Below are 40,552 nucleotides of genomic sequence, written 5' to 3'. Positions count from 1 at the left end.
CATCCGGATTTATCCGGGGCCCGCGCCCCGTCGCGTCAGGGATCCGGAAGTTTCCGGTAAAATGCCGCGTTTATCCGCCCGTCACCATTCATTTTTCGGAAAATAGGTCTTTTAATGCAGCCTGTGGTTGAAACCCTCTCCGGCCTGGAGCGCCGTGTTGATCTGGCCGTTTCGGTGGCCGACGTCGAAAAGGAAGTCCAGGCGCAGCTCAAGCGCGTGGCCCGCACCGCCAAGGTGCCCGGCTTCCGTCCCGGCAAAGCTCCGCTCGCCATGCTCGAACGCAGCCATGGCCCCGGCATCCGCTATGACGTGATCAACAGCCAGGTCGGCCGCGCTTTCGAACAAGCCGTCGACGGCGCCAAGCTGCGCGTCGCTGGTGCCCCGAACCTGGAACCCAAGACCGAAGGCATCTCGGACGACACGCTGGCGTTCACCGCCACGTTCGAGGTCTATCCCGAAGTCGCCGTGCCTGACCTGTCGGGCCTGGCCGTCACGCGCTACGAAACCGCCGTGACCGACGCCGAAGTGCAGCAGACCCTGGATGTGCTGCGCAAGCAGCGCGCCACGTTCGAAGCCCGTGAAGGCCGCGCCTCGCAAGACGGCGACCGCGTCACTCTGGACTTCGCCGGCACCATCGACGGCGTGCCCTTCGAAGGCGGCAAGGCCGAAGGCTTCCCCTTCGTGCTGGGCCAGGGCCGCATGCTGCCCGAGTTCGAGGAAGCCGCCCGTGGCCTGAAGGCCGGCGAGACCAAGGTCTTCCCGCTCAAGTTCCCCGATGACTACCAGGGCAAGGAAGTCGCCGGCAAGACCGCCGAATTCACCATCACCGTCAAGGAAGTGGCTGAAGGCGTGCTGCCCGAGCTGAACGGCGAATTCGCCAAGTCCCTCGGCCAGGCCGAAGGCGACGTGGAAAAGCTCAAGGCCGACATCCGCAGCAACATCGAGCGCGAAGTCAAGACGCGTTCGCAAGGCCGCACCAAGGCCAGCGTCATGGACGCCCTGGTCGAAGCCGGCAAGTTCGACGTGCCGAAGGCCCTGGTTGACAACGACGTGCAAGGCCGCGTGGCCGCCGCCCGCGAAGAGCTGAAGCAGCGCGGCATCCCCAACGCCGAGTCGGTGCCGATCCCCGCCGAAGCCTTCGCCACCGAATCCGAGCGCCGCGTGCGCCTGGGCCTGCTGGTGTCCGAGCTGGTCAAGCAAGCCCAGCTGCAAGCCAAGCCGGAACAGGTCCGTGCCCGCATCGAAGAGTTCGCCCAGAACTACGAACAACCCGCCCAGGTTGTCAGCTATTACCTGGCTGACCGCCAGCGTCGTGCTGAAATCGAGGCTATCGTGCTGGAAGACAATGTCGTCGCGCACGTTCTGGAAAAAGCCAAGGTCACCGACGAAAAGGTGGCTTTCGATCAGTTGATGGGGATGGCGTAACTACTATGCAGAGATTCACCGATTTCTATGCGGCAATGAATGGCGGGTCTTCGGTGACCCCCACCGGCCTGGGCTACATTCCCATGGTGATCGAGCAGTCGGGGCGCGGCGAACGCGCCTACGACATCTACTCGCGTCTGCTCCGCGAGCGGCTCATCTTCCTGGTGGGCCCGGTCAACGACGCGACCGCCAACCTGGTGGTCGCCCAGTTGCTGTTTCTGGAATCGGAGAATCCTGACAAGGACATTTCCCTGTACATCAACTCGCCCGGCGGGTCGGTGTACGCGGGAATGGCCATCTATGACACGATGCAGTTCGTCAAGCCGGACGTGTCCACCCTGTGCACCGGCCTGGCGGCCAGCATGGGTGCGTTCCTGCTGGCGGCGGGCAAGAAGGGCAAGCGTTTCACGCTGCCCAACTCCCGCATCATGATTCACCAGCCCTCGGGCGGCGCCCAGGGCCAGGCCTCTGACATCCAGATCCAGGCCCGCGAAATCCTGGATCTGCGCGAGCGCCTGAACCGCATCCTGGCCCAGAACACCGGCCAGCCCGTCGAGCGCATCGCCCTGGACACGGAACGTGACAACTTCATGTCCGCCGAAGATGCGGTATCGTATGGACTGGTCGACAAGGTGATGACCTCCCGTTCGGAAGGCTGACTTTCCGGCTCGTCCGAACCAGCTGCCATCACGTTCGAGTATGCGTAGGCTGCGCCGGGTCCTTCGGGCCTGGCGCGTCGTTACCTGAGATACGAAATACATATGCCTGAAAAAAAGGGATCGGCAGACGCTAAGGTGCTGCATTGCTCGTTTTGCAATAAAAGCCAGCACGAAGTCCGCAAGCTGATCGCAGGTCCGTCGGTATTCATCTGCGATGAGTGCATCGACCTGTGCAACGACATCATCCGCGAGGAAGCGCAGGCAACCGCGCGCGCGGCGATTCGTTCCGAACTGCCCACTCCGGCTGAAATCAAGACCTTCCTGGACCAGTACGTAATCGGGCAGTCGCTGCCCAAGCGCATGCTGGCGGTGGCGGTCTACAACCACTACAAGCGGATCCGCCACGGCGAGATCAAGGGCGACGAGGTCGAGCTCTCCAAGAGCAACATCATGCTGATCGGCCCGACCGGCTCGGGCAAGACCCTGCTGGCCCAGACGCTGGCGCGCATGCTGAACGTGCCCTTCGTCATGGCCGACGCCACCACGCTGACCGAAGCCGGCTACGTGGGCGAAGACGTCGAAAACATCATCCAGAAGCTGCTGCAGAACTGCAACTACGAGGTCGAGAAGGCGCAGCGCGCCATCATCTACATCGATGAAATCGACAAGATCTCGCGTAAGTCCGACAACCCGTCCATCACCCGCGACGTGTCGGGCGAGGGCGTGCAGCAGGCGCTGCTGAAGCTGATCGAAGGCACGGTGGCCTCGGTGCCGCCGCAAGGCGGGCGCAAGCACCCGAACCAGGACTTCGTCCAGGTCGACACGACCAACATCCTGTTCATCGTCGGCGGCGCCTTCGACGGCCTGGAAAAGGTCATCCGCGACCGTACCGAAAAGTCCGGCATCGGCTTCTCGGCCTCGGTCCGGGCCAAGTCCGAGCGCGGCGTGGGCGAACTCTTCTCCGAAGTCGAGCCCGAAGACCTGATCAAGTTCGGCCTGATCCCCGAACTGGTCGGCCGCCTGCCGGTGGTCGCCACGCTCGATGAGCTGGACGAGGCTGCTCTCATCCAGATCCTGACCGAACCGAAGAACGCGCTGCTCAAGCAGTTCCAGAAGCTGTTCGCGATGGAAGGCGCCGAACTGGACGTGCGTACCACCGCCCTGGCGGCCATCGCCCGCAAGGCACTCAAGCGCAAGACCGGCGCGCGTGGCCTGCGCTCCATCATCGAGCAGGCGCTGCTCGACACCATGTATGACCTGCCTTCCCAAGGCAACGTCAAGCGCGTGGTGCTGGACGAGAATGTCATCGAAGGCGACGGCAAGCCCTTGCTGATCTACGCTGACGAGGCCGGCGCTTCGGAAAAGCCGGAGCGCGGGGAAGTCCGCGACGCCGCAGCCTGACATTTCAAGAAAACCCGTTCATGTAACGGGTTTTTTTGGCCTTGTTGGCCACCAGGACGCCGGGATCTTGAATTTTCGGCTATTGTTCCCATAACAGACGTAACTGACGAGGGCGCCCATGTTTCCGGGCCTTCTCTGTCCCCGATACGCCGAGTCATACCGAGGAACCATCTATGTCTGCCAGCCAGACCCTGCCTTCCGACCCGATCGACCTGCCGCTGTTGCCGCTGCGCGACGTGGTGGTGTTCCCGCACATGGTCATCCCGCTGTTCGTCGGCCGTCCGCGCTCGATCCGCGCGCTGGAAGTTGCGATGGAAGCGGGCAAGAGCATCATGCTGGTGGCGCAAAAGTCCGCCGGCAAGGATGATCCCACTCCCGAAGACGTCTACGAAATTGGCTGCGTCGCCGGCATCCTGCAGATGCTGAAGCTGCCCGACGGCACCGTGAAGGTGCTGGTCGAGGGCACGCAGCGCGCCCGCATCAACACCATTGAAGACGCGGATTCGCACTTTACCTGCCAGGTCACCCCGATCGAGCCGGACGCCATCCAGGGCTCCGAGACCGAGGCGCTGCGCCGCGCGATCGTTGCCCAGTTCGAGCAGTACGTCAAACTCAACAAGAAGATCCCGCCCGAGATCCTGACCTCGCTCGCCGGCATCGACGACGCCGGCCGCCTGGCCGACACGATCGCCGCGCACCTGCCGCTCAAGCTCGAGCAGAAGCAGAAGATGCTCGAGATCGTCGGCACCTCCGAGCGCCTTGAAGGCCTGCTGACGCAGCTGGAAACCGAAATCGACATCCTCCAGGTCGAAAAGCGTATCCGCGGCCGCGTCAAGAAGCAGATGGAGAAGAGCCAGCGCGACTACTACCTGAACGAACAGGTCAAGGCCATCCAGAAGGAACTGGGCGAAGGCGAGGAAGGCGCTGACATCGAGGAACTCGAAAAGAAGATCATCGCCGCGCACATGCCCAAGGAGGCCCGTAAGAAGGCCGACGCCGAGCTCAAGAAGCTCAAGCTCATGTCGCCCATGTCCGCCGAAGCCACGGTGGTGCGCAACTACATCGATACGCTCATCAATCTTCCCTGGAAGAAGAAGAGCAAGATCAACAACTCGATCAGCAACGCCGAGACGGTGCTGGACAACGACCACTACGGCCTCGAGAAGGTCAAGGAGCGCATCCTTGAATACCTCGCGGTGCAACAGCGCGTGGACAAGGTCAAGGCGCCGATCCTGTGCCTGGTCGGGCCTCCGGGCGTGGGCAAGACCTCGCTCGGCCAGTCCATCGCCAAGGCCACGAACCGCAAGTTCGTGCGCATGGCCCTGGGCGGCGTGCGCGACGAAGCCGAGATCCGCGGTCATCGCCGCACCTACATCGGCTCGATGCCCGGCAAGATCGTCCAGAACATGACCAAGGTCGGCGTGCGCAACCCGCTGTTCCTGCTGGACGAGATCGACAAGCTGGGCATGGATTTCCGCGGCGATCCCTCGTCGGCGCTGCTGGAAGTGCTGGATCCCGAACAGAACCACACGTTCCAGGACCACTACATCGAGGTCGATTTCGACCTGTCCGACGTGATGTTCGTCGCGACCAGCAACACGCTGAACATTCCGCCGGCGCTGCTGGACCGCATGGAAGTGATCCGCCTGTCGGGTTACACCGAAGAGGAAAAGATCCATATCGCCCGCGACCATCTGCTGCCCAAGCTGATGAAGAACAACGGTGTCAAGGACAACGAGCTGACGGTCGACGAGTCCGCGCTGCGCGACATCGTGCGCTACTACACCCGGGAAGCCGGCGTGCGTGCGCTCGAACGCGAAGTGGGCAAGATCTGCCGCAAGGTCATCAAGCAGCTGCTCACCCAGAGCGACAAGGCCAAGGCCGAGGGCAAGACCCCGGAAGCCAAGGTGGTCAATGTCACCGGTGAAAATCTGTCCGACTACCTGGGCGTGCGTCGCTACACGTTTGGCATGGCCGAGAAGGAAAACCAGATCGGCCAGGTCACCGGACTGGCCTGGACGGAAGTTGGCGGCGACCTGTTGACGATCGAAGTGGCGGACATGCCCGGCAAGGGCGTGATCCAGCGCACGGGCTCGCTCGGCGACGTCATGAAGGAATCAGTCGAGGCCGCCCGCACCGTGGTGCGCTCGCGCGCCCGGCGCCTGGGCTTCGCGGACAGCGTGTTCGAGAAGCACGACATGCACGTGCACGTGCCGGAAGGCGCGACACCGAAGGATGGTCCGTCCGCGGGTATCGCGATCACCACGGCCATGGTGTCGGCCCTGTCGCGTATCCCGGTGCGCGCCGACGTCGCCATGACCGGCGAGATCACGCTGCGCGGCGAAGTCTTGCCCATCGGCGGCCTGAAGGAAAAGCTGCTGGCGGCGCATCGCGGCGGCATCAAGACGGTCTTGATTCCGGAAGAAAACGTCAAGGACTTGGCGGAGATTCCGGACAACGTCAAGAACCATCTGGAAATCGTGCCGGTGCGCTGGATCGACAAGGTCCTGGAGCTGGCCCTGGAGCGTCTGCCGGAGCCGCTGGCCGAGGAAGACGCCGTGAAGGAACCGCTGGTGGCCAAGCCGGCGGAACCGGGCAGCACGGATCCGGTGCTCAAGCACTGAAACCTGGGTAGATGAGAAAGGCGCCGCTTACGCGGCGCTTTTCTTTTTTGGCGGCGCCGATGGCTCCGATGGATGCGCCTGGCGTCGGCATTGGGCTTTTGGTCGAGCTGTCGCCGATACCAGGTGCGTGTCGGCGCCGGGCCGGCATGGTGTCGTGCCCCGATGCATCGCCAAACAAAAACCCCGCCATGGCGGGGTTTCCTGTCGCGGTGTAGCGATCGATGTTGCGGCGGCCGGGCTTGGCCAAGCCCGCGTCAGCCGCGATGGCGGGTGTTCAGTGCAGGGCTTGAGTGCGGATCAACCCGACAGCGATGCCTTCCAGCGCGAATTCCTGTTCGGCGTCCACGATGATGGGGGCGAAATCGGGGTTCTCGGGCAGCAGTTCCAGGCGGCCATTCTGGCGCTGCAAGCGCTTGACCGTCACGTCGTCGCCCAGGCGGGCGACGACGATCTGGCCGTTGCGCGCTTCGGTGGCGCGCTTGACCGCCAGCAGGTCGCCTTCAAGAATGCCGGCGTCGCGCATGCTCATGCCGCGCACTTTCAGCAGGTAATCGGGTGTCTGGGCGAACAGGCCGGGGTCGACGCCGACTTCGCGCTCCACATGCTCGGCCGCCAGGATCGGGCTGCCCGCGGCAACGCGGCCGACCAGCGGCAGCAGCAGCTGGGCCAGGGCAGGGTGGGGCAGCATGGCTTGCGCTGGTGCCGTGGCGGCGTCCTTCAGGCGAATGCCGCGCGAGGCGCCGGCGGTAAGCTCGATGGCGCCCTTGCGGGCCAGCGCCTTGAGGTGATCCTCAGCCGCGTTGGGAGATCGGAAACCCAATGCCTGGGCAATTTCGGCGCGAGTGGGCGGAAAGCCCGTGCGCGCGACGGTTTGCCGGATGAGGTCGAGGATTTGCTGCTGGCGTTCCGTGAGTTTGCTGGCCATGGCGATGATCCGTTGCTTGCGGACTGTACATATATACAGCGCCATTCTGGGGGACATAACGGAAAAATGCAAGCGCACGCCGCCAAAACAAAACAGGACCCGCATGGGTCCCGTCTTGCATCGCCAGTTGCCAGCGGCGGCATGGCGCCGCGCCGGGCGTCAGGCTCAGAGCACCGCGGCGATGGCCTTGGCCACCTTGTCGATGTTGCCGCTGTTCAGCGCGGCGACGCAGATGCGGCCGCTGGAGACGGCGTACACGCCGTGTTCTTCGCGCAGGCGGTCGACCTGGGCGGCGCTCAGGCCCGAATACGAGAACATGCCGCGCTGGGCCAGCACGAAGCTGAAGTCCTGCTTGCCGCCGTGTTCCTTGATCTTCTCGACCAGCTGCTTGCGCATCAGGCGGATGCGGTCGCGCATGCCAGCGAGTTCTTCTTCCCACAGGGCGAACAGTTCGGGCGAGTTCAGCACCGTCGACACCACCGTGCCGCCGTGGGTGGGCGGGTTGGAGTAGTTGGTGCGGATGACGCGCTTGAGCTGGCTCAGCACGCGAACGGCTTCGTCCTTGCTGCCGGCCACCACGGTCAGGGCGCCGACGCGCTCGCCGTACAGCGAGAAGGACTTGGAGAACGAGGAGCTGATGAACATCGTCAGGTCCTGCTCGGCGAACATGCGCACGACCGCGGCATCTTCCTGCAGGCTGTCGCCGAAGCCCTGGTAGGCGATGTCCAGGAACGGGACCAGCTGGTTCTGCTTGACGACGTCGGCGATCTGCTTCCACTGCTCGAACGTGGGGTCCACGCCGGTCGGGTTGTGGCAGCAGGCGTGCAGCACGACGACGGTCTTGGCCGGCGCGGCCTTCAGGTCGGCCAGCATGCCTTCGAAGTTCAGGCCGCGGGTGGCGGCGTCATAGTACGTGTAGGTGCCGACTTCGAAGCCGGCGCGCTCAAACAGGGCGCGGTGGTTTTCCCAGCTGGGGTTGCTGATCAGGACCTTGGAACCCGGCAGCAACTGGTGCAGGAAGTCGGCGCCGATCTTGAGCGCGCCGGTGCCGCCCAGGGCCTGCGTGGTCAGCACGCGGCCGGCGGCGGCCAGCGGGGAGTCGTTGCCCAGCAGCAGCGCCTGTGCGCCCTTGTTGTAGCCGGCGATGCCTTCGATCGGCAGGTAGCCACGGGCCGCGGCGGCCTCGATGCGGGCAGCTTCGGCCTTGCGCACCGCGCCCAGCAGAGGGATGCGACCCTGGTCGTCGTAGTACACGCCCACGCCCAGATTGACTTTACCGGGACGGGTGTCCGCGTTGAATTGTTCGTTCAGGCCAAGGATGGGGTCGCGCGGCGCGAGTTCGACGGAATCGAAGAGGGTGCTCATGGGAGTCTATTGGGCTGGGTGGACGCAGGAATTGGTGCTGTGGATAATGAGGGGTTTACCTCGGGAACAGTCTAGCATGTCCAAGAGCGAGCGACGGGGCCGGAAAACGGCCGAAAAGCAGGCTGAAAGTCTGGACGAAAGCCTGGGCGCGGGCCTGGGGGAAGGTCTGGGGGAGGGTCTGGATGCAGGCCTGAATGCGACTGGCCTGGCGGACGAGTCCGCCGGGCAGGCCGGCACGCGCGCCGGCGAGGGCGGCGGCGGGGGGGGGGACAGTACCGTTCCGGGCGCTGCCCCGGGCTTTGTCGAGTATCCGGGCAGTCCATTCCAGCTGTACCAGCCGTATCCGCCGGCGGGCGACCAGCCGACGGCCATCGACAGCCTGGCCCAGGGCATGGAAGACGGCCTGATGTATCAGACGCTGCTGGGCGTGACCGGATCGGGCAAGACCTACACCATGGCCAACGTGATCGCCCGCCTGGGTCGTCCGGCCCTGGTGCTGGCGCCCAACAAGACGCTGGCCGCGCAGTTGTACGCCGAAATGCGCGAGTTCTTCCCGAAGAACGCGGTCGAGTACTTCGTTTCGTACTATGACTATTACCAGCCCGAGGCCTACGTGCCGACGCGCGACCTGTTCATCGAGAAGGACTCGTCCATCAACGAGCATATCGAGCAGATGCGATTGTCGGCCACCAAGAGCCTGCTGGAACGCCGCGACACGGTGATCGTGGGCACGGTGTCCTGCATCTACGGTATCGGCAATCCCGGCGACTACCACGCCATGGTGCTGATCTTGCGCTCGGGCGACCGGATTTCCAGGCGCGAGATCCTGGCGCGGCTGGTTGCCATGCAGTACACCCGCAATGACGCGGAGTTCACGCGCGGCGTGTTCCGCGTGCGTGGCGAGACGATCGACATCTTTCCGGCCGAAAGCGCCGAACTGGCGCTGCGGCTGACGCTGTTCGACGACGAGATCGAGAGCCTGGAGCTGTTCGATCCGCTGACCGGCCGCATCCGTCAGAAGCTGCCCCGCTTCACGGTGTACCCGGGTTCGCACTACGTAACGCCGCGCGATACCGTCCTGCGCGCCATCGAGACCATCAAGGAAGAGCTGCGCGAGCGCGTCAAGCGTTATGTCGACGACGGCCATCTGGTCGAGGCGCAGCGGCTGGAGCAGCGCACCCGCTTCGATCTGGAAATGCTGCAGGAGCTGGGCTTCTGCAAGGGCATCGAAAACTATTCGCGGCATCTATCGGGCGCGGCGCCGGGCGAGCCGCCGCCCACGCTGATCGACTACCTGCCCAGCGACGCGCTGATGTTCATCGATGAAAGCCACGTCACCATCGGGCAACTGAGCGCCATGTACCGCGGCGACCGGTCGCGCAAGGAAACACTGGTCCAATATGGATTCCGCCTGCCTTCGGCGCTGGACAACCGGCCGCTGAAGCTGGAGGAATTCGAGGCGCGCATGCGCCAGTGCGTGTTCGTATCGGCCACTCCGGCCGCCTATGAGCGCGAGCATACGGACAACGTGGTGGAGCAGGTGGTACGCCCCACGGGCCTGGTGGATCCGGAGGTGCAGGTGCTGCCGGCGCGCACCCAGGTCGACGACCTGCTGGGCCAGATCAAGGCCAGGGTGGCGGTGTCGGAGCGTGTGCTGGTGACCACGCTCACCAAGCGCATGGCCGAGGATCTGACCGACTTTCTGAGTGAGCACGGCGTCCGGGTGCGCTATCTGCATTCCGATATCGATACGGTCGAGCGCGTGGAGATCATCCGCGACCTGCGGTTGGGCACATTTGACGTGCTGGTCGGGATCAACCTGCTGCGCGAGGGGCTGGACATTCCCGAGGTTTCGCTCGTGGCGATCCTGGATGCCGACAAGGAAGGTTTCCTGCGTTCGGAACGCAGCCTGATTCAGACCATTGGCCGCGCCGCGCGCAACCTCAATGGGCACGCGATCCTTTACGCCGACCGCATCACGGATTCCATGCAGCGGGCCATGCAGGAAACGGAGCGGCGGCGCGTCAAGCAGCTGCAGTTCAACGCGGACCACGGCATCACGGCGCGCGGTGTCAGCAAGGCGGTGCGCGAACTGATCGACGGCATCGTGGCGCCGGTCCAGCACGATGCGCTGGAAGCGGCGGTCCCAGCGGAATTCCTGAACGACGAAAAGGCGCTGGCGCGTGAGCTCAAGCGCCTCGAAAAGCTGATGATGGACCATGCCCGGAATCTGGAGTTCGAACAGGCGGCCGCCGCCCGCGACGCCCTGACGGCATTGAAGCAGCGCGTCCTGCTGGACGGGGCGGTGTGAGCTGCGGGCGGCTCATAAGGCCGCCCGTGAACCTGTCTGATCGCTGACGGCAAGCTGAAAAAATTTGTTCTGGCGCAGCGCAATCAGGCGTTCAAATTTTGCGCAGATTTTTCCCGGACAAGCTCGGGGAAGGTCTGGATTTTTTATTCCAATTCATTGATTTAAAAGTAAATTATTGACACGACATTTTGTCCTGCAAACCCCTTTTGAGCGCAAAAAAAGCTTGCCTTATCGCGGGTTTTCCCGCACACTTGCCAGCATGATGACCAAGGTACTTTTCGTTTGCATGGGCAATATCTGTCGCTCGCCGAGCGCAGAGGGCGTGTTTCGCCATTTGGTGAACGACGCGGGTTTGGGCGACGTGGTTCGCATCGATTCCGCCGGCACGCACGCGTTTCACATCGGCGAGGCGCCTGATGCCCGGGCGCAGGCCGCGGCGCGCAAGCGCGGCTACGAGATCACGCACTGCGAGGCGCGTCAGGTCACCGCGGAAGATTTCCGCGAATTCGATCTCATCCTGGCCATGGACTGGGACAACCTGTCCGCCATGCAGCAGCAGTGCCCGAAGGCCTATCAGCACAAGCTGATGCTGCTGATGCGCTTCGCCAATGAGTTCGAAGAAGCCACCGTGCCCGATCCTTACTATGGCGGCGCCGACGGTTTCGGCAAGGTGCTGGACTACCTGGAAGACGCCTGTCAAGGCGTGCTCGAACTGGTCCGCAAGCGCGCTACCCAATACCAGGCGGCCTGAGCCCCTGGCTCGGGTCGGCGATAGCTGGCCCGAACTGAATTGGCAGTGAATCAACCGCGCGTCAGCGCGGTTTTTTCTGGTTACGAGCCATACCAATTTAGTCGGGAATTTGCTATACTTGAGCCAATTACTCGGGTATTGGCCGTTGGATTCTCTGGCGGCCATGGCCGATTCACAGGGAACCCACCATGCGGTTAACTACCAAAGGGCGTTTCGCCGTGACTGCCATGATCGATCTGGCTATGCGGCAGCATAGCGGTCCGGTCACTCTCGCGGCCATCAGCCAGCGCCAGAATATTTCGCTTTCCTACCTGGAACAGCTGTTCGGAAAGCTGCGCCGCCACGAACTCGTGGACAGCGTGCGCGGCCCGGGCGGCGGTTATTCGCTCGCCCGCCTGGCGCGCAACGTGACCGTTGCCGACATCATCTTCGCCGTGGACGAACCGCTGGATGCCACCAGCTGTGGTGGCAAGCGCGACTGTACCAGCGGCAACGATGGCAAGCCGGGCAAGTGCATGACGCACGAACTCTGGGCCACGTTGAACCGCAAGATGGTCGATTACCTGGATTCGGTGTCCCTGCAGGATCTCGTGGATCAGCAGCGCGTGCGCCAATTGCAGGAAGCCAACAATCAGGCCCAGGCCTGCGCCGTGCGCGTGAACCGGGTGGGTGGCGCGAACGCCGCCAACGCCCCGACCACGACCGTCGCCGCCAACGCCACCGCATAAGCAGCATCAGGAGTTTGTAGAAATGACCACTCGCCCGATCTATCTGGACTACTCGGCCACCACGCCGGTCGATCCCCGCGTCGTCGACAAGATGGTGCCCTGGCTGTACGAGAACTTCGGCAATCCGGCCTCGCGCAGCCATGCCTTCGGCTGGGAGTCCGAGGACGCCGTCGAGCGCGCCCGCGAGGAAGTCGCCAAGCTGGTGAACGCCGATCCGCGCGAAATCGTCTGGACCTCTGGCGCGACCGAGTCCGACAACCTTGCCATCAAGGGCGCCGCCAACTTCTACGCCGAACGCGGCAAGCACATCATCACCGTCAAGACCGAGCACAAGGCCGTGCTGGACACCTGTCGCGAGCTGGAGCGCCAGGGCTTCGAGGTGACCTACCTGGACGTCAAGGAAAACGGCCTGATCGACCTGGGCGTGTTCAAGGCCGCGCTGCGCCCTGACACCGTGTTGGTCTCGATCATGATGGTGAACAACGAAATCGGCGTGATCCAGGACGTGGAAACGCTGGGTGAAATCTGCCGCGAAAAGGGCATCATCTTCCATGTGGACGCCGCGCAGGCGACCGGCAAGGTTGAAATCGACCTGCAGAAGCTCAAGGTCGACCTGATGTCGTTCTCGGCTCACAAGACCTACGGCCCCAAGGGCATCGGCGCGCTGTACGTGCGTCGCAAGCCGCGCGTGCGCATCGAGGCGCAGATGCACGGCGGCGGCCACGAGCGCGGTTTCCGCTCGGGCACGCTGGCTACGCACCAGATCGTCGGCATGGGCGAAGCCTTCCGCCTGGCGCGCGAGGAAATGGGCACCGAGAACGAGCGCATTCGCATGCTGCGCGATCGCCTGTGGGCGGGCCTGTCGCAGATCGAAGAGGTCTACCTGAACGGCGACATGGACCAGCGCGTACCGCACAACCTGAACGTCAGCTTCAACTATGTCGAAGGCGAGTCCCTGATCATGGCGATCAAGGAACTGGCCGTGTCCAGCGGCTCGGCCTGCACCTCGGCCAGCCTGGAACCTTCCTACGTGCTGCGCGCCCTGGGCCGCAACGACGAGCTGGCGCACAGCTCGATCCGTTTCACGCTGGGCCGCTTCACCACCGAGCAGGAAATCGACTACGCGGTCGAACTGCTCAAGAGCCGCGTGGGCAAGCTGCGCGACATGTCGCCGCTTTGGGAAATGGCCAAGGAAGGCATCGACCTGAACACCGTGCAGTGGGCTGCGCACTAAGCGCCCGCGCCTTGAAATACGTGGAGAATCAATATGTCTTACAGCACTAAGGTCCTGGACCACTACGAAAACCCGCGCAACGTCGGTTCGTTCGACAAGTCGGACGACTCCGTCGGCACCGGCATGGTCGGCGCTCCCGCCTGTGGCGACGTCATGAAGCTGCAGATCAAGGTCAACGAATCGGGCGTGATCGAAGACGCGCGCTTCAAGACCTACGGCTGCGGCTCGGCCATCGCCTCCAGCTCGCTCGTGACCGAATGGGTCAAGGGCAAGACGCTGGACGAAGCGCTGACGATCCGCAACACGCAGATCGCCGAGGAACTGGCGCTGCCGCCCGTGAAGGTCCACTGTTCCATCCTGGCCGAAGACGCGATCAAGGCCGCGGTGCAGAACTACAAGGAAAAGCACTCGGTTCCGGCCGAGGTGGCGAACTGAAATGTCCGTAACCCTGACCCAGAAGGCAGCCAACCACATCGGCCGCTACTTGCAAAAGCGCGGCAAGGGCATCGGCTTGCGGCTCGGAGTTAGGACCACGGGCTGCTCCGGCATGGCGTACAAGTTGGAATACGTGGACGAGGCGGCGCCCGAGGACATGGTCTTCGAGAGCTTCGGCGTGAATGTCTACGTCGATCCCAAGAGCCTCGCCTATCTGGACGGCACCGAGCTCGACTACGCGCGCGAAGGCCTGAACGAAGGCTTCAAGTTCAGCAACCCCAACGAGAAGGCGACCTGCGGCTGCGGCGAGTCGTTCACGGTGTAAGTCTTGGCTGGAGACGATCACTTCAGCCTGTTCGGCTTGCCGGCGCGCTTCGACCTCGATACGAAAATGCTGGAATCGGCGTGGCGCACTGTGGCCGCGCAGGTGCACCCAGACCGCTATGCCACCGCCAGCCCGGCCGAGCGCCGGGTGGCGATGCAATGGGCGGCGCGGGCCAACGAGGCCTATCGCCAACTGCGGGATCCGATGCTGCGGGCGCGCTATCTGTGCGAACAGGCGGGCGTGGACCTGCAGACCGAGAGCAATACGTCCATGGATCCGGCGTTCCTGATGCAGCAGATGAGCTGGCGCGAAGCGCTGGACGATGCGCGCGGCGATGCCGCTGCGCTGGCATCGCTGCAAGCAGAGCTGCAGGAGGCGCGTGGACAGATGCGCGCGCGCCTGGCGCAACTGCTAGACGTGGACAAGGACTACGCGGCGGCGGGGCAGAAAGTGCGGGAATGGATGTTCGTGGAGAAGCTGGCGCAGGAGCTGGCCCACGCGCAACCGGCGGAATAGTCCAGGGCGCCGGACGGCCGCCACCGAACTTGCGGCCGGGCTGCGCCCACTGAGCAGAAAAACACAATCATGGCTTTATTGCAGATTTCCGAGCCTGGCGAATCGCCCGCGCCGCACCAGCGCAAGCTGGCGGTGGGCATCGACCTCGGCACCACCAATTCGCTGGTCGCCGCGGTGCGCAGCAGCGTGGCCGAAGTCCTGCGCGACGAGCAAGGCCATGCGCTGCTGCCTTCGGCGGTGCGCTATTTCCCCGGCGGCCGGGTCACGACCGGCCGCGAGCCGCTGGCCGAGCAGGCGCTGGACCCGTTGAACACCGTGGTGTCGGTCAAGCGCTACATGGGGCGTACGCTGGAAGAGGCGCGGGCCTCGCGCGCGCCGTATGAATTCGTGGACGCGCCCGGCATGGTGCGCATCCGCACGGTGCAGGGCGACCTGAGTCCGGTGGAAGTGTCCGCCCAGATCCTGGCCGTGCTGCGCCAGCGCGCCGAGGACGTCCTCGGCGACGACCTGGTTGGCGCCGTGATCACGGTGCCCGCCTATTTCGACGACGCGCAGCGCCAGGCGACGCGCGACGCCGCCAGGCTGGCCGGCCTGAACGTGCTGCGCCTGCTGAACGAACCCACCGCCGCCGCCATCGCCTACGGCCTGGATAACGCCGCCGAAGGCGTGTACGCGGTCTACGACCTGGGCGGAGGCACGTTCGACGTGTCCATCCTGCGCCTGACGCACGGCGTGTTCGAAGTGATCTCCACCGGCGGCGACACGGCCCTGGGCGGCGACGACTTCGATGCGCTGATCGCCGACCATGCCGCGAGCGGCCTGGGTTCCGCCGAACTGCCGCCGGCCGACCGCCGCGCGCTGTTGGTGGCGGCGCGCGCGGCGCGCGAAGCGCTGTCCGATACCGACGAAACGCGCCTGCGCCTGACCTTGTCGGATGGCCGCGAGCTGGACCTCGCGCTTAGCCGGCAGCAATTCGAATCGCTGGCCCCGCCGCTGGTGCAGCGCACGCTGGATTGCGCGCGCCGCGCCTTGCGCGACGCCGAGTTGCGCCCCGCCGACGTGCGCGGCGTGGTGATGGTGGGCGGCGCCACGCGCATGCCCGTGATCCGCGCGGCCGTGGGCGAGATGTTCGGCACGACGCCACTGACCGACCTGGACCCCGACCAGGTGGTGGCGCTGGGCGCCGCGCTGCAGGCAAACCTGCTGGCCGGCAACCGGGCGCCGGGCGAAGACTGGTTGCTGCTCGATGTCATTCCGCTATCGCTGGGCCTGGAAACCATGGGCGGCCTGGTGGAGCGCGTGATTCCGCGCAACAGCACGATACCCGTGGCGCGCGCCCAGGAATTCACCACGTTCAAGGACGGCCAGACCGCCATGAGCATTCACGTGGTGCAGGGCGAGCGCGACCTGGTGAGCGATTCCCGCTCGCTGGCCCGCTTCGAGCTGCGCGGCATTCCGTCCATGGTGGCGGGCGCGGCGCGCATCCGCGTGACTTTCCAGGTGGATGCCGATGGCCTGTTGAGCGTGACCGCGCGCGAGCAGAGCAGCGGGGTCGAGGCGGCTGTCTCGGTCAAGCCTTCGTATGGCCTGAGCGACGACGAGATCGCCCGGATGCTGGCAGACAGCGTGGCGCAGGCCGATTCCGACGCGCGCGCGCGCATGCTGCGCGAGCAGCAGGTCGACGCGCGCCAGCTGGTGGAGTCGGTGCAGGCCGCGTTGGCGGCCGACGGCGACCTGCTGGACGCCGACGAGCGCAAGCGCGTGGACGATTGCCTGAGCGCCGCCGCCGGCGCGCAGGAGCTGTTGGACGTAGACGCGGTCAAGGCCGCCGTCGAGGCGTTGTCGGCCGCGACCGACGAATTCGCCGCGCGGCGCATGGACCGCAGCATCCGTGCGGCGCTGGCCGGCCGCAAACTTGACGAGATCGCCTGATAACAAGCTATGCCGAAACTGACCATACTGCCTCACCCCGAATACTGCCCCGAAGGCGCGGTGATCGAAGACGCGCCCAAGGGCGTGTCGATCTGCCGCATCCTGCTGGACAATCACATCGACATCGAGCACGCCTGCGAACTGTCCTGCGCCTGCACGACCTGTCATGTGGTGGTCAAGGAGGGCTATTCCTCGCTGGAAGACGCGACGGACGACGAGGAAGACCTGCTGGACAAGGCCTGGGGCCTGACGCCGACCTCGCGCCTGTCGTGCCAGGCCTGCGTCGCCGACGCCGACCTGACGGTCGAGATCCCCAAGTACACGATCAACCACGCCAAAGAGGGCCATTGATGAAGTGGACCGACACCTACGAGATCGCCGCCGCGCTCTACGACGCGCATCCCGACGTGGACCCGAAGACGCTGCGTTTCACCCAGCTGCGCGAGTGGGTGCTGGCCTTGCCGGGGTTCAATGACGATCCCGCCCATAGCGGCGAGAAGATCCTGGAAGCCATCCAGATGGCCTGGATCGACGAAGCGGACTGAACCGCTGGCTGAAGACGACGCTCCCTGACGGGAGCGTTTTTCTTTGTGGTTGACATTCCGGATCCCGCAATCCGGGACCAGACGCGCTTCGGGTCGCCGATGGCGCCGGATTCGGGCTGGCACGCGGCGATATTGCCGCATTGGACGTCACTTGGGCGGGGCCTCACGGTATCATCAAGGCTCTGTCAGCCCGTTTGGCGCCCGCGCGTCCCGCTGACGCTTTCCGACCCGAGTCTATCGATGCCCGCTGCCCAACTGCGCTTTGGATTGGCCGCCAACCGGCTGCACCACGAAACCCCCGATGCCGCGCTGTTCACCTGGCTGCGCGCCTGTTCCGCCACCATCCGCGAACTGGGCGTGCAGCTGCATACCGTGGGTCGCACGCACGACGCCATCGTGCGCGAGGGCATGCTGCAGGGCTATAGCGGACTGATCCGCTATCCCTATGGCCGCGAAGGCGGGCTCATGAAGCTGGTGGCGCGCGTCACCGAAGGCCGCGACGGCCAGGCGCCGTTCGACGGCGCCATCTACCTGATCGATCCGGTCGATCCTTCCTCGATCTTCCCCGAGGCGCTGGCGCTCAAGCGGCAGTGCATCACGCATGGCCGTCCGTTCATCTCGACGCTGGCCGGCGCCATCGAATGGATGGAGGTCGAGCGCGTGCATGCGGGCCTGACGCCGGACGCGTCGCTGTCGCGCATGTTCGATTACGAGGGCCAGACGCTGGCCCTGATCGCCCACGATGCGCTCAAGGACGAGATGGTTGCCTTCGCCAGCGAGCATTTCGACGTGCTGTCTCGTTTCGCGCGGCGCGTGGCCACCGGCACGACGGGTGGCCGGCTCAATGACCTGGCCTGGTCGCGCGGCTGGCCCAAGGACAAGCCCTGGGTGCATCGCTACCTGAGCGGGCCGCTGGGCGGCGACGCGCAGATCGCCGAGCTGGTGCTCGAACATCAATGCCAGCGCGTGATCTTCTTCGAGGATCCCCACGTGGCGCGCCAGCACGAGGCGGATATCCAATTGCTGGAGCGCGCGGTGCGCGTGGTCACCGAGTCCGCGACCTGCGCGACATCGCCGTCGGTGGCGCGTCGCTGGGCGCAGGCCGTGGAAAAGCGCGGGATCTGAGACCGCAGGGCGGATCGGCGGCAGGCAGCGGAGCCAGGCTGCATCGCAGCAAAGTGTCACGCTTGCGGCGGCGGGCTTCTGCGAGAATAGGCGCGGGACCGGCATGAATGCCGCGCCTGTGCGGCCTCGGGCCAACAATGGCCGGGCCATCTTGTTCAACGCGAGGAGGATGCCATGATGCAAGCACTATCGTTTGCCCGCATTTGCGCCGGCTTGGCTGGCGCGGTCTTGTTGAGCGCGAGTCTGGCAGCCAAGGCGGCCGACAAGGTTTACTTTGTCGAGCCCAAGGACGGCGCCACGGTGGACAGCCCGGTGAAAGTGAAGTTCGGTGTGGACGGCATGGCGGTCAAGCCGGCCGGTGACATGACCGCCGGCACTGGCCACCATCACCTGATCGTCGACGGCAAGCCCGTGCCCAAGGGCGAGGTCGTGCCGACGGACGACACGCATATCCACTTCGGCAAGGGCCAGACCGAAACCGAGCTCAAGCTCGCGCCGGGCAAGCACACGCTGACCATGCAGTTCGCCGACGGCGCGCATCGCTCTTATGGGCCGGACCTGAGCAGCACGATCTCGGTGACGGTGAAGTAGTCCTGTCTTGCACGGCTCGGGCCGCTTGCTGGCACTTCATCTGTGCAGCGGCGGCCATCTGCGTGCCGTATGGGTCAAGGCCAGGATCCATACCGTGCCGTCCGGCGCGATTTCATAGGCCAGCCGATACTGTTCATGCGGAACGAGTTCGCGCACGCCGGGAACGTCTGCAGGCTTGCCGATGCGCGGGTGCGTGGCGAGCTTGGCGGCAGCCAGGCTGAAAAGCTGATCCACGCACGCGGCGGCAGCGGCGTTGTCGGCGGCGATGTGGTCCCAGATATCAGAGCGATCCTGTTCGGCTTGCGGCGTCCAGACGACGGTCACGCCTGATCTTCCGTGGCGGTTCGTTTGCGTCTGGCGGCGTAGACGGCATCGACCTCGTCGTTCGGGCGGCCCAGGCCGGCGCGCATGGAGGCGCGTGCGGCGTCGATCTTGCCGCGTCGGTAGTCGTCATGGCCGCTAGCCGGCTGATGCTGGGCGACATAGTCGCGCATTAGTTCGCTAACGATCTGGGACGCGGGCCGATTCTCGGCGGCAGCCTGTGCCAGGAATGCGGCGTGCAGAGCGGGTTCCAGGGTCATGGTGAAAATGGTCTCTTCGGGCATGTGGGAGTCCTTTTTTTACCAAGGGGAGTATGGGCGGTACAGGCTCGGCATGTACGACTTGCGATGAATGCAGGACTGATGGCAGGCCGTCCATCCTGCGGTAGCCTGCCTCAAGCCCCCGTGAAACGCGGCGGCCGCTTCGCGCGGAACGCCGCCACGCCTTCGGCGAAATCCGCCCGCGTCGCGCTTTGCAGAAAGCACGCGGTTTCTTCACTGAGCTGGGTTTCCAGCGTAGCCTGCGCCGCCGAGCGCAGCAGCCGCTTGGCGCCGGCAATGCCGTGCGGCGCATGGGCGGCGATGGCGCCCGCGTAGGCTGCCGCCTGTTCGCGCAGCTGACCGGCCGGCGCCACTCGGGTGATCAGACCCCAGGACAGCGCTTCCTCGGCGCTGAACGGATCGTGCCTCAGCAGCAGGTCCAGCGCCCGCTTCGGCCCCACGGTGCGCATCAGGCCGTGCGTCATGCCGGCATCGGGCGTGGCGCCCAGCTTGAGATACGCGGTCATGAAGCGCGTGCCGGCTTCGGCGATCGCCAGGTCGCAGGCCAGCGTCAGCGACAGGCCGGCGCCCGCGGCGATGCCATGCACCTGCGCCAGCCAGACCTTGTCCATGCGCGCGACGCGCACGAGAAAATCGTTGAGCGGCGTGAACAGGTCCATCAGCGATGCGCGCACCGCGCAGGCCGCGCCTTCGAACATCGAGATGTCGCCGCCGGCACAGAACGCGTTGCCCGCGCCCTGCAGCGTGACCACGCGAATGTCGGCGCGGGTTTCCAGCCACTGGGCGGCACGCTGCAGGTCTTCGGCCATGGCCACGTCGATGGCGTTGAGCGCGTCGGGCCGGTTCAGCGTCAGCGTGGCGGCGGCGCCGCCGGTTTGAAGAATGAGCGTGCGGAAGGCGGGCAGACCGGTGTTCATGGCGAGTCTCCGGGGTAGGGCGCAGGCTGGGACAGATACCGGGTAAATACCAGCTACTTGTCCAAAAACCGCGATGCTATGTTGTGAACCGAGCGCTTGCTTGGTTTGTTGTCACGCCGAGCTAGCGTAACGCATAGAACGAATTTCCGGCGCTGTATTGGCGTAGGTTAAGACAGGTTCGTTGCATCGCCTGCCTCGCGGGTTGTCGCCAGTATTTGCTGGAAACCGAAGGGCCGTCGCCTCGCGCGCCGGCCTGCCGGCTCGACAAGAAGCGGACTTCGCGTCCCTGCGAGGAGACTACAGGTGGATCAATCCGACAGCCCTCCCTTGCTGGAGGTGGACGGGATCACGCTGGCGTTCGGCGGCATCAAGGCGCTGACCGGCGTGGGCTTTCGCGTGCAGCCAGGCTCCATCACCACAGTGATCGGACCCAACGGCGCCGGCAAGACCTCGCTGTTCAACACCATCTCCGGCTTCTACCATCCCGCCGCGGGCCAGATCCGTTTCCAGGGCGCCGATATCACGCGCAAGCCGGCGCCCGAGCGCGCCAGGCTGGGACTGGCCCGCAGTTTCCAGAATATCTCGCTGTTCCGCGGCATGACCGTGCTGGACAACATCAAGCTGGGCTGCCATGCGCACCTGCGCAGCAACGTGCTGGACGCGCTGTTTTACCTGGGCCGCGCGCGGCGCGAGGAAATGGGGCTGCGCGCCGAGATCGAGGAGCGCATCATCGATTTCCTGGAGATCGATCACATCCGCCACGCGCCGGTGTCGGCGCTGTCCTACGGCCTGCGCAAGCGCGTGGAACTGGCGCGGGCGCTGGCGATGCGGCCCAAGGTGCTGATGCTGGACGAGCCGGTGGCCGGGATGAACCGCGAAGAGACCGAGGACATGGCGCGCTTCATCCTGGACGCGCGCTCCGAATGGGGCGTGACGGTGCTGATGGTGGAGCACGACATGGGCATGGTCATGGACCTGTCCGATCATGTGGTGGTGCTGAACTTCGGCCAGGTGATCGCCGACGGCACGCCGGCGCAGGTGCAGGCCGATCCCGAGGTGATCAAGGCCTACCTGGGCGCGGGCGACGTGGGCGACCTGCGCCGCCGCCTGCGGGAGGCGGCCTGATGGACGGGCTGTTCTTCCTGGAGGTGACGCTGGCCGGGCTGGGCAGCGGCGGCCTGTACGCGCTGGCGGCGCTGGCCTTCGTGATCGTCTACAAGGCGACCCGCGTGGTCAACATCGCCATCGGCGAATTCCTGATGATGGGCGCCTACGCGTTCTATGCCTTCGCCGCCGGCATGGAATGGCCGGTCTGGCTGGCCATCGCCGGCGCGGTGGCGGCCTCGGGCCTGTTGGGCGCGGTGGTCGAGCGCTTGACCATACGCCCGATGCTGGGCGAGTCGCCGATCTCGGTGTTCATGGTGACGGTGGGGCTGGCCTCGATCCTGGTGGGCGTGGTCGAGCTGGTCTGGACCGCCGACCAGCGGCGACTGCCGGAGTTCATGCCGCGTTCGCCGGTGATGGTGGGCGAGGCGTTCGTGGCGCCCAAGGTGTTCTACGGCTTCTGGGTGGCGGCGGCGCTGATCCTGGTGGTGCTGGCGATATTCCGTTACTGGCGCGGCGGCGTGGCCCTGCGCGCCACCGCGGCGGACCAGGGTGCGGCCTATGCCATGGGCATCAATGTGCCGCGCGTGTTCTCGCTGGCCTGGGTGGCGGCGGGCGCGATCGCGGCGGTGTCGGGCGTGATCGTCGGCGCCATCGGCGGCATTTCCTCGTCGATGGGCGTGTTCGGCCTGTCGGTGCTGGTGGTGGTGATCGTGGGCGGCCTGGACAGCGTCGTCGGCGCGCTGGCCGGAGGCCTGTTCATTGGCGTGCTGGAAGCCTGGGCCGGCGCCTACCTGGGCGGCGAATACAAGCTGCTGGCCACTTTCCTGGTGCTGGTGGCGGTGCTGATGGTCCGGCCTTACGGCCTGTTCGGCACCCGTGAAATCGAGAGGCTCTGAACCATGCGCATCGCGACCGCGAAGCAGACCTACCAGGCGGACGAGGCGCTGTTCGATACGCGCGTGCAGCGGCTCTGGCTTCTGTTCCTGGCGGCGGCGCTGGCGCTGTTTCCCTTCGTGGCCGACGCCTACTGGCTGTACCTGGCCTGTCTGGTGGCCATCAACGTGGCCAGCGCCACCGGGCTGAACATCCTGACCGGCTACACCGGATTGGTCAGCCTGGGACAGGCCGCCTTCATGGGCCTGGGCGCGTACACGGTGGCGGTGCTGGAGCAGCGGCTGGGCACGCCGGCGCTGTTCAACCTGCTGGCGGCCGGCGTGGTGGCGATGCTGGGCGGGCTGGTGGTGGGCGTGCCGTCGCTGCGGGTGAAGGGGCTGTACCTGGCGATCTCCACGATCGCCGCATCCTTCATCGCGCACTTCATCTTCGCCAACTGGTCGTTCACCGGCGGCACCGCCGGCCTGCAGGTGCCGCCCGCGCGGCTGTTCGGGGTCGACCTGGACACCTCGTTCCGGATCTACTGGCTGATCGTGCCGCTGACCGCGCTGATGGTGCTGGGCGCGGCCAATCTGTTCCGCACGCGCATCGGCCGCGCCTTCATCGCCATCCGCGATCGCGACATTTCCGCCGAGGTGCTGGGCATCCGGCTGTTGCGCTACAAGCTGCTGTCCTTCGGCCTGTCCTCGTTCTACGCGGGCGTGGCGGGCGGCCTTTGGGCCTACTTCTTCCGTGTGGTCACGCCGGAGAGCTTTCCGCTGATCATGTCGATCTTCTTCCTGGCCGCCGTCATCGTGGGCGGCATGGGATCCATCCTGGGATCGATCCTGGGCGCGGCCTTCATGACCATGGTGCCCGAGATGCTCAAGCTGGTGGTGGGCTGGCTGCCGGTCGGCGGCGACGCGCTGAGCCTGATCTCGCCCGTGCGCACCATCGTGTTCGGCCTGCTGATCGTGGGCTTCCTGATCTTCGAGCCGCTGGGGCTCGCGGAAATCTGGCGGCGAGTGCGCCGCTATTTTCACCTCTGGCCGTTCCGCACCTAGCCCGGACGCCGCAGACAAGCAGACCACAAGGAGACATCCCATGAAGCGCATCCCGACAGGCGGTTTGTTGAAATGGCTGGCCCCCTTGGGGCTGGCGGCGGCGCTGGCCGTCGCGCCCGCGGCCCAGGCCGAGGAAGACCTGGTGCTGGGCGGCTCGATCCCGCTGAGCGGCGTGTTCGCCTTCGCCGGCCAGGGCATCCACGCCGGCATCACCGACTACGTGAAGATCGTCAATGACCAGGGCGGCATCAAGGGCCGCAAGCTGCGCTACGTGCCGGAAGACACCGCTTACAAGGTCGATGCCTCGGTGGCCGCCTTCAAGAAGATCACCAGCCAGAACAAGGTCAACTTCTACTACGGCGATTCCACCGGCTTTTCCAAGACCATCAACGCCGAACTCAACCGCGCGGGCAACATCCTGATGACCGGCGCGTCCTTCGCCACCGAGTTGAACGACCCGGCCAAGTATCCGGCCCAGTTCATGCTGGGGCCGGACTACACCGAGATGTTCGGCATCCTGCTGCGCTACATCGCCAAGGAAAAGCCGGGCGCCAAGGTCGCCTTCGTGTATTCGGACACCGAGTTCGGCCGTGATCCCATCGCCAGCTCGCGCGCCGTGGCCGAGAAGCTGGGCCTGAAGGTGGCCACCGAGATCATGACGCCGCCGGGCAGCGTGGACGTGTCCACCGAGGTCATCAAGCTGCGCCGCGCCGATCCGGACTACACCATCTTCCACGGCTACGTGCTGGCGCCGATTCCGGAATTCGTCGGGCAGGGCAAGCGCATGGGCCTGAAGACGCAGTACATGGGCACCTTCTGGACCATGGACAATTCCACCGTGATGCAGATGGGCGAGGACGCCGAGGGCTTCATGGGCGTGATGCCTTACCGCTATTACTACGACCAGGCGGCCGACGCGCCCATGCTGAAGAAGATCCGCGAAATGCGGCCGCAGTACCAGAGCACGGGCTACATGCAGGGCTTCCTGGCCGCCATGCTGTTCACCGAGGCGGCCAAGCGCACGCTGGACGCGGGCAAGGACCTGAGCGCGGCCAACATGAAGGCGGCGCTGGACGGCATCAAGGACTTCGACACCGGCGGGCTGATCGGCGTGCCCATCAGCATGAAGGGCAATTCCATTCCCGTGGGCCGGATCTACCGCGCCGACGTGAAGCAGAAGCAGATGGTGCCGGCGTCCGACTGGATCGTTCTCAAGTAGGGTGGACGCGGCCATGATCCCGGGACAGGAAGCGCCGCGCGCGCTGCTGGACATCAACAACATCGAAGTCGTCTACAACAAGGCGGTGCAGGTGCTGCGCGGCCTGTCCCTGTCCGTGCCGGCCGGCGGCATCGTGGCGCTGCTGGGCAGCAACGGCGCGGGCAAGTCCACCACGCTCAAGGCCGTGTCGGGACTGCTGGACCTGGAGGACGGCGCGCTGGTGGCCGGGCGCATCGCCTTCGACGGCGGCGACACCGCCGGCGCGCGGCCGCAGAACCTGGTGCGCGCGGGACTCGCGCACGTGATGGAGGGGCGGCGCGTGTTCGAGGACCTGAGCGTCGAGGAAAACCTGGTGGCCGCCACCTACGCGCTGACCGGGCGGCACGACGCCAGGCCGGACTTCGACCTGGTGTACGGCTACTTTCCCCGGCTGCATGAACGGCGCAAGGGCCTGGCCGGCTATCTGTCGGGCGGCGAGCAGCAGATGCTGGCCATCGGCCGGGCGCTGATCGCGCAGCCCAAGCTCATGCTGCTGGACGAACCCTCGCTGGGCCTGTCGCCCATGCTGGTCGAGAACATCTTTTCCATCATCGCCCGCATCAACCGCGAGCAGGGCGTGGCCATGCTGCTGGTGGAGCAGAACGCCTCGGTGGCGCTGGCGGTGGCGCACTACGGCTACATCATGGAGACCGGCAAGGTGGTGATAGACGGCAGCGCCGACAAGCTGGCGGCGGACCCGGACGTGCGCGAGTTCTACCTGGGCGTGGGCGGCGCCGGCGAGACGCGCGGCTTCCGCGACATCAAGCACTACAAGCGCCGCAAGCGGTGGCTGTCATGAGCGGCGCGCGCGACCGCATGTCGGTGGTGGGCGAAGCGCGCCCGGCCTGGCCCGAGCTGACGCTGCCGCAGATGCTGCGCGAGCAGGCGCGGCGCCAGCCGGACGGGCTGGCCTTGCGCCAGAAGGACTTCGGCATCTGGAAGCCCAGCAGCTGGGTGGAATATTGGCGACGCGCCTGCCGCGTCGGCCTGGGACTGCGCGCGCTGGGCCTGGCGCCGGGCGGGCGCGTGGCCATCGTCTCCGAGAACCGCATCGAATGGCTGCTGACGCAGATGGGCGCGGGCGCGGTGGGTGGGGTCGCCGTGGGCGTGTACGCCACCAGCCCGGCCGAGGAAATGGGCTATGTGCTGGAACACGCCGACATCGAACTGGTCGTGTGCGAGGACCAGGAGCAGGTCGACAAGGTGCTGCAGGTTGCCGACCGCCTGCCGGGCCTGCGCCGCATCGTCGTGATCGAGACCAAGGGCCTGCGTTCCTATGCCGTCGCCGAGCGCGCGCGCATCGTCACCTTCGCGCAGGTCGAGGAAGACGGCCAGCGGCGCCAGGATCTCGAACAGGGGGCGCTGGATGCGGCGCTGGACGGCCAGCGCCTGGCCGATATCGGGCTGATGATCTACACCTCGGGCTCGACCGGCAAGCCCAAGGGCGCGATGCTGAGCTACCGCAACATGCGCGGCGTGGCCTGGGGCATCGCCGAGCGGCTGGAGATGGACGCGCGCAGCGTGCATCTTTCCTATCTGCCGCTGTGCCACGTGGCCGAGCAGATGCTGTCCACCTTCGTGCCGATCTATGTGGGATCGCAGGTGAATTTTGGCGAATCCATCCGCACCGTGCAGGAAGACCTGCGCGAGGTCGCGCCCTCGATCTTCCTGGGCGTGCCGCGCATCTGGGAAAAACTGCACGCGGCGATTTCCATCAAGATGCAGGAAGCCGGACGCCTGCAGCAATGGCTGTACCGGCGGGCGCTGGCGGCCTGCGCGCCGTTCCTGGAAAAGTCGCGCGCGCAATACAGCTGGCGCGAACGTTGGACCCATGCGCTGTGGTACTGGCTGGTGCTGCGCGCCTTGCAGAACTTCATCGGCCTGCGGCGCGTGCGCGTGGCGATGACCGGCGCGGCGCCGATTCCGCCCGACGTGGTGCGCTACTTCCGCAATCTCGGCGTGCCCTTGCTGGAGGTCTACGGCCTGACCGAGTCCACCGGCATGATCTTCGGCCAGCATCCCGACCGCGTCAAAGTGGGCACCGTGGGCGAGCCCATTGCCGGCGTGGGCTGGCGCGTCGGCGAATCCGGCGAACTGCAGGTGCGCGGCGACATGGTGTTCGAGGGTTACTACAAGAATCCGCAGGCCACGGCGGATACCGTCCGCGACGGCTGGCTGCACACCGGCGACGTGGTGGCGGTGCAGGGCGGCCTGGTGCGCATCGTCGACCGCATGAAGGACATCATGATCACCTCCGGCGGCAAGAACCTGACGCCGTCCGAGATCGAGAACGCGGTCAAGGGCAGTCCCTATGTGAAGGAGTGCATCGTGATCGCGGACGGACGCAAGTACGTGTCGGCGCTGGTGCAGCTGGAATTCGACACGGTCGGCAAATGGGCCGAGTCGCGCCGCATTGCCTTCACGCACTTCCGTTCGCTGGCCGAGCATCCGCAGGTGCGCGCGCTGGTCGAGCAGGAGATCGCGCGTGCCAACCAGGGCCTCGCGCCCGTGGCGCAGATCAAGCGCTTCCACCTGCTGACCAAGGAACTGGACCACGACGACGGCGAGGTCACGGCGACCATGAAGGTGCGCCGCGCCAGCATCTACCGCGCTTACGCGCATGAAATCGAAACGCTCTACGCCGGGGAGAACGCGGCATGAATGAAGCGGTGATCGTGCAAGCCGTACGCACGCCTTTCGGCAGGCGCGGCGGCGTCTGGGCCGATACGAGGCCGGATGACCTGTTGGCCGGCGCGGTGACGGGCCTGCTGCGGCGGGCCGGGCTGCCCGCCGAGCGGGTCGACGACCTGATCGCCGGCTGCGTCAGCCAGGCGGGCGAGCAGGGCGCCAACATCGGCCGCCTGGCCGCCATGCTGGCCGGCCTGCCGGAGACGGTGCCTGGCATGTCGCTGAACCGCATGTGCGGGTCCAGCCAGCAGGCCGTGCACTTCGGCGCCCAGGCCATCGCCGCCGGCGACATGCGCTATGTGATCGCCGGCGGCGTCGAGAGCATGAGCCGCGTGCCCATGTTCCTGGACGTGACGCTGGGCCAGGGCGAATTCCGGGGCTTCGACACGCTCAATCCCGCATTGCTGCAACGCTATCCGCTGGTGCACCAGATCGAGAGCGCCGAACGCATCGCCGAGCACTGGGGGCTGACGCGCGCCGAGATGGACGACTGGGCGCGGCTGAGCCATGCGCGGGCCTGGGCGGCGGCAGGCTCCGGCTTGCACGATGAGTTGCTGCCTGCTCCCGCTGGCGCACCGGCGCGCGACGAGGGCATCCGCGAACACACCGATCCGGCGCGCATGGCGGCGATGGCGCCGGCGCTGCGGCCACCGGGGCAGGGCGGCGTGACCGCGGCCAATGCCAGCCAGCTGTCCGACGGCGCCGCCGCCGTGCTGCTGGCCGACATGGACGCCGCGCTGGCCGACGGCCTGCGTCCGCTGGCGCGCTTCAAGGCGCGGGTGGCGATCGGCTCGGACCCGGTGTTGCAGCTGACGGGCGTGATCCCCGCCGCCGAGCGGGCGCTGGCGCGCGCCGGCCTGACACTGCGCGACCTGGACTGGATCGAGATCAACGAGGCCTTCGCCAGCGTGGTGCTGGCCTGGCTGCGCGCCACCGGCGCCAATCCCGAGCGCGTCAATCCCTGGGGCGGCGCCATCGCGCACGGCCATCCGCTGGGCGCGACCGGTGCGGGCCTGATGGCCAAGATGCTGGCCGGGTTGCGCGCCATCGACGGACAGTTCGGCATGCAGCTGATGTGCATCGGCCACGGCATGGCCACGGCCACCATCCTGGAACGGCTGTAGCGGACATGGACAAGCGGGACGGCGATCCGGACATCCGCGGCGCGGCGCGCGACGAAGGCCCGGACTCCGCGCGCCGCCGCGAGGTGATCCTGACCGCCGGACGCCTGTTCCGCGAACACGGCTATGAACGCACCACGGTGCGCGAACTGGCGAAGGCCGTGGGGCTGCAATCAGGCAGCCTGTTCCATCATTTCCGCAGCAAGGAGGAGATCCTGGTCGCGGTGATGGACAACGGCATCCAGGAAGTGCTGGACCATGGCCGCCAGGCGCTGGCGCGCTATGCGGCGCCGGCGGACCGGCTGGCTGCGCTGTTCCGCGTGCATATGTGGAGCATGCTGCACGGCGCGGGCGGGGACGCGATGAATGCGCTGGTCTATGAATGGCGCAGCCTGTCGGCCTCCAGCCAGCACGGCGTCAAGGCCTTGAGCGATCTTTATGAAGCGATGTGGCAGGACGTGGTGGCCACGGCCGTGGACGCGGGCCTGCTGGCCGGCGATGCGCGCGTGATCAAGCGCTGCGTGCTGGGCAGCATGAACCTGACGGTGCAATGGTATCGGCCGGACGGTCGGCTGGCGCCGGATGCCTTCATCGAGGCGATGCTGCAGGCCTGCCTGCCGGCGCTGCCGGCGGGAGTGGGCGCGTGGCCGTTGGAGCTGGCCGTCGACGCCCGGGAGGGGGTATCTCCCACTTGTTAAAAATATCGTTGAGTTGTTAAGTATTAGATAAAAATGTTAAAAGCCTGTTTCTCTTAGATAAATAGATCCGGATCATCCGGGAGGGATAGAGGAACATGCTGCGAGTCTTTGCGGTTTCGGGCGCGGCCCTGATGTTGGCGGGTTGTGCGGCCACGCACCAGAGCAAGGTGGGTCAGAGCACGACGGACGCCAGCCAGGGACGTCTGCAAGACGCCATCTCCAAAGTGGATGCCCAGCTGAAAGGCGACAAGGCCAACGACGTGCTGTTGAACCTGGAAAAGGGCGAGCTCCTGCGCATTTCCTCGAACTACAGCGACAGCATGGCCTCGTTCGAGATCGCCGACGGCGCGGTCAAGCAATGGGAAGAGAAGGCCAAGAGCGCGCCTGCCGCCGTGGCCGGCCAGATCGGCGCGACGCTGCTGGGCGACGGCTTCCGCGACTACGAAGTCCAGGACTATGAGAAGGTCATGCTGACCACCGTGATGGCCATGAACCGGCTGTCGCAGGGCGATCTGGACACCGCCCGCGTCGACATCAAGCGCACGCATGAACGCGAGGCGATCATCGCCGAGGTGCGGGCCAAGCAGACGCTGGCCGCGGAAGAGGAAGCCAAGGCCAAGGGCGCCCAGGTGCAAAGCGCCGAGCTCAAGGGCTATCCGGTCGAGACCCTGAACGATCCCGAAGTCCTGGCCCTGAAGAACGGATACCAGAACGCGCTGAGCCACTATCTGTCGGGCTTCGTGTACGAAGCGCTGAACGAGCCCAGCCTGGCCGCGCCGGGCTATCGTCAGGCCATCCAGCTGCGTCCCGGCAGCGAGATGCTGGAAGCCGGCCTGAAGGGGCTGGACGAGCGCCGCGGCGTGCAGCGCAAGAACGGCGCGACCGACGTGCTGTTCGTGATCGAATCGGGCACGGCGCCCGCGCGCGAATCCAAGAAGTTCATGTTCCCCGTGCCCACGCCCAACGGCCTGGTGTCGGTGGGCATGTCCTACCCCGTGATCAACCCGGTGTCCCAGGCGCCCGCCGTCGACAAGATCGCCGTGGGCGAGACGGTGCTGACGACCGGCATGGTGGCGGATTTCAACGTGATGGCGCGCCGCGCGCTCAAGGATGAGCTGCCCGGCATGCAGGCCCGCGCCGTCGTGCGCATGGTGGCCAAGGCCGGCGCGCAGGCCGCGGTGAACAAGCAGGTGGGCGCCCTGGGCGGCCTGCTGGGCAACGTCGCCGCGGCCGCCACCGAGCCGCCGGCCGACGACCGCATGTGGCGTTCGCTGCCGAGCCGCGTCTACGTGGCCCGCGCCTTCGTCAAGCCCGGCGAGTACAACGTCGTGCTGCCCGGCCAGTCCGGTTCCGCCAGCAAGTTGACCGTCAGCGGCCGCTACATGGTCGTGCCGGTGCGTGCCTTCTCGTCGGTGACGTACTTCGGCGAGCCGGGCCGTTTCGGCGACCTGGACAAGCCGCAGCCCGCGGAAAAGCCCGCGCCGAAGCGCCGCGCCGCGCCCAAGTCGGCTTCCGCGCAGTAAGCGCGCCGCTGTCCGGAGGATCTGTCAGATGAAGATCGTCGTCCAATCCGCGGCCGCGCTGGTTCTGGGATTCGCGCTCGTCGCTCAGGCGGGGGCGCAGGCCAATCCCGCGCCGTCCTACGCCGCGTCGCCCGGCATCGCGGCCAAGCTGATGGTGCGCGATTCGGTGCGCGACCTGCGCGTCGAGAGCCTGCGTTCGCAGCGCCGCAACGACGTGATGGTGGTGCAGGCCGAGATCGCCAATACCAGCGGGCTGAACTCGCGGCTGTACTACCGCTTCCGCTGGCTGGATGCCGATGGCATGCAGGTCGGGGACGACGAGGCCTGGAAGCCGCTGACGTTCCTGAACCGCCAGAACCAGATGATCAAGGGTGTCGCCATCAGTCCGCAGGCGACCGATTTCCGCATCGAGATGAGCGCGGAATCGCCCTGATCGGCGTTCCAGGCAAGCCGCCAGGGCGGCCGCGACGCGGTCGCCCTGAAGTTCAAGACACATAGAAAATACCCACGGAGTTCGTATGCGTTCCATCCTGTCCCTGCGCGCCGCCGGCGGCTTCGCCGTCGCTTCCGCGCTGTTGCTGTCCGGTTGCCAGACCACCCAGCCCAAGGTTGATTCCTCGTCGGGCGTGAGCTACGGCGACGCCAAGGCGGTCGAGACCGTCAGCAACGAATTCGGTTCGACCGACCTGCAGATGATCGCCGAGAAGATGACCGGCTCCCTGCTCGAAAGCCCCGTGTTTTCCGGCCGGCCGACCGTCACGCTGGCGCCCGTGCGCAACAAGACCAGCGAGTACATCGACACCAAGTCGATCATGAACACCATCCAGACGCAGCTGGTCAAGAGCGGCAAGGTGCGCTTCACCCGCAGCATGGACGAGATGCAGTCGGGCGTGGAGGAACTCCAGCGCCAGAACCAGAGCGGCCTGTACAAGAACCAGGGCAAGGCCAAGATGGGCAACATGGTCGGCGCCAAGTACGCGCTGGAAGGCGAGATCACCTCCATCGTCAAGCAGACCAGCGGCGTCAAGGACGTCTACTACAAGATGACGCTCAAGCTCTATGACGTGCAGGAAGGCACCGTGGAGTGGCAGGAAGAGAAGGAAATCCGCAAGACCACGCGCCGTTGATCCGCGCCCAGACTACAGAGGCAGTGCGATGCTGAAATCCCATCGTTTGACGGCGGCGCTGGCCTTGTGCGCGGCGCTGCTGCCGGCGGCCCACGCCGCTGAGCCGAAGATCGCCGTGACCGACCTGGCCTACGAGGAACGCGTGAGCGAGTATTTCCGCGTGGTCTCGGCGTCCAGCAAGAGCAGCATGAGCGCCAGCTCCAGCATGCGCGACGGTCCGTCTTCGTATTCCGAGCGCGGACAGGTCAATGCGCGGTCGCAAAGCAGCTACTACGAAGCGGAAGGCACGTACTCGTACATCGAGTACGGCGAGCTGCGCAAGTACACCGCGGACCTGAAAGGCGCCATGCTCAAGGGCGGCGGCGTCAAGCTGGTGCAGGCCAAGTCCTATCAGGGCAAGCCGACCGAGAAGGTCTTCGACATCATCTCGCGCATCAAGCAGGGCTATTTCCCGGGCGCGGACTACGTGCTGTTCGGCACGGTCAGCGACATCCAGTTCAACCAGAACGCCATGTCGTTCGGCGGCGCATCCACCTCGGCGACGCTGGGCCTGGATATCGCGGTGGACTTCAGCCTGATCAACACCCGCACCTATGAAGTCAAGGCGGCGTTCACCGCGCTGGGTTCCGGCCAGGACGTGAAAGTGGTTTCCCGCGCCGGCGACCGGGCCACGTTCAGCCGGCCCAAGGTGATTTCCGAGGCTTCCAAGAGCCTGGCGGAAGCCGCCTACGGCGAGCTGATGGCGCAGTTCGGCTTGCCCGGCCGGCATTTGCAGGGGCAGGGCGCGGCGGGAGTCAGTCCGCCGGCGCCGCAGTCGCGCAACGAGCCGGTTGTGAATTACTGAGGTAAAGCCGTTGCCGGGCCAGGGCCCGCAAAGACAAACCGCGATATCGGATTCATCCGGTATCGCGGTTTTTTCATGCACGTCGCGAAGGCGCCGCCGAGGCCGGCTTAGCGTCCGCGCCTGAGGAACGCGCCCACCGCGCAAGCCACGGCCAGCGCCAGCAGGCAGCCCGCCACGGGTAGCAGGTAGTCGGCCTGGCCGCGATAGCCGCCGCCGGTCACGCCGCCGGCCACCGCGCCCATCCACAGCACCGCGCTCATCAGCGAGGCCAGCAGCGACAGCGCGGCGCCGACGCACAGCGCCACGAAGGCCGGCTTGCGCCGCGCCGGCGCGGCGTGAAAGGCGCCGGCGGCCTGGCCGCGCCGGGGTTGCTTGATCAGGTAGATCAGTCCGGCGGCGACCGCCAGCAGCACCAGGATCTTGAAGAACATGGCGCGGCTCCCGGCCTCAGTCTTCGCGGCGCAGGTGCGGGAACAGGATCACGTCGCGGATGCTGGGGCTGTCGGTCAGCAGCATGACCAGGCGGTCGATGCCGATGCCGCAGCCGCCGGTCGGGGGCATACCGTATTCCAGCGCGCGGATGTAGTCCGCGTCGTAGTACATGGCTTCCTCGTCGCCGGCGTCCTTGGCCTCGACCTGCGAACGGAAGCGCTCGGCCTGGTCCTCGGGGTCGTTCAGCTCGGAGAAGCCGTTGGCGATCTCGCGGCCCGTCATGAACAGCTCGAAGCGCTCGGTGATGCCCTCGCGCGTGTCGGACGCGCGCGCCAGCGGCGACACCTCGACCGGGTAGTCGATGATGTAGGTCGGGTTCCAGAGCTTGGCTTCGGCGGTTTCCTCGAACAGCGCCAGCTGCAGCGCGCCCAGGCCGGCGCGCGACAGCACCGGGCCGTCGGCGTCGGCGCCCAGCTTCTTCAGTTCGGCGCGCACGAAGGCGGCATCGTCCAGCTGCGCCTGGGTGTAGCCGGGCGCGTACTTGAGGATGGCTTCGCAGATGGTCAGGCGGTCGAAGGGCTTGGACAGGTCCAGCTCGCGCTCTTGATAGGTGAGCACGGCGCTGCCGGTGGCCGAGATGGCGGCCTGGCGGATCAGCTCTTCGGTGAAGTCCATCAGCCAGCGGTAGTCCGCGAAGGCCGCGTAGAACTCCATCATCGTGAATTCAGGGTTGTGGCGCGGGCTGACCCCTTCGTTGCGGAAGTTGCGGTTGACCTCGAACACGCGCTCGAAGCCGCCCACGATCAGGCGCTTGAGGTACAGCTCGGGCGCGATGCGCAGGAACATTTCCATGTCCAGCGCATTGTGGTGCGTGACGAAGGGCTTGGCCGCGGCGCCGCCCGGGATCGGGTGCAGCATCGGCGTTTCCACTTCCAGGAAGCCGGCGTTCAGCATGAACTGGCGGATGCTGCCCACGGCCTTGCTGCGCGCCTCGAAGGTGCGGCGCGTGGCGTCGGTCATGATGAGGTCGACGTAGCGCTGGCGGTAGCGCAATTCCTGGTCGGCCACGCCGTGGAACTTGTCCGGCAGCGGGCGCAGCGACTTGGACAGCAGGCGCGCGGTGGCGGCGTGCACCGACAGCTCGCCCTTGTTGGTCTTGAAGACCGACCCCTCGATCGCGATGATGTCGCCGATGTCCCATTGCTTGAACGCCGCGTACACGTCCTCGCCCAGCGCGCCGCGTTCCAGGTAGATCTGGATGCGGCCGCTGCTGTCCTGCAGCGTGGCGAAGCTGGCCTTGCCCATGACGCGCTTGAGCATCATGCGTCCGGCCACCTTGACGGTGACGGGGTTGGCGGCCAGGGCTTCCTGCTCCTGGCCGTCGTACTTGTCGTGCAGCGCGGCGGCGCGGGCGTCGGGAACGAAGTCGTTGGGGTACGCGACCCCGGTTTCGCGCAGTTTGGCCAGCTTGGCGCGCCGTTCGGCGATCAAGCGGTTTTCATCCTGGGCGGTGGCCGGAGCGGTCGTGTGGTCGGTCATGGTTGGGGATCAGTCGTAATTGCGGATGTCGTCGATTTCAGTCGTGCCGAAATCGTCGCGATCCAGGTAGGCGAGGATGCGGGTGGCCACGTTTGCGGGCGAGGACAGCTTGCCGGTGGCGTGGAATTCCTGGAACTTGGACAGCGCGGGGAAATGCGCCGGGTCGCTGGAGCGAATCGCGACCTGCATGTCGGTGTCGACGATGCCGGGCGCCAGCGAGACGATGCGCGCGCCGGTCTCGCCCTGTTCCTGCTTGACCACGCGCGAGTACATGTCCAGCGCCGCCTTGGTGGCGCAGTACACGCCCCAGCCGGCGTTGGGATTGCGGCCCGCGCCCGAGGAGATGTTCAGCACGCGGCGATCGGCCGGAAGGTCCTCGATCGCGGCCAGGAAGCGCGCGGTCAGCAGCATGACGGCGGTGACGTTCAGGTTGAAGGCCGAGGCGATGGCCTGGCCGTCGATCAGCGCGTCGGTGCCGGACACCGGATGCACCGTGCCCGCGTTGTTGATCAGCAGGTAGCGCTTGGCGTCGCGCGGCAGCGCGGCGCAGATCCGCTCGGCGGCCTGTTCCGCGGCGCCCAGGTCGGACAGGTCCACGGACAGCTGCTCCAGCTGCGCGTCCTGGGCGCGCGCGTGCGCGGCCAGCTCGGGATCCTCGCGGCGGGCCAGCGTGATCAGGCGCGTGCCCGGTTTGGCCAGCTGGCGCGCCATGGCGGCGCCGATGCCGCGCGAGGCGCCGGTGAGGATGGCGACGGTGTGAGTCATTCAGGGACCTCCGGATGCGATCGATGTAAGGGACGGGCCGCTCAGACGCCTTGCTTCAGGCTGGCCTGGATGAACGGGTCCAGGTCGCCGTCCAGCACCTTCTGGGTGTTGGAGATTTCCACGTTGGTGCGCAGGTCCTTGATGCGGCTCTGGTCCAGCACATAGGAACGGATCTGGTGGCCCCAGCCCACGTCGGTCTTGGAGTCTTCCAGCTTCTGCTGTTCGGCCATGCGGTTGCGCATTTCCAGCTCGTAGAGCTTGGACTTCAGCATCTGCATGGCTTCGGCGCGGTTGCGGTGCTGCGAACGGTCGTTCTGGCACTGCACCACGATGCCGGTCGGCATGTGCGTCAGGCGCACGGCCGAGTCGGTCTTGTTGATGTGCTGGCCGCCGGCGCCGGACGCGCGGTAGGTGTCCACGCGCAGGTCGGCCGGATTGACCTCGACCTCGAAGGAATCGTCGACCTCGGGGTAGACGAACACGCTGGCGAAGGAGGTGTGGCGGCCGCCCGACGAGTCGAACGGGCTCTTGCGCACCAGGCGGTGCACGCCGGTCTCGGTGCGCAGGTAGCCGAAGGCGTACTCGCCCTCGATCTTGATGGTGGCGGACTTCAGGCCCGCGACTTCGCCTTCGGATTCTTCCAGCACTTCGGCCTTGAAGCCCTTGCGCTCGGCGTACTTCAGGTACTGGCGCAGCAGCATCGAGGCCCAGTCCTGCGCTTCCGTGCCGCCGGCGCCGGCCTGGATGTCCAGGAAGCAGTTCAGCGGGTCGGCCGGGTTCGAGAACATGCGGCGGAATTCCAGCGCTTCCAGCTTTTCCTGGAAGCCGTCGGCGTCCTGCTCGATGGATTCGAGGGTGGCGTCGTCGTCGTCGGAGGCGGCCAGCTCGAACAGCTCGTTCGAGTCGGACAGGCCGGCGCCCAGCGCGGTCAGCGTTTCCACCACGTCTTCCAGGGCTTTCTTTTCACGGCCCAGGTCCTGGGCGTGCTTGGGGTCGTTCCAGACCGAGGCGTCTTCCAGCTCGGCGTTTACGACTTGCAGGCGTTCAGCTTTGGCATCGTAGTCAAAGATACCTCCGTAGAGCCTGTTCGCGCTCCGCGTAGTCGGCGAGGCGGGCGGCGAGCTGGTTCTGACGTTCGGCTTCCATGATTGATCCTATCTTGATGACTTTTGTGCGAAACCGGGCATTTTACCGTGGATGGAGCCGACCCGCGGGCGGAATGCGAAGGAAGGGGACGGATGGTGGCGCGGGGGGAGGGGCCGGGCGCCCGGCGCGGGCGGCCTGGCGGGGGTTCTAGGGGTTTGCGCGAGGTCCGGAGGATTGTTCAGCTTCCTGTCAATCGACGGGTTCTAGGCTGGCGTGGCGCCGGCCGCTCCCAAGGCGGAACCGGCGCGCCGCCAGGCTGGCCGGCCGCCAGCCGCATCCCGACAGAGGACAGGAGACTAGCAATGGAAAACACCATGGCCCCCGGCACGGCGCCGGCGGTTCCGGCGTCAGAGGAAGACCGGATCTACCGCAAGGTGGGGTGGCGGCTGGTGCCGCTGCTGGTGGTCTGCTACGTCGTGGCCTATCTGGACCGCGTCAACGTGGGCTTCGCCAAGCTCCAGATGCTGCAGGAACTGCAATTCAGCGAGACGGTGTACGGGCTGGGCGCCGGGATCTTCTTCATCGGCTACTTCCTGTTCGAGATTCCCAGCAACATCATCCTGCACAAGGTCGGGGCGCGCGTCTGGATCGCGCGCATCATGATCACCTGGGGCATCATTTCCTCGTGCATGATGTTCGTGACCAGCGTACCCATGTTCTATGCGCTGCGCTTCCTGCTGGGCGCGGCCGAGGCGGGCTTCTTCCCCGGCATCATCCTGTACCTGACCTACTGGTATCCGGCCGCGCGGCGCGGGCGCATCACCACCTTCTTCATGACGGCCGTACCCATGTCCGGCCTGATCGGCGGACCGATCTCGGGTTGGATCATGAACACCTTCCACGGCGACCACGGCCTGTCGGGCTGGCAGTGGCTGTTCCTGCTGGAAGGCATCCCCTCGGTCATCATCGGCGTGCTGGTGCTGCTGTGGCTGGACGACCGCATCAACAAGGCCAAGTGGCTGACCGCCAATGAAAAGGCCGTGCTCATCCGCAACATCGCCGCCGAGGAGCAGCACAAGGAAGATCCGCCGATCCGCGCCGCGCTCGCCAAGCCGCGCGTCTGGGCCATGGCGCTGATCTACTTCTCGTTCGTGATGGGCCTGTATGGCGTGGGTTTCTGGATGCCGACGCTGATCAAGGCGACTGGCGTGCAAAGCCCGCTGGCCATCGGCCTGTTGACGGCGGTGCCCAACCTGTTCGCGGTCATCGGCATGATCCTGATCGCGCGTAATTCCGATCGCAATCGCGAGCGCCGCTGGCACGTCGCCATTCCGGCGCTGTTCGGCGCGCTGGGCCTGCTGTTCTCGGCGGTGTGGAGCGGCAACACCGTCCTGGCCATCGTCGCGCTGACGGTTGCCAACATCGGCATCTGCACCGTGCTGCCGCTGTTCTGGAGCCTGCCGACCGCGCTGCTGGGTGGCACCGCCGCCGCGGCCGGCATCGCGCTGATCAACTCGGTGGGCAACCTGGCCGGCTTCGTCAGCCCCTACCTGGTGGGCTGGCTCAAGGACATGACCGGCACCACCAACACCGGCCTGTACATGCTGGCCGCCTGCCTGGTGGTCGGCGCGCTGGTGGCGCTGGCGCAGCCCGCCAAGCTAGTCAATAAGTAGACAGCGCAAAGCCGCGGGCATGGCCAAATCCGGCCTGCCCACGGCAACCACATTCAAGCAACCGACGGCGCCAAGCGCCTCACGTCCCTAAAAGATGCCCGCCCCCAGACCGGGGCCGCGCGGAGCCGGCTTTGCCGGTCCGCAGCGGCGCCCCCTTGAGGGGGAGCGCGTAGCGCTCGGGGGTGGGTCTATTACTCCGCATGCTCGATGACGAGCTGTACGGACACCATCCCGTTCCATACGTTCTGTTCCAGCCGGTAGGCCACCTGGATGCGTTCGGGCAGCGACTGGTCGTGGCCGAACCAGATGGCGTCGAAGCGCTGCTGGCCGCGTTCCAGTGACAGCTTCAGGTGCTTCTCGCCGACCAGGCGCTGGTTGCGCACGGTGAATTCGTCCAGGAACAGGGGCGCGGCGAAGCCGGCGCCCCAGACCTGTTGCTGCAGCAGGCCGGCCACTTCCGCGTTGGCGTAGCCCGATTCCAGCGAGCCGTCGGTCTCGATGACCGGCTCGAACGAATCACGTCCGGTCAGCTCGCGCACCGCGGCTTCGAAGGCCGGGGCGAAGGCCGCGAAATCGTTGCGGCCCAGCGTCAGGCCGGCCGCCATGGCGTGGCCGCCGAACTTGCGGATCAGGTCGGGGTGGCGCTTGGACACCAGGTCCAGCGCGTCGCGCAGGTGCACGTCGGGAATCGAGCGGCCCGAGCCGCGGATCTCGTCATCGCCGGCCGGCGCGAAGGCCAGAGTCGGACGCCAGAATTTCTCCTTCAGGCGCGAGGCCACCAGGCCGACCACGCCCTGGTGCCAGCCCGGGTCGAACACGCAGACCGTGGCGCCGGCGGCGGCGTTGGGTTCTTCCATCGCGGCCAGCGCCTGTTCGCGCATCTCGGCCTCGATGGTGCGCCGTTCGCGATTGATGTTGTCCAGCTCGCGCGCCATCTCCAGCGCCTGCGCCTCGTCGTCGGTGGTCAGGCAGGCGATGCCCAGGCTCATGTCGGCCAGGCGTCCGGCGGCGTTGATGCGCGGCCCCAGCGCGAAGCCCAGGTCGAAGCCATTGGCGCTGCGGGGCTCGCGGCCGGCCACGGCGAACAGGGCGCGCAGGCCGGGTTGCAGGCGGCCGGCGCGCATGCGCTGCAGGCCCTGCGTGACCAGCAGGCGGTTGTTGGCGTCCAACTTGACCACGTCGGCCACGGTGCCCAGCGCCACCAGGTCGGACAGCGCGTCCAGCCTGGGCCCGCCGTCGGCCGCGTAGACGCCGCGGCGGCGCAGCTCGGCGCGCAGCGCCAGCATCATGTAGAAGATCACGCCCACGCCGGCCAGGTTCTTGGACGGAAAGCCGCAGCCGGGCTGGTTGGGGTTCACGATGGCCAGCGCGTCGGGCAGCGTGTCGCCCGGCAGGTGGTGGTCGGTGATGACCACGCCGATGCCGGCGGCATTGGCGGCGGCCACGCCGTCGACGCTGGCGATGCCGTTGTCCACCGTGATGATGATGTCGGGCTTGCCGTTGCGGTGGGTCACGGCCAGGTCGACCACGGCCGGCGACAGGCCGTAGCCGGTCTCGAAGCGGTTGGGCACCAGGAAGTCCACGTCCGCGCCCATGGCCGACAGCGCGCGCAGCCCGACCGCGCAGGCGGTGGCGCCGTCGCAGTCGTAGTCGGCCACGATCAGCAGGCGGCGGCCGGCCTGGATGGCGTCGGCCAGCACGCCGGCGGCGTGCGCGGAATGGGTCAGGCCGGCCGGCGGCAGCAGCGCGGGCCAGGCCAGCTTGGTCTGGTCGGGATGCGTGACGCCGCGCGCGGCCCACAGCCGCGCCAGCAGGGGATGGATGCCCGAGGCCTGCAGGGCGCGCAGCGCGTCCTGGTTGGCGGGGCGTACGGTCAAGCGGGGTGAGACCACCAGGCGCTCCAGTTTTTCTTGGGCGCGGGCAGCCAGCCGAGCAGGCCGCCGCGCGGTTTCAGGGTGAGGGCGACGCTGCGGTCGTCGCCCAGCAGCAGCAGTTCGGTCGGGGCGTCGGGCAGGCCTTGCTTGCCGGACCGGGCGCGCAGCTGCGCGTCCAGCGCGGGCAGCGCGTCCAGCCAGGCGGCCCAGTCGCCCGCGCGTTGCGGCGCGTCCAGGCCGTCCAGGATCAGCTCCTGCCCGGGCGGCGCGATGCGCCAGGGGCGGGCGCCGCCATACAGCCACAGGGCATTGACCGGCGCCACGCCGCGCGCGGCGCGCGCCTCGTTGACCGGATGGTCGTGCCAGGCCATCTGTATTTCATTGAGCAGCCGGCGCCACGGACGGGTTTCGGCGTCCTGCTTCCACCAGTCGTTCAGCCTGCGGCCGGCCACGGCCAGCGGGCTGGCGG

At 66.4% G+C, this 40,552-nt stretch carries 40 protein-coding genes and 1 pseudogene; 29 read left to right on the top strand and 12 right to left on the bottom strand.

The window, feature by feature from the left end; genetic code table 11:
* The first annotated feature begins 114 nt into the window (after positions 1-114).
* The 4 genes from tig to lon all read left to right on the top strand — a co-directional run bounded on the left by tig (position 115) and on the right by lon (position 6,109).
* Entirely contained in the window at positions 115-1,425 is a 1,311-nt protein-coding gene (gene tig / locus AC6LJ9_RS20850) for a trigger factor (protein ID WP_498149059.1), read from the top strand.
* Between the two features lie 5 nt (positions 1,426-1,430).
* Positions 1,431-2,084: an ATP-dependent Clp endopeptidase proteolytic subunit ClpP gene (clpP, locus tag AC6LJ9_RS20845; protein WP_212312603.1), complete on the top strand. Its 654-nt coding sequence runs from the start codon at positions 1,431-1,433 to the stop codon at positions 2,082-2,084.
* A 102-nt stretch (positions 2,085-2,186) separates the two neighbouring features.
* A complete protein-coding gene (gene clpX, locus AC6LJ9_RS20840) occupies positions 2,187-3,485 on the top strand; it encodes an ATP-dependent Clp protease ATP-binding subunit ClpX (protein WP_212312605.1) in 1,299 nt (432 codons plus the stop codon).
* A 173-nt stretch (positions 3,486-3,658) separates the two neighbouring features.
* Positions 3,659-6,109, top strand: coding sequence for an endopeptidase La (gene lon / locus AC6LJ9_RS20835; RefSeq protein WP_498149058.1), 2,451 nt, complete (start codon positions 3,659-3,661; stop codon positions 6,107-6,109).
* Here lon and AC6LJ9_RS20830 read toward each other — a convergent pair.
* From AC6LJ9_RS20830 to AC6LJ9_RS20820, 3 genes are all read right to left on the bottom strand, one after another.
* Positions 6,099-6,356 carry a hypothetical protein gene (locus tag AC6LJ9_RS20830; RefSeq protein WP_498149057.1) on the bottom strand — a complete coding sequence of 86 codons (258 nt, stop codon included), beginning with the start codon at positions 6,354-6,356 and terminating at the stop codon, positions 6,099-6,101. The two genes, lon and AC6LJ9_RS20830, sit on opposite strands and share 11 nt — an antisense overlap.
* Before the next feature lie 27 nt (positions 6,357-6,383).
* Positions 6,384-7,034 carry a transcriptional repressor LexA gene (gene lexA, locus AC6LJ9_RS20825; protein ID WP_498149061.1) on the bottom strand — a complete coding sequence of 217 codons (651 nt, stop codon included), beginning with the start codon at positions 7,032-7,034 and terminating at the stop codon, positions 6,384-6,386.
* Positions 7,035-7,199: 165 nt separating this feature from the next.
* On the bottom strand, positions 7,200-8,399 hold the full coding sequence (locus AC6LJ9_RS20820; protein WP_212312611.1) for an amino acid aminotransferase: 1,200 nt from the start codon (positions 8,397-8,399) through the stop codon (positions 7,200-7,202).
* Positions 8,400-8,475: 76 nt separating this feature from the next.
* Here AC6LJ9_RS20820 and uvrB point away from each other — a divergent pair, with 76 nt between their 5' ends.
* The 12 genes from uvrB (at position 8,476) to AC6LJ9_RS20760 (ending at position 18,892) form a co-directional block, all read left to right on the top strand.
* On the top strand, positions 8,476-10,710 hold the full coding sequence (gene uvrB / locus AC6LJ9_RS20815; protein WP_498149056.1) for an excinuclease ABC subunit UvrB: 2,235 nt from the start codon (positions 8,476-8,478) through the stop codon (positions 10,708-10,710).
* Positions 10,711-10,969: 259 nt separating this feature from the next.
* Positions 10,970-11,461 (top strand): low molecular weight protein-tyrosine-phosphatase, encoded by a 492-nt coding sequence (locus tag AC6LJ9_RS20810; RefSeq protein WP_103275065.1) that lies wholly within the window; start codon positions 10,970-10,972, stop codon positions 11,459-11,461.
* 188 nt (positions 11,462-11,649) lie between these two features.
* The gene (gene iscR, locus AC6LJ9_RS20805; protein WP_103275064.1) at positions 11,650-12,189 is read left to right on the top strand and encodes a Fe-S cluster assembly transcriptional regulator IscR; all 540 of its coding nucleotides are present in this window, start codon (positions 11,650-11,652) and stop codon (positions 12,187-12,189) included.
* 22 nt (positions 12,190-12,211) lie between these two features.
* Entirely contained in the window at positions 12,212-13,423 is a 1,212-nt protein-coding gene (locus AC6LJ9_RS20800) for an IscS subfamily cysteine desulfurase (RefSeq protein WP_498149055.1), read from the top strand.
* 33 nt (positions 13,424-13,456) lie between these two features.
* Complete coding sequence (gene iscU, locus AC6LJ9_RS20795; protein WP_212312612.1) at positions 13,457-13,858, top strand: Fe-S cluster assembly scaffold IscU; 402 nt, start codon at positions 13,457-13,459, stop codon at positions 13,856-13,858.
* Between the two features lies 1 nt (position 13,859).
* Complete coding sequence (gene iscA / locus AC6LJ9_RS20790) at positions 13,860-14,183, top strand: iron-sulfur cluster assembly protein IscA (protein ID WP_212312613.1); 324 nt, start codon at positions 13,860-13,862, stop codon at positions 14,181-14,183.
* 3 nt (positions 14,184-14,186) lie between these two features.
* Positions 14,187-14,699 carry a Fe-S protein assembly co-chaperone HscB gene (hscB, locus tag AC6LJ9_RS20785; RefSeq protein WP_498149054.1) on the top strand — a complete coding sequence of 171 codons (513 nt, stop codon included), beginning with the start codon at positions 14,187-14,189 and terminating at the stop codon, positions 14,697-14,699.
* A 69-nt stretch (positions 14,700-14,768) separates the two neighbouring features.
* Positions 14,769-16,631, top strand: a complete 1,863-nt coding sequence (gene hscA, locus AC6LJ9_RS20780) for a Fe-S protein assembly chaperone HscA (protein ID WP_498149053.1) — start codon at positions 14,769-14,771, stop codon at positions 16,629-16,631.
* 9 nt (positions 16,632-16,640) lie between these two features.
* Positions 16,641-16,982 carry an ISC system 2Fe-2S type ferredoxin gene (gene fdx, locus AC6LJ9_RS20775; RefSeq protein ID WP_212312616.1) on the top strand — a complete coding sequence of 114 codons (342 nt, stop codon included), beginning with the start codon at positions 16,641-16,643 and terminating at the stop codon, positions 16,980-16,982.
* Positions 16,982-17,176 (top strand): Fe-S cluster assembly protein IscX, encoded by a 195-nt coding sequence (gene iscX / locus AC6LJ9_RS20770; RefSeq protein ID WP_212312617.1) that lies wholly within the window; start codon positions 16,982-16,984, stop codon positions 17,174-17,176. Before fdx ends, iscX begins: the two co-directional genes overlap by 1 nt.
* Before the next feature lie 240 nt (positions 17,177-17,416).
* Positions 17,417-18,301: a methylglyoxal synthase gene (locus AC6LJ9_RS20765; RefSeq protein WP_212312618.1), complete on the top strand. Its 885-nt coding sequence runs from the start codon at positions 17,417-17,419 to the stop codon at positions 18,299-18,301.
* Positions 18,302-18,475: 174 nt separating this feature from the next.
* Positions 18,476-18,892: a DUF4399 domain-containing protein gene (locus AC6LJ9_RS20760; protein WP_498149052.1), complete on the top strand. Its 417-nt coding sequence runs from the start codon at positions 18,476-18,478 to the stop codon at positions 18,890-18,892.
* 36 nt (positions 18,893-18,928) lie between these two features.
* Here AC6LJ9_RS20760 and AC6LJ9_RS20755 read toward each other — a convergent pair whose 3' ends face one another.
* The 3 genes from AC6LJ9_RS20755 to AC6LJ9_RS20745 form a co-directional block, all read right to left on the bottom strand.
* On the bottom strand, positions 18,929-19,216 hold the full coding sequence (locus AC6LJ9_RS20755) for a type II toxin-antitoxin system RelE/ParE family toxin (RefSeq protein ID WP_498149051.1): 288 nt from the start codon (positions 19,214-19,216) through the stop codon (positions 18,929-18,931).
* Positions 19,213-19,497: an antitoxin of toxin-antitoxin stability system gene (locus AC6LJ9_RS20750; protein WP_498149050.1), complete on the bottom strand. Its 285-nt coding sequence runs from the start codon at positions 19,495-19,497 to the stop codon at positions 19,213-19,215. The genes AC6LJ9_RS20755 and AC6LJ9_RS20750 overlap by 4 nt, the downstream gene beginning before the upstream one ends.
* Positions 19,498-19,607: 110 nt before the next feature.
* Positions 19,608-20,411 (bottom strand): enoyl-CoA hydratase/isomerase family protein, encoded by an 804-nt coding sequence (locus AC6LJ9_RS20745; RefSeq protein WP_212312624.1) that lies wholly within the window; start codon positions 20,409-20,411, stop codon positions 19,608-19,610.
* A 327-nt stretch (positions 20,412-20,738) separates the two neighbouring features.
* Between AC6LJ9_RS20745 and AC6LJ9_RS20740 the strand changes: the two genes are divergently transcribed.
* From AC6LJ9_RS20740 to AC6LJ9_RS20685, 12 genes are all read left to right on the top strand, one after another.
* On the top strand, positions 20,739-21,536 hold the full coding sequence (locus AC6LJ9_RS20740) for an ABC transporter ATP-binding protein (protein ID WP_498149060.1): 798 nt from the start codon (positions 20,739-20,741) through the stop codon (positions 21,534-21,536).
* Positions 21,536-22,414 (top strand): branched-chain amino acid ABC transporter permease, encoded by an 879-nt coding sequence (locus tag AC6LJ9_RS20735; protein ID WP_212312628.1) that lies wholly within the window; start codon positions 21,536-21,538, stop codon positions 22,412-22,414. The genes AC6LJ9_RS20740 and AC6LJ9_RS20735 overlap by 1 nt, the downstream gene beginning before the upstream one ends.
* Positions 22,415-22,417: 3 nt before the next feature.
* On the top strand, positions 22,418-23,455 hold the full coding sequence (locus AC6LJ9_RS20730) for a branched-chain amino acid ABC transporter permease (protein WP_498149049.1): 1,038 nt from the start codon (positions 22,418-22,420) through the stop codon (positions 23,453-23,455).
* Between the two features lie 40 nt (positions 23,456-23,495).
* Positions 23,496-24,674: an ABC transporter substrate-binding protein gene (locus tag AC6LJ9_RS20725; protein WP_212312632.1), complete on the top strand. Its 1,179-nt coding sequence runs from the start codon at positions 23,496-23,498 to the stop codon at positions 24,672-24,674.
* Between the two features lie 13 nt (positions 24,675-24,687).
* Complete coding sequence (locus AC6LJ9_RS20720) at positions 24,688-25,512, top strand: ABC transporter ATP-binding protein (RefSeq protein WP_498149048.1); 825 nt, start codon at positions 24,688-24,690, stop codon at positions 25,510-25,512.
* The gene (locus tag AC6LJ9_RS20715; protein WP_498149047.1) at positions 25,509-27,374 is read left to right on the top strand and encodes an AMP-dependent synthetase/ligase; all 1,866 of its coding nucleotides are present in this window, start codon (positions 25,509-25,511) and stop codon (positions 27,372-27,374) included. Before AC6LJ9_RS20720 ends, AC6LJ9_RS20715 begins: the two co-directional genes overlap by 4 nt.
* Entirely contained in the window at positions 27,371-28,525 is a 1,155-nt protein-coding gene (locus AC6LJ9_RS20710) for a thiolase family protein (protein WP_498149046.1), read from the top strand. The genes AC6LJ9_RS20715 and AC6LJ9_RS20710 overlap by 4 nt, the downstream gene beginning before the upstream one ends.
* A 5-nt stretch (positions 28,526-28,530) precedes the next feature.
* Complete coding sequence (locus tag AC6LJ9_RS20705) at positions 28,531-29,220, top strand: TetR/AcrR family transcriptional regulator (protein ID WP_498149045.1); 690 nt, start codon at positions 28,531-28,533, stop codon at positions 29,218-29,220.
* Positions 29,221-29,315: 95 nt separating this feature from the next.
* Entirely contained in the window at positions 29,316-30,743 is a 1,428-nt protein-coding gene (locus tag AC6LJ9_RS20700) for a COG3014 family protein (protein ID WP_498149044.1), read from the top strand.
* A 28-nt stretch (positions 30,744-30,771) separates the two neighbouring features.
* A complete protein-coding gene (locus AC6LJ9_RS20695; protein WP_498149043.1) occupies positions 30,772-31,176 on the top strand; it encodes a YcfL family putative periplasmic lipoprotein in 405 nt (134 codons plus the stop codon).
* A gap of 85 nt (positions 31,177-31,261) precedes the next feature.
* Positions 31,262-31,870: a penicillin-binding protein activator LpoB gene (gene lpoB, locus AC6LJ9_RS20690; RefSeq protein WP_498149042.1), complete on the top strand. Its 609-nt coding sequence runs from the start codon at positions 31,262-31,264 to the stop codon at positions 31,868-31,870.
* A 28-nt stretch (positions 31,871-31,898) separates the two neighbouring features.
* The gene (locus AC6LJ9_RS20685) at positions 31,899-32,714 is read left to right on the top strand and encodes a hypothetical protein (protein ID WP_498149041.1); all 816 of its coding nucleotides are present in this window, start codon (positions 31,899-31,901) and stop codon (positions 32,712-32,714) included.
* Positions 32,715-32,821: 107 nt separating this feature from the next.
* Here the strand turns inward: AC6LJ9_RS20685 and AC6LJ9_RS20680 are convergent, their stop codons facing one another.
* The 4 genes from AC6LJ9_RS20680 to prfB form a co-directional block, all read right to left on the bottom strand.
* Complete coding sequence (locus AC6LJ9_RS20680) at positions 32,822-33,145, bottom strand: preprotein translocase subunit TatB (RefSeq protein ID WP_498149040.1); 324 nt, start codon at positions 33,143-33,145, stop codon at positions 32,822-32,824.
* A gap of 16 nt (positions 33,146-33,161) precedes the next feature.
* Positions 33,162-34,685, bottom strand: coding sequence for a lysine--tRNA ligase (gene lysS, locus AC6LJ9_RS20675; protein WP_498149039.1), 1,524 nt, complete (start codon positions 34,683-34,685; stop codon positions 33,162-33,164).
* A gap of 9 nt (positions 34,686-34,694) precedes the next feature.
* Entirely contained in the window at positions 34,695-35,450 is a 756-nt protein-coding gene (locus tag AC6LJ9_RS20670; RefSeq protein ID WP_212312641.1) for an SDR family oxidoreductase, read from the bottom strand.
* A 41-nt stretch (positions 35,451-35,491) separates the two neighbouring features.
* Positions 35,492-36,596 (bottom strand): peptide chain release factor 2 gene (gene prfB, locus AC6LJ9_RS20665; protein ID WP_498149038.1). Its coding sequence is split into 2 segments (ribosomal slippage): positions 35,492-36,514 and positions 36,516-36,596, totalling 1,104 coding nucleotides; the frame shifts between segments, so codons are not numbered across the junction.
* Positions 36,597-36,898: 302 nt separating this feature from the next.
* Here prfB and AC6LJ9_RS20660 point away from each other — a divergent pair.
* On the top strand, positions 36,899-38,209 hold the full coding sequence (locus tag AC6LJ9_RS20660; RefSeq protein WP_498149037.1) for an MFS transporter: 1,311 nt from the start codon (positions 36,899-36,901) through the stop codon (positions 38,207-38,209).
* Between the two features lie 191 nt (positions 38,210-38,400).
* On the opposite strand, the gene recJ is transcribed toward AC6LJ9_RS20660, so the two are convergent.
* Complete coding sequence (gene recJ, locus AC6LJ9_RS20655; protein WP_498149036.1) at positions 38,401-40,101, bottom strand: single-stranded-DNA-specific exonuclease RecJ; 1,701 nt, start codon at positions 40,099-40,101, stop codon at positions 38,401-38,403.
* A pseudogene (locus AC6LJ9_RS20650) lies at positions 40,083-40,552 on the bottom strand (hypothetical protein); the annotation flags it as partial. The gene recJ and the pseudogene AC6LJ9_RS20650, both read right to left, overlap by 19 nt.

This window comes from Achromobacter sp. 1011811831, assembly GCF_059760905.1.
Note: the sequence above shows the minus strand (reverse complement) of the source record. Positions and strands in the feature narration are given on the sequence as shown.

What these genes read in the sequence shown, in the direction of transcription:
- tig (WP_498149059.1), top strand. Translation starts at nt 115, where the DNA reads ATGCAGCCTGTGGTTGAAACCCTCTCCGGCCTGGAGCGCCGTGTTGAT.
- clpP (WP_212312603.1), top strand. Translation starts at nt 1,431, where the DNA reads ATGCAGAGATTCACCGATTTCTATGCGGCAATGAATGGCGGGTCTTCG.
- clpX (WP_212312605.1), top strand. Translation starts at nt 2,187, where the DNA reads ATGCCTGAAAAAAAGGGATCGGCAGACGCTAAGGTGCTGCATTGCTCG.
- lon (WP_498149058.1), top strand. Translation starts at nt 3,659, where the DNA reads ATGTCTGCCAGCCAGACCCTGCCTTCCGACCCGATCGACCTGCCGCTG.
- lexA (WP_498149061.1), bottom strand. Translation starts at nt 7,034, where the DNA reads ATGGCCAGCAAACTCACGGAACGCCAGCAGCAAATCCTCGACCTCATC.
- AC6LJ9_RS20820 (WP_212312611.1), bottom strand. Translation starts at nt 8,399, where the DNA reads ATGAGCACCCTCTTCGATTCCGTCGAACTCGCGCCGCGCGACCCCATC.
- uvrB (WP_498149056.1), top strand. Translation starts at nt 8,476, where the DNA reads ATGTCCAAGAGCGAGCGACGGGGCCGGAAAACGGCCGAAAAGCAGGCT.
- AC6LJ9_RS20810 (WP_103275065.1), top strand. Translation starts at nt 10,970, where the DNA reads ATGATGACCAAGGTACTTTTCGTTTGCATGGGCAATATCTGTCGCTCG.
- iscR (WP_103275064.1), top strand. Translation starts at nt 11,650, where the DNA reads ATGCGGTTAACTACCAAAGGGCGTTTCGCCGTGACTGCCATGATCGAT.
- AC6LJ9_RS20800 (WP_498149055.1), top strand. Translation starts at nt 12,212, where the DNA reads ATGACCACTCGCCCGATCTATCTGGACTACTCGGCCACCACGCCGGTC.
- iscU (WP_212312612.1), top strand. Translation starts at nt 13,457, where the DNA reads ATGTCTTACAGCACTAAGGTCCTGGACCACTACGAAAACCCGCGCAAC.
- iscA (WP_212312613.1), top strand. Translation starts at nt 13,860, where the DNA reads ATGTCCGTAACCCTGACCCAGAAGGCAGCCAACCACATCGGCCGCTAC.
- hscA (WP_498149053.1), top strand. Translation starts at nt 14,769, where the DNA reads ATGGCTTTATTGCAGATTTCCGAGCCTGGCGAATCGCCCGCGCCGCAC.
- fdx (WP_212312616.1), top strand. Translation starts at nt 16,641, where the DNA reads ATGCCGAAACTGACCATACTGCCTCACCCCGAATACTGCCCCGAAGGC.
- iscX (WP_212312617.1), top strand. Translation starts at nt 16,982, where the DNA reads ATGAAGTGGACCGACACCTACGAGATCGCCGCCGCGCTCTACGACGCG.
- AC6LJ9_RS20765 (WP_212312618.1), top strand. Translation starts at nt 17,417, where the DNA reads ATGCCCGCTGCCCAACTGCGCTTTGGATTGGCCGCCAACCGGCTGCAC.
- AC6LJ9_RS20760 (WP_498149052.1), top strand. Translation starts at nt 18,476, where the DNA reads ATGATGCAAGCACTATCGTTTGCCCGCATTTGCGCCGGCTTGGCTGGC.
- AC6LJ9_RS20750 (WP_498149050.1), bottom strand. Translation starts at nt 19,497, where the DNA reads ATGCCCGAAGAGACCATTTTCACCATGACCCTGGAACCCGCTCTGCAC.
- AC6LJ9_RS20745 (WP_212312624.1), bottom strand. Translation starts at nt 20,411, where the DNA reads ATGAACACCGGTCTGCCCGCCTTCCGCACGCTCATTCTTCAAACCGGC.
- AC6LJ9_RS20735 (WP_212312628.1), top strand. Translation starts at nt 21,536, where the DNA reads ATGGACGGGCTGTTCTTCCTGGAGGTGACGCTGGCCGGGCTGGGCAGC.
- AC6LJ9_RS20730 (WP_498149049.1), top strand. Translation starts at nt 22,418, where the DNA reads ATGCGCATCGCGACCGCGAAGCAGACCTACCAGGCGGACGAGGCGCTG.
- AC6LJ9_RS20725 (WP_212312632.1), top strand. Translation starts at nt 23,496, where the DNA reads ATGAAGCGCATCCCGACAGGCGGTTTGTTGAAATGGCTGGCCCCCTTG.
- AC6LJ9_RS20720 (WP_498149048.1), top strand. Translation starts at nt 24,688, where the DNA reads ATGATCCCGGGACAGGAAGCGCCGCGCGCGCTGCTGGACATCAACAAC.
- AC6LJ9_RS20715 (WP_498149047.1), top strand. Translation starts at nt 25,509, where the DNA reads ATGAGCGGCGCGCGCGACCGCATGTCGGTGGTGGGCGAAGCGCGCCCG.
- AC6LJ9_RS20710 (WP_498149046.1), top strand. Translation starts at nt 27,371, where the DNA reads ATGAATGAAGCGGTGATCGTGCAAGCCGTACGCACGCCTTTCGGCAGG.
- AC6LJ9_RS20705 (WP_498149045.1), top strand. Translation starts at nt 28,531, where the DNA reads ATGGACAAGCGGGACGGCGATCCGGACATCCGCGGCGCGGCGCGCGAC.
- AC6LJ9_RS20700 (WP_498149044.1), top strand. Translation starts at nt 29,316, where the DNA reads ATGCTGCGAGTCTTTGCGGTTTCGGGCGCGGCCCTGATGTTGGCGGGT.
- AC6LJ9_RS20695 (WP_498149043.1), top strand. Translation starts at nt 30,772, where the DNA reads ATGAAGATCGTCGTCCAATCCGCGGCCGCGCTGGTTCTGGGATTCGCG.
- lpoB (WP_498149042.1), top strand. Translation starts at nt 31,262, where the DNA reads ATGCGTTCCATCCTGTCCCTGCGCGCCGCCGGCGGCTTCGCCGTCGCT.
- AC6LJ9_RS20685 (WP_498149041.1), top strand. Translation starts at nt 31,899, where the DNA reads ATGCTGAAATCCCATCGTTTGACGGCGGCGCTGGCCTTGTGCGCGGCG.
- AC6LJ9_RS20680 (WP_498149040.1), bottom strand. Translation starts at nt 33,145, where the DNA reads ATGTTCTTCAAGATCCTGGTGCTGCTGGCGGTCGCCGCCGGACTGATC.
- lysS (WP_498149039.1), bottom strand. Translation starts at nt 34,685, where the DNA reads ATGACCGACCACACGACCGCTCCGGCCACCGCCCAGGATGAAAACCGC.
- AC6LJ9_RS20670 (WP_212312641.1), bottom strand. Translation starts at nt 35,450, where the DNA reads ATGACTCACACCGTCGCCATCCTCACCGGCGCCTCGCGCGGCATCGGC.
- AC6LJ9_RS20660 (WP_498149037.1), top strand. Translation starts at nt 36,899, where the DNA reads ATGGAAAACACCATGGCCCCCGGCACGGCGCCGGCGGTTCCGGCGTCA.